This is a genomic window from Methylobacterium sp. A52T (assembly GCF_053346095.1).
Genome location: NZ_JBKFBI010000041.1, coordinates 1 through 40479, shown reverse-complemented (window position 1 = coordinate 40479; position 40479 = coordinate 1). Strand labels below are relative to the sequence as shown.

The 40479-nt window shown below is 72.1% G+C and carries 49 protein-coding genes and 1 pseudogene; 25 read left to right on the top strand and 25 right to left on the bottom strand.

Features of this window, described 5'->3' with window-relative positions:
• Positions 1-78: 78 nt before the first annotated feature.
• Together ACLBYE_RS12635 and ACLBYE_RS12630 are read right to left on the bottom strand one after the other, a co-directional pair.
• Positions 79-741: a 3-oxoacid CoA-transferase subunit B gene (locus ACLBYE_RS12635; RefSeq protein ID WP_042671934.1), complete on the bottom strand. Its 663-nt coding sequence runs from the start codon at positions 739-741 to the stop codon at positions 79-81.
• Between the two features lie 24 nt (positions 742-765).
• Positions 766-1506, bottom strand: coding sequence for a CoA transferase subunit A (locus tag ACLBYE_RS12630; protein WP_447694470.1), 741 nt, complete (start codon positions 1504-1506; stop codon positions 766-768).
• Positions 1507-1813: 307 nt separating this feature from the next.
• Here ACLBYE_RS12630 and ACLBYE_RS12625 point away from each other — a divergent pair, with 307 nt between their 5' ends.
• Both ACLBYE_RS12625 and ACLBYE_RS12620 read left to right on the top strand, forming a co-directional pair.
• Positions 1814-3646 carry an AsmA family protein gene (locus ACLBYE_RS12625; RefSeq protein WP_447694469.1) on the top strand — a complete coding sequence of 611 codons (1833 nt, stop codon included), beginning with the start codon at positions 1814-1816 and terminating at the stop codon, positions 3644-3646.
• A 67-nt stretch (positions 3647-3713) separates the two neighbouring features.
• Complete coding sequence (locus ACLBYE_RS12620; protein WP_447694468.1) at positions 3714-4493, top strand: DUF1499 domain-containing protein; 780 nt, start codon at positions 3714-3716, stop codon at positions 4491-4493.
• 13 nt (positions 4494-4506) lie between these two features.
• Here the strand turns inward: ACLBYE_RS12620 and ACLBYE_RS12615 are convergent, their stop codons facing one another.
• Positions 4507-5385, bottom strand: a complete 879-nt coding sequence (locus tag ACLBYE_RS12615) for an MBL fold metallo-hydrolase (RefSeq protein WP_447694472.1) — start codon at positions 5383-5385, stop codon at positions 4507-4509.
• A 285-nt stretch (positions 5386-5670) separates the two neighbouring features.
• Positions 5671-5847 (bottom strand): hypothetical protein, encoded by a 177-nt coding sequence (locus tag ACLBYE_RS12610; protein WP_447694467.1) that lies wholly within the window; start codon positions 5845-5847, stop codon positions 5671-5673.
• 205 nt (positions 5848-6052) lie between these two features.
• On the opposite strand from ACLBYE_RS12610, the gene ACLBYE_RS12605 reads away from it, so the two are divergent.
• Positions 6053-6229, top strand: a complete 177-nt coding sequence (locus tag ACLBYE_RS12605) for a DUF1328 domain-containing protein (protein ID WP_007568853.1) — start codon at positions 6053-6055, stop codon at positions 6227-6229.
• A gap of 150 nt (positions 6230-6379) precedes the next feature.
• On the opposite strand, the gene ACLBYE_RS12600 is transcribed toward ACLBYE_RS12605, so the two are convergent.
• Positions 6380-6718 carry a NepR family anti-sigma factor gene (locus tag ACLBYE_RS12600; protein WP_447694466.1) on the bottom strand — a complete coding sequence of 113 codons (339 nt, stop codon included), beginning with the start codon at positions 6716-6718 and terminating at the stop codon, positions 6380-6382.
• 174 nt (positions 6719-6892) lie between these two features.
• Between ACLBYE_RS12600 and ACLBYE_RS12595 the strand changes: the two genes are divergently transcribed.
• Positions 6893-7696, top strand: a complete 804-nt coding sequence (locus tag ACLBYE_RS12595; protein WP_012321915.1) for a response regulator — start codon at positions 6893-6895, stop codon at positions 7694-7696.
• Positions 7697-8259: 563 nt separating this feature from the next.
• Positions 8260-8523: a hypothetical protein gene (locus ACLBYE_RS12590; protein WP_447694465.1), complete on the top strand. Its 264-nt coding sequence runs from the start codon at positions 8260-8262 to the stop codon at positions 8521-8523.
• Between the two features lie 164 nt (positions 8524-8687).
• On the opposite strand, the gene ACLBYE_RS12585 is transcribed toward ACLBYE_RS12590, so the two are convergent.
• Positions 8688-8876 (bottom strand): con-10 family general stress protein, encoded by a 189-nt coding sequence (locus tag ACLBYE_RS12585; protein ID WP_010683678.1) that lies wholly within the window; start codon positions 8874-8876, stop codon positions 8688-8690.
• A gap of 239 nt (positions 8877-9115) precedes the next feature.
• On the opposite strand from ACLBYE_RS12585, the gene ACLBYE_RS12580 reads away from it, so the two are divergent.
• Complete coding sequence (locus ACLBYE_RS12580; protein ID WP_447694464.1) at positions 9116-9322, top strand: hypothetical protein; 207 nt, start codon at positions 9116-9118, stop codon at positions 9320-9322.
• Between the two features lie 17 nt (positions 9323-9339).
• Here the strand turns inward: ACLBYE_RS12580 and ACLBYE_RS12575 are convergent, their stop codons facing one another.
• On the bottom strand, positions 9340-10155 hold the full coding sequence (locus ACLBYE_RS12575; protein ID WP_447694463.1) for an electron transporter: 816 nt from the start codon (positions 10153-10155) through the stop codon (positions 9340-9342).
• Between the two features lie 79 nt (positions 10156-10234).
• Here ACLBYE_RS12575 and ACLBYE_RS12570 point away from each other — a divergent pair, with 79 nt between their 5' ends.
• The gene (locus ACLBYE_RS12570) at positions 10235-10678 is read left to right on the top strand and encodes a cyclic nucleotide-binding domain-containing protein (protein WP_020090878.1); all 444 of its coding nucleotides are present in this window, start codon (positions 10235-10237) and stop codon (positions 10676-10678) included.
• Here the strand turns inward: ACLBYE_RS12570 and ACLBYE_RS12565 are convergent, their stop codons facing one another.
• Positions 10679-11119: a VOC family protein gene (locus tag ACLBYE_RS12565; RefSeq protein WP_020090877.1), complete on the bottom strand. Its 441-nt coding sequence runs from the start codon at positions 11117-11119 to the stop codon at positions 10679-10681.
• Between the two features lie 171 nt (positions 11120-11290).
• Between ACLBYE_RS12565 and ACLBYE_RS12560 the strand changes: the two genes are divergently transcribed.
• Positions 11291-11971, top strand: coding sequence for a L,D-transpeptidase (locus tag ACLBYE_RS12560; RefSeq protein ID WP_447694462.1), 681 nt, complete (start codon positions 11291-11293; stop codon positions 11969-11971).
• A gap of 69 nt (positions 11972-12040) precedes the next feature.
• On the opposite strand, the gene ACLBYE_RS12555 is transcribed toward ACLBYE_RS12560, so the two are convergent.
• Positions 12041-12334 (bottom strand): hypothetical protein, encoded by a 294-nt coding sequence (locus ACLBYE_RS12555; protein ID WP_447694461.1) that lies wholly within the window; start codon positions 12332-12334, stop codon positions 12041-12043.
• Positions 12335-12545: 211 nt separating this feature from the next.
• Here ACLBYE_RS12555 and ACLBYE_RS12550 point away from each other — a divergent pair, with 211 nt between their 5' ends.
• Positions 12546-13049: a thermonuclease family protein gene (locus ACLBYE_RS12550; protein WP_026604576.1), complete on the top strand. Its 504-nt coding sequence runs from the start codon at positions 12546-12548 to the stop codon at positions 13047-13049.
• A 13-nt stretch (positions 13050-13062) separates the two neighbouring features.
• Here the strand turns inward: ACLBYE_RS12550 and ACLBYE_RS12545 are convergent, their stop codons facing one another.
• Positions 13063-14181 carry an AI-2E family transporter gene (locus ACLBYE_RS12545; protein WP_447694460.1) on the bottom strand — a complete coding sequence of 373 codons (1119 nt, stop codon included), beginning with the start codon at positions 14179-14181 and terminating at the stop codon, positions 13063-13065.
• Between the two features lie 278 nt (positions 14182-14459).
• On the opposite strand from ACLBYE_RS12545, the gene ACLBYE_RS12540 reads away from it, so the two are divergent.
• The 6 genes from ACLBYE_RS12540 to ACLBYE_RS12515 all read left to right on the top strand — a co-directional run bounded on the left by ACLBYE_RS12540 (position 14460) and on the right by ACLBYE_RS12515 (position 17740).
• Positions 14460-14768, top strand: coding sequence for an acyl carrier protein (locus tag ACLBYE_RS12540; RefSeq protein WP_010683687.1), 309 nt, complete (start codon positions 14460-14462; stop codon positions 14766-14768).
• A 22-nt stretch (positions 14769-14790) separates the two neighbouring features.
• The gene (locus tag ACLBYE_RS12535) at positions 14791-15270 is read left to right on the top strand and encodes a 3-hydroxyacyl-ACP dehydratase FabZ family protein (RefSeq protein ID WP_091979267.1); all 480 of its coding nucleotides are present in this window, start codon (positions 14791-14793) and stop codon (positions 15268-15270) included.
• 18 nt (positions 15271-15288) lie between these two features.
• Positions 15289-16428: a beta-ketoacyl-ACP synthase gene (locus ACLBYE_RS12530; protein WP_447694459.1), complete on the top strand. Its 1140-nt coding sequence runs from the start codon at positions 15289-15291 to the stop codon at positions 16426-16428.
• 371 nt (positions 16429-16799) lie between these two features.
• Positions 16800-17009 (top strand): cold-shock protein, encoded by a 210-nt coding sequence (locus ACLBYE_RS12525; RefSeq protein ID WP_020090869.1) that lies wholly within the window; start codon positions 16800-16802, stop codon positions 17007-17009.
• Positions 17010-17133: 124 nt separating this feature from the next.
• Positions 17134-17502: a DUF6481 family protein gene (locus ACLBYE_RS12520; RefSeq protein WP_103984652.1), complete on the top strand. Its 369-nt coding sequence runs from the start codon at positions 17134-17136 to the stop codon at positions 17500-17502.
• Between the two features lie 37 nt (positions 17503-17539).
• A complete protein-coding gene (locus ACLBYE_RS12515; protein WP_447694458.1) occupies positions 17540-17740 on the top strand; it encodes a hypothetical protein in 201 nt (66 codons plus the stop codon).
• Positions 17741-17750: 10 nt separating this feature from the next.
• Here ACLBYE_RS12515 and ACLBYE_RS12510 read toward each other — a convergent pair whose 3' ends face one another.
• Positions 17751-18233 (bottom strand): GNAT family N-acetyltransferase, encoded by a 483-nt coding sequence (locus ACLBYE_RS12510; RefSeq protein WP_026604573.1) that lies wholly within the window; start codon positions 18231-18233, stop codon positions 17751-17753.
• A 2-nt stretch (positions 18234-18235) separates the two neighbouring features.
• Positions 18236-19003 (bottom strand): NAD kinase, encoded by a 768-nt coding sequence (locus ACLBYE_RS12505; protein WP_020090865.1) that lies wholly within the window; start codon positions 19001-19003, stop codon positions 18236-18238.
• Between the two features lie 143 nt (positions 19004-19146).
• On the opposite strand from ACLBYE_RS12505, the gene cutA reads away from it, so the two are divergent.
• On the top strand, positions 19147-19500 hold the full coding sequence (cutA, locus tag ACLBYE_RS12500) for a divalent-cation tolerance protein CutA (protein WP_447694457.1): 354 nt from the start codon (positions 19147-19149) through the stop codon (positions 19498-19500).
• Here cutA and ACLBYE_RS12495 read toward each other — a convergent pair.
• Entirely contained in the window at positions 19488-20105 is a 618-nt protein-coding gene (locus ACLBYE_RS12495; protein WP_447694456.1) for a DapH/DapD/GlmU-related protein, read from the bottom strand. The two genes, cutA and ACLBYE_RS12495, sit on opposite strands and share 13 nt — an antisense overlap.
• Before the next feature lie 391 nt (positions 20106-20496).
• Between ACLBYE_RS12495 and ACLBYE_RS12490 the strand changes: the two genes are divergently transcribed.
• On the top strand, positions 20497-21075 hold the full coding sequence (locus tag ACLBYE_RS12490) for a hypothetical protein (protein WP_447694455.1): 579 nt from the start codon (positions 20497-20499) through the stop codon (positions 21073-21075).
• 46 nt (positions 21076-21121) lie between these two features.
• On the opposite strand, the gene ACLBYE_RS12485 is transcribed toward ACLBYE_RS12490, so the two are convergent.
• The 4 genes from ACLBYE_RS12485 to ACLBYE_RS12470 all read right to left on the bottom strand — a co-directional run bounded on the left by ACLBYE_RS12485 (position 21122) and on the right by ACLBYE_RS12470 (position 25655).
• The gene (locus ACLBYE_RS12485; RefSeq protein ID WP_447694454.1) at positions 21122-22258 is read right to left on the bottom strand and encodes a glycosyltransferase; all 1137 of its coding nucleotides are present in this window, start codon (positions 22256-22258) and stop codon (positions 21122-21124) included.
• A 67-nt stretch (positions 22259-22325) separates the two neighbouring features.
• Positions 22326-23084, bottom strand: a complete 759-nt coding sequence (locus ACLBYE_RS12480) for a lysophospholipid acyltransferase family protein (RefSeq protein ID WP_447694453.1) — start codon at positions 23082-23084, stop codon at positions 22326-22328.
• Positions 23085-23179: 95 nt separating this feature from the next.
• Positions 23180-24709, bottom strand: a complete 1530-nt coding sequence (locus ACLBYE_RS12475; protein ID WP_447694452.1) for a phytoene desaturase family protein — start codon at positions 24707-24709, stop codon at positions 23180-23182.
• Positions 24710-24806: 97 nt separating this feature from the next.
• The gene (locus ACLBYE_RS12470; protein WP_447694451.1) at positions 24807-25655 is read right to left on the bottom strand and encodes a type 1 glutamine amidotransferase; all 849 of its coding nucleotides are present in this window, start codon (positions 25653-25655) and stop codon (positions 24807-24809) included.
• Between the two features lie 197 nt (positions 25656-25852).
• On the opposite strand from ACLBYE_RS12470, the gene ACLBYE_RS12465 reads away from it, so the two are divergent.
• Together ACLBYE_RS12465 and ACLBYE_RS12460 are read left to right on the top strand one after the other, a co-directional pair.
• Positions 25853-26167: a hypothetical protein gene (locus ACLBYE_RS12465; protein WP_020090858.1), complete on the top strand. Its 315-nt coding sequence runs from the start codon at positions 25853-25855 to the stop codon at positions 26165-26167.
• Positions 26168-26222: 55 nt separating this feature from the next.
• Positions 26223-26723, top strand: coding sequence for a cache domain-containing protein (locus tag ACLBYE_RS12460; RefSeq protein ID WP_447694450.1), 501 nt, complete (start codon positions 26223-26225; stop codon positions 26721-26723).
• Positions 26724-26749: 26 nt separating this feature from the next.
• Here ACLBYE_RS12460 and ACLBYE_RS12455 read toward each other — a convergent pair whose 3' ends face one another.
• From ACLBYE_RS12455 to croR, 7 genes are all read right to left on the bottom strand, one after another.
• Positions 26750-27958 (bottom strand): ABC transporter permease, encoded by a 1209-nt coding sequence (locus ACLBYE_RS12455; RefSeq protein ID WP_447694449.1) that lies wholly within the window; start codon positions 27956-27958, stop codon positions 26750-26752.
• Positions 27955-28932 (bottom strand): ABC transporter ATP-binding protein, encoded by a 978-nt coding sequence (locus ACLBYE_RS12450; RefSeq protein ID WP_447694448.1) that lies wholly within the window; start codon positions 28930-28932, stop codon positions 27955-27957. Before ACLBYE_RS12450 ends, ACLBYE_RS12455 begins: the two co-directional genes overlap by 4 nt.
• 4 nt (positions 28933-28936) lie before the next feature.
• Entirely contained in the window at positions 28937-29356 is a 420-nt protein-coding gene (locus ACLBYE_RS12445) for a DUF2141 domain-containing protein (protein WP_447694447.1), read from the bottom strand.
• 44 nt (positions 29357-29400) lie between these two features.
• Positions 29401-30990 carry a phytoene desaturase family protein gene (gene crtI, locus ACLBYE_RS12440; protein ID WP_447694446.1) on the bottom strand — a complete coding sequence of 530 codons (1590 nt, stop codon included), beginning with the start codon at positions 30988-30990 and terminating at the stop codon, positions 29401-29403.
• Positions 30991-31210: 220 nt separating this feature from the next.
• Positions 31211-32212 carry a helix-turn-helix domain-containing protein gene (locus tag ACLBYE_RS12435; protein WP_447694445.1) on the bottom strand — a complete coding sequence of 334 codons (1002 nt, stop codon included), beginning with the start codon at positions 32210-32212 and terminating at the stop codon, positions 31211-31213.
• A gap of 186 nt (positions 32213-32398) precedes the next feature.
• Positions 32399-33226, bottom strand: coding sequence for a TrmH family RNA methyltransferase (locus tag ACLBYE_RS12430; protein ID WP_447694444.1), 828 nt, complete (start codon positions 33224-33226; stop codon positions 32399-32401).
• Between the two features lies 1 nt (position 33227).
• Positions 33228-33701, bottom strand: a complete 474-nt coding sequence (gene croR, locus ACLBYE_RS12425) for a 3-hydroxybutyryl-CoA dehydratase (RefSeq protein ID WP_020090850.1) — start codon at positions 33699-33701, stop codon at positions 33228-33230.
• A 189-nt stretch (positions 33702-33890) separates the two neighbouring features.
• Between croR and ACLBYE_RS12420 the strand changes: the two genes are divergently transcribed.
• From ACLBYE_RS12420 to ACLBYE_RS12410, 3 genes are all read left to right on the top strand, one after another.
• Positions 33891-34496, top strand: coding sequence for a cation transporter (locus tag ACLBYE_RS12420; RefSeq protein WP_447694443.1), 606 nt, complete (start codon positions 33891-33893; stop codon positions 34494-34496).
• A 44-nt stretch (positions 34497-34540) separates the two neighbouring features.
• A complete protein-coding gene (locus ACLBYE_RS12415; protein WP_447694442.1) occupies positions 34541-35392 on the top strand; it encodes a metallophosphoesterase in 852 nt (283 codons plus the stop codon).
• 140 nt (positions 35393-35532) lie between these two features.
• Positions 35533-36426, top strand: a complete 894-nt coding sequence (locus ACLBYE_RS12410; RefSeq protein ID WP_447694471.1) for a transporter — start codon at positions 35533-35535, stop codon at positions 36424-36426.
• 156 nt (positions 36427-36582) lie between these two features.
• Here the strand turns inward: ACLBYE_RS12410 and ACLBYE_RS12405 are convergent, their stop codons facing one another.
• The gene (locus ACLBYE_RS12405) at positions 36583-38028 is read right to left on the bottom strand and encodes a homospermidine synthase (RefSeq protein WP_447694441.1); all 1446 of its coding nucleotides are present in this window, start codon (positions 38026-38028) and stop codon (positions 36583-36585) included.
• A 377-nt stretch (positions 38029-38405) separates the two neighbouring features.
• Between ACLBYE_RS12405 and ACLBYE_RS12400 the strand changes: the two genes are divergently transcribed.
• The 3 genes and pseudogenes from ACLBYE_RS12400 to ACLBYE_RS12390 all read left to right on the top strand — a co-directional run.
• A complete protein-coding gene (locus ACLBYE_RS12400; protein ID WP_447694440.1) occupies positions 38406-38582 on the top strand; it encodes a hypothetical protein in 177 nt (58 codons plus the stop codon).
• Positions 38583-38684: 102 nt separating this feature from the next.
• Complete coding sequence (locus tag ACLBYE_RS12395; RefSeq protein ID WP_447694439.1) at positions 38685-39374, top strand: invasion associated locus B family protein; 690 nt, start codon at positions 38685-38687, stop codon at positions 39372-39374.
• Between the two features lie 188 nt (positions 39375-39562).
• Positions 39563-40479: pseudogene (locus ACLBYE_RS12390) on the top strand (hypothetical protein); the annotation flags it as partial.

Here is a 40479-nt window from a genome sequence, read left to right as displayed (position 1 = left end):
GGCCCCGCGGCACGGGCGGGTCCCCGCCCCCCCCCCGCCCGGGGCCCCGGGCGGGGCGGCCCCCCGGCCCGTCCGGACTCAGTTCTTCAGGGCGACCGTGAAGTCGGCCTCGGTCTTCCCGCGGATCTCGTCCTCGGTGACGCCGTCGGCGAGCTCGATGAGCCTCATGCCGCCGTCGCCCTTCTTGTCGATCTCGAACACGCCGAGATCGGTGATCACCAGGTCGACCACCTGCGTGCCGGTGAGCGGCAGGTCGCAGGCCTTGAGCAGCTTCGGGCTCTCGGTGCCGTCCTTGTTCTTGGCGACGTGCTCCATCACCACGACCACGCGCTTCACGCCGGCCACGAGGTCCATGGCGCCGCCCATCCCCTTCACCATCTTGCCGGGGATCATCCAGTTGGCGAGATCGCCGTTGCCGGCCACCTGCATGGCGCCGAGGATCGACAGGTTGATGTGCCCGCCGCGGATCATCCCGAAGGAATCCGCCGAGGAGAAGTAGCTCGTCGTCGGCAGAGCGGTGATCGTCTGCTTGCCGGCGTTGATCAGGTCCGGGTCCTCCTCACCCTCGTAGGGGAAGGGGCCCATGCCCAGCATGCCGTTCTCCGACTGGAGCTGCACCGACATGCCCTCGGGGATGTAGTTCGACACCAGCGTCGGGATGCCGATGCCGAGATTCACGTAGAAGCCGTCCTCCAGCTCCTTGGCGGCGCGCGCCGCCATCTGCTCGCGGGTCCAGGCCATCGTTCTCGCTCCCTTCCCGTCCGATCAGTGCGTGCCGCCGCCGGCCGCCGCGGCCGGGGTGCTGTCGCCGCGCTTGCGCGTGGTGCGCTGCTCGATGCGCTTGTCGCGCTGCCCGACGTCGAGGATGCGCTTCACGAAGATGCCGGGCGTGTGGATCGTGTCCGGATCGATCTCGCCCGGCTTCACGAGGTGCTCGACCTGCGCCACCGTCATCTTGGCGGCGGTCGCCATCATCGGGTTGAAGTTGCGCGCGGTCATCCGGTAGCGGAGGTTGCCCTCGGTGTCGCCCGTGTGGGCGTGCACCAGGGCGAGGTCGGCGAACAGGCCGCGCTCCATCACGTAGGACTCGCCGTCGAACTCGCGGACTTCCTTGCCCTCGGCGACCTTGGTGCCGACGCCGGTCTTGGTGAAGAAGGCTGGGATGCCGGCGCCGCCGGCGCGGATCCGCTCGGCCAGCGTGCCCTGCGGGTTGAACTCGATCTCCAGCTCACCGCCGAGGTACTGCCGGGCGAACTCCTTGTTCTCGCCCACGTAGGACGAGATCATCTTGGCGACCTGGCGGGTGTCCAGGAGCTTGCCGAGACCGACCCCGTCGATGCCGGCATTGTTCGACACGACGGTGAGGCCCTTGACGCCGGAGAGGCGCACCGCCTCGATCAGCTCGTCGGGGATGCCGCAGAGGCCGAAGCCGCCGCACATCACCATCATGTCGTCGCGCAGGAGGCCGGCCAGGGCCGCGGCGGCATCCGTGTAGACCTTCTTCATCGAACCGTCCTTTTCCCGCCGGACCCGACCGGCCGAAACCTCGGGACGCGCGTGTCCTCGCGCCTGCTCTCCCCGATTCCGCGCGCGAAATCCAGTGGTGCACCGCACCGGCCGGCGCGGTCCCGGTCGATCCGTAACCGGCACTGCGCTGGGGAGGGCAGGGCGGCCCTGCGCGGGCGCGGCAGACAAAACCGGCCGGGGACGCTAAGTTGCCCATTCGACGTGCAGACCCTGCCGGGCCGTGGCAGCCCGAGGGGCCGGCGCGGCGCCCGGCTTCCGGCCACAGCCGCCGCCCTCTCGGAGCATGATGTCGCTGCGCCGCCCGATCTTCGTCCTCGCTCTCGGGAGCCTGATCGCGGCCGGCCTCGGCCTGCGCGACTGGCCCCTGGAGGATGGCCGGGCCGCGGCCTTCGCCCGCCGCGCCTTCGACGCCTACGGCCTCGGGCTGACGCTGCAGGGGCCCGCGCGCCTCGCGGTGCTGCCCTGGCCGCGCCTGACCCTCGACCGCGTCCGGCTCGCTGCCGGCTCCGACGGCCCGGTCCTGGCGGATGAGGGCCGCCTGACCATCGATCTCGACCCGCTGAGCCTCCTCGGCGGCCGCGCCGCGGTGAGCGGCCTCCGCCTGGAGGGCGCGCGGCTGTCGGACGACCCCGCCGGCTGGGAAGCCCCCCTCGCGCGCCTCGCCGAGCAGGCGCGGTCCGGCGAGACGGCCCGGCCGCGCCGGATCGTCGTGCGCGACGCGCGCCTCGCCGGCGGCGACACGGCCCGGGACATCGACCTCGACATCGCGTGGCCGCTCTGGGGCAAGGCCGCCGAGGGCCGCGCCAGCCTCATCTGGCGCGGCGTGCCGACCCGGATCGCCCTCAGCCACCTGCGTCCGGCCGAGATGGCCCAGCGCCGCGGGAGCCCGTTCACCGCGGAGATCACGTGGCCGGACGGCCGCCTCGCGGCGGACGGAACGGTGGCGCCGCCGGCGGAGGGGGGCTCGCTGCCCGTCATGTCCGGGCAGGTCCGGTTCGAGACGCGATCCCTGCCGGGGAGCTTGGCCTGGATCGGCCGCGATGTGCCGCTGGCGCCGCTCGCCGGCGCCTTCTCGGTCGACGGCCGGTTCGAGACGGGCGAGCGGTCCGTCTCGTGGCCGAGCCTGCGCATCGGCCTGGGTCAGAACGTGCTCGAGGGGGCCGGCGCCGTCGCGTTCGGGCCCGGCAAGGCGCCGCGCCTCTCGGTGCAGGCGACCCTGGCGGCCGAGACGCTCGATCTCACGCCTCTCGTCGCGGATCTGTCGCGGCTCCTCGACAGGGCGCCCGCGTCGATCGCCCTGGCGCCCTTCACGCGAGGCGACCTCGACCTGCGCCTGTCGGCGGCCGAGGGACGCGCCGGCGCGGTCCGGGTGCAGGATCTGGCGGCGAGCGTCCTGGTGCGGGAGGCCGCCCTGGAGGTGGCGGTCAACCGGGCCCGGATCCAGGACGGCACGTTCAAGGGGCGCGTCAACCTCACGAGCGGGTCCGATCCGGCCGCGACCGAAGTGCGCACGCAGGGAAGCCTCGACCGCGTCGACCTCGGCGCGCTGCTCGGCGAGATCGGCGCGGCCCGCTGGGTGGTGGGGCCCGTGCAGGGGCATTTCGCCCTCGAATCCAGGGCCCGGGACACGGTCGGATTGCTGGCGCACCTGAACGGCCGGGCCACGCTCGCCATGGACGGTGGTGCCATCGCGGGCCTCGACCTCGCCGACGTGATCCACCGCAACGGCGCGGTGGCGTCCGGCGCCCTGGCGCGCCGCAACGGCCGGACGGCCTTCGAGCGGGCCGTGGTGACGCTGCGCTTCGCCGACGGCGTGGGCGAGATCGCCGAGTCGGGACTTCTGGGCCCGAGCGTCGGGGCGACCCTGCACGGTCAGGTCTCGCTGCCGGAGCGTCGGCTCGACGCCAAGGGCGACCTCGTCCTGCGTCCGCCCGGCGATTCCTCCCGCGGGATCCTGTTCGCGGTGACGGGGCCCTGGAGCGCCCTGACGGCTCAGACGACCGCGCACAGCGAGATTCCCGACCCGGTCGGCCGGTACGGGGGCGCGATGCTCCCCGACCCGCTCAAACTGCCCGCCACGCTCGGCCTGCCCGGCAACGCCCGCGCGTACGCGCCGTGACCGCGGCGCCATGGCGCCGGCTCCGGCCAAGCTCTAAGATCGGGCCTCGAACGCCTTCATGATCCCCATGCGCCGCCTGCTCATCGAGGAACCCGTGACCCGCGCGGGGCCGCTGGCCCGGCGGCTCGCCGTGTTCTCCGTCATCGCTACCGGGATCGCCCTGGTCCTCGTCCGGGATCCGCGCTCCGACACGGACGCCGCCCTCGTGGCCCTCGTGGCCGGGCTCGGCGTCGCGCTGCTGGCGGCCGCGGCCGCGATCTTCGCCTTCGTGCGGGTCTGGCGCGAGGGCGCCCGCGGTCTCGCGGCCGCCCTCGCCGGACTGATCCTGGCGCTGGCGGTTCTCGGCTACCCCGCCTTCCTGGGCCTGCGCGGCCTGCGTCTGCCCGCCCTGTCGGACATCACCACCGACATCGACAATCCGCCGGCCTTCTCGCGCTCGCGGGCGGCCTTCGCGGCCCGCGGCGGGCGCTACCCGGCGGACCCGAGCCCGGCTGCGCGCGAGAGCCAGCGCGGCGCCTACCCGCAGATCGCGCCGCTGACCCTCGATATCGGCGCCGACGAGGCCTTCGAACTCGCCCGGCAGGCCGCCCTGAAGCGGCACTGGCAGATCGTCGAGGCGATCCGGCCGGGCGGCCGGACCGGCAATGGCCGGATCGAGGCCGTGGCGCGGGGGCTGATCCTCAACCTGCCGGACGATGTCACCGTGCGCATCCGCCCTCGCGCGGACGGGGCGCGGATCGACGTGCGCTCGGCCTCGCGGCTCGGCAGCCGCGATTTCGGCAGCAATGCCGACCGGATCCGGGCCTATCTCGACGACGTCGCCAACCTCGCCCTCGCGGTGAAGTGAGCCGCCGCGCCTCTCAGGCCGGCGCGTAGGTGCCGTCGAGCCGGGGGGCGCCGTCGCAGGACGCAAGCCCGCGTCCGACCAGATCCTCCAGGTGGGCGAAGACCGACAGCGCTGCCGCGCCGCGGAGCCGGGGATCGAGCCCCTGGTAGATCGCAGCGACGATGTCGGCGATCCGCCCGTCGCCGGCGGCCAGCCGCGCGCGGATCGCCGCCTCGCGCTGGCGGCGATGCCCGGCGAGCCCGCGGAGGAACCGGGCGGGCTCGCGCACCGGCCCACCATGGCCCGGCCAGTAGACCGTCTCGTCGCGCCCGCGCAGCTTGTCGAGGGAGTCCATGTAGGCCCGCATCGCGCCGTCGGGCGGCGCCACGATCGTGGTCGACCACGCCATGACGTGGTCGCCCGAGAACAGCGCCCGCGCCTCCGGCAGCGCGAAGGCGAGATGGTTCATCGTGTGCCCGGGGGTCTCGACGGCCACGAGGGTCCAGCCCGGGCCGGACACGGCGTCGCCCTCCACCATGATCCGTTCCGGCGCGTGGGCGCGGTCGGCGCTCGCGTCGAGCATCGGGGTCTCCGCCTCCGACAGGGCCCGCGCGGCCCTGTGCGGCGCGCATCCGACGATCGGCGCGCCGGTGCGCGCGGCGAGCAGCCGTGCCCCGGGCGAGTGATCCCGATGGGTGTGGGTGACCACGATGGCCTCGACCCGCTCGGTGCCGAGATCCCGAAGCAGCGCGTCGACATGGGCCGGATCGTCCGGGCCGGGATCGATCACCGCGACGCGCTCCTGGCCCACCACGTAGGTGCAGGTGCCGCTCGCCGTGAACGGGCCTCCGTTCGGCGCGACCCGCCGGCGGATCAGCGGCGCGACCCGGTCCAGCTGGCCGGCCGGAGGCATCGACGGATCGAAGGTCAGGGTGGTCTCGTCGGTGTCCGCCATCACGATCCCGTGCGATCGATGCGGCGGTTCCTTGGACGGTTCGCGGCCGCGTGGCAATCGCCCTCGGGGCCTAGGGGACGGGAGGCCGCGGCGCGAGGCATTCTGGGATGGCGGCAGGACCTGCCCGCCGTCCTGCCGGTGATCCTGATGCAGGGGCGATCCCGTCCGGCGCCTGTGGAGGGACGCGGAAGGGGTCGCGTCCGCTCCGGGGTCGCGCGCGTCCCGCGATCAGTCTTGCCGCGATCAGTCTTGCCGGCGCAGTTGCCGCGCGCGCACGCGGACCGGTACGGGCGCCGGTGCCGGCATGAGACCGAGTGCGGCCGCGCGCAGGGCGTCGCCGGCCCTGTCGACGATCTCGGTCACGCGCGCCGCCATCGCGGCGGCCTTCGATCGAACGGCACTCTTGGCAGATTGCAGCATCGCAAATCCCGGATCGAGCCTTAAGACCTATCTTCGAACGCTAGCGCCCCTGTCTCGTTCCGTCACCCCATGTCGCGGCCGGCGCTCGCGCCCGCGGGGACCCACAGGACTTCGCAATGGGGGCGGAACCGGAGCGAAACCTTGGCGTTTTCGTGTTCAGAACGACGCGGCCCGCCCGCGTTGGTACTTTCTAAGGATACGAACCATGCTCGGTTGGGCCGTAACTTTTCTCGTCGTCGCTCTCGTGGCCGCTCTGCTTGGGTTCGGCGGCATCGCCGGCACCGCCATGGAGGCGGCCAAGCTGGTGTTCTTCGTGGCGATCGTCCTGTTCGCCATCTCGGCCGTCGTCGGTCTGATGCGGGGCCGTTCGCCGACACTTTGACGGAGGGCCGGAGCGGCCGGCCCCGTCCAGCGGGCCGTCGCACGGACCCACGGAAGAGCCGTCGCCGCAGGGCGGCGGCTTTTTCCATCGCGGCGCTGCCATCGCGCGCTGTTGCAGGGGTGGATTGTCCCGATCACGGGACGAGCGGTTTCAGGCCTTGCGGTCAGCGCTGTCGAGCTTGGCGATCAGTTCGGCGAAGCGATCGGGTACGGGCTGCTGCGTGACCGTGTCGTACATCGCGCGCAGCTGCGCGGCGATGCGGTTCCGGGTCTGATCGCTGAGGCCGCCCCTGCTCCTGGCGCGGTCGGACGGGTCGGAAGCGGCCGTGCCGCCGGAGCTGTTCTCGGACTCCGACGAGTGATCCGAAGCGGTCTCGACGTGCGGATCGCGCGCGCGAAGACCTGCCTCCTTTCCCTGGTCCACCATCAACACGCCCCTTGTTGCCGAAGTCGGCCCGGCCGCATTGTGCTGCGGCTCGACATACGCCATGGCTGCGCCGGCAACGCCTGCGCGCCGGCATCGGTTCCGCTGGGGGGTGGAACGGAGTGCGGGCCTCCGCGTTGGGCGGTAGGCTGCGCAGGACAGAAAGCCGGCCCCGGCAGGCCCTCGGTGACGGATCGAGGCGCTCGCGGCCGGGCAACACGGCGAGGCACAGGGGATCGAATGTCGACATCGCAACTCGTGGTACAGCACCTGCCGTACCTGCGCCGCTACGCGCGCGCGCTCACGGGTAGCCAAGTGGCGGGTGACGCGTACGTCGCCGCCACCCTGGAGACCCTCGTCAACGAGCCGGACACGCTCGGTCGCAGCACCAACATCAAGGCCGACCTGTTCCGCGTCTTCACGCGGATCTGGAACTCGCTCTCGGTCAACGGCCGCAGCGAGCAGGTCCAGCACGACCTGCCGGCGGAGGTCCGCCTCGGCCAGATCACCCCGCTGCCGCGCCAGGCCTTCCTGCTCTCCTGCCTCGAGGGATTCTCCGAGGAGGACGCGGCGATCATTCTAGGCGTCGACGTGTCCGAGGTTCGCGACCTCGTGGACGAGGCCGGTCGGGAACTCGCCGCCGACATGGCGACCGAGATCCTCATCATTGAGGACGAGCCCCTGATCGCGATGGATCTGGAGGCGCTGGTCGAGGGTCTCGGCCACAACGTCATCGGCGTCGCCCGCACCCGCACCGAGGCGATCAAGATCGCCGGCGAGGGCAAGCGCCCCGGCCTGATCCTGGCCGACATCCAGCTCGCCGACGGCTCCTCCGGCCTCGACGCCGTGAACGACCTCCTGAAATCCTTCGAGGTGCCGGTGATCTTCATCACCGCCTATCCGGAGCGCTTCCTCACCGGTGAGCGGCCCGAGCCGGCGTTCCTGATCGCCAAGCCGTTCCAGCCCGCCAACGTCTCGGCAGTGATCAGCCAAGCGCTGTTCTTCCAGCAGACCGCCCGTCGGCGGGAAGCCAAGACGGCCTGAGATCCGGCCTGAGGTCAGGCTTGGCGGTTCGCGCCCGGAGGTGACCCGGGGCGCCCGCGACCGAGAGTGGTAACAACGAAAAAGCCCCGGCGTGAGCCGGGGCTTTTTCGTTGTCGGTCCACCCGCCCTCGTCGGCCGCCGCGCACAAAAAAACGGGCCGGAGAGAGCTCCAGCCCGTCGCGAAGGTTCCGGCCGATGCACAAGGGGAATGCGGGGAGGACCAGGTGGCCGGGTGCACAGAGAACGGGTGCCGGCGCGGGAGGTTCCAGAACGGGCGCTTTTTCGTGAGGCGTGATTTTTTCGCAACGGGCCGGGGCTGTGGATAGCGGGCGTGCGCCGCCGCACCAACGGCCGGGCTGCGTTCGAATACTCAGGCTTCGTAGACGCGAGACAGTCTAGGAACCTGCGATTGCAGGGCGCGTTGTACGAACATCCTGTCAAGCTCTCGCAATGAGGTCGGGGCGATGCTGCGGTCTGGTTTCATCCTGGGCGTGAGTGCTCCTGCGGCTCTTCTCACCGTTCTGGTCCAGCCGGTGGTTCGCGACACGGCGGATCGGTGGACGATGCCGGTCCCGACCGCGCAGACCATTTCGGCGCCGCTGCCGGGGATGCGCCCCGTGTCGCTGTCGATCAGCCCGACGCGGGTGGCGGGGGTGCAGCGCCTCGAGAGCCGGAACGCCCCGGTGGCCGGCGAGGCGCAGGATCTGGAGATCAAGCCGATCCTGCGGCAGCCGCCGCGGCGCATGCGCGAGGGGTGCGAGGCGGCGCTGAGCTCCCTGGTCGGTCCCGAGGCGCGCCGCATGACCCCCGGCCGCTGCATTTCCTGATCGGCGCCGACAAGGACCGGAAATCAGAAGGCCCCGCCGTCTCGGCGGGGCCTTCTGCTGTGTGGACCGGCCCAGGATCGCGATCCGCGGCCGAGGCCTCAAACGAAAACGGCGCCCGTCCCGAGGGACGCGGCGCCGCTACGCGGTACGGAGCGGCAGCGGCCTCACTCGGCCCGGCCGGTTCCCGTGGACTGACCGCCCTTGCGGCCGGCGGACGAGGCGAGCTCACGGTCCTGCGAGAAGGAGCGCTTCTCGGCCGGCACGCTGCGGCCGCCCTTGCTGGCGATCTCGCGCTGCCGCTCCAGGTCCATCGAGGCAAAGCCTCGCTTCGAGGTCGAATTTCCGGACGCCATCAGTTCCTCCTCAGGCTTCGCTTCACCCCGCAACAACCTTCAGCAATAACCAAGGTTCCTGTCCCGAGACCTGCTCAAGCTTCCGACAGCTAAGCTTGGCAGCAACCCCGACTTGTGTGCCGCGTTGGTCGACATTCGACCTTGGTTGAAGTCCGCGTCGGGTCCGACAGGCCCGGAGGCCCGGCGACTCGTCCGGGCGGACGGCGCGGCCTCACGGCACGAGAGAAGGGTTTTCGCGCATGACGAACCGCAACATGGTCAAGGATGCCGCTCCGGGGGCACCGGCCACGCAGCCCAACACGCCACCGCTGCCGCCGATGCCCGCGCCGGAAGATTCCGCCACCCCGACAACCCGCGAGGAGCCGACGGATTCGCCGCACCTGAACGCCAGTCTCAAGCGCGACGCCCCCCCTCCGGGCGGACAGGGGCTCTCGACGAAGCGCTGAGCCGGGCGAGGGCGTTCTCAGGTCCGGCGCCGGTGCGCGAGGCGTGTCAGGCCCGCGACGAGAAGGGCGATCGCCAGGATCGTGACGATCCCGGCCACCGTCAGGATCCGCTGGATGAGGGGCGTGTAGACGCCGCGCGCGGCATCGTAGCCGTAGCAGAGCAGGGTGAGCCGGTCGGCGATGCTGCCGACCCGGCCCTCGCCGGCTTCCGTCAGGGCGAGGCGCAGGTCGCGCCCGGTCAGCGCCAGGGGCGACAGCACACGCGCCACCCGGCCGTCGGCGGTGAGGAGAAGCGCCGCCGCGGGATGCGCGAAGCTGTCGGTCCCGGCATCGTAGACAGCTTCATAGCCCAGCGCGCCGGTGAGGCGCGCGAGCGCGGAATCCGACACGATGAGCGCCCGGGGCCGGACGGATCCCGCCCGATCCCCGAGCGTCTCGGCCAGCATGCGCCGCGCGGCCGCGGCGTCGTCGCGGGGATCGATCCCGACCAGCACGAGGGCGTAGTCGTCGATCGGCAGGCCGGTGGCCGCCAGCGCGTCCACCGACAGGGACAGCATGGGGTCGCAGACATTCCCGCAGGTGTAATCCACCGGCAGAAGAAGGGCCGCGCGGCCGCCCAGGGCCTGCCCGAGGGTGGTCGGCCGGTCGGTGCGCGCGTCGGTGGCGGCGAGGTCGAGCGGGGTCCGGGCGCCCGGGGGCGGCGCGACCGCGACGCGGGCGAGGTCGGCCTGGACGAGGCGGGCCGCTGCCGGCTCCGGCGACAGGACGAGGCACAGTGCCAGGAGGGCGCCGAGACCACACCGACAGGTTGCGTCGGGTGCGGGGCTGGACAAGTGCCTGACGAACCGCATGGATAAGCGGGCCCGTCCGGCCCCGCCGTCCTGGGCGTGAGACCCGTCGCGGAGCCCCCGAATGACCCTCGACACCGAGGTTTCCTCCCTGAAGCAGGTGCCGCTGTTCCGCGAGGTGGAACCGGCGCGCCTGAAGCTCCTGGCCTTCACCAGCGAGCGGGTGCATTTCGAACCGGGGCAACGCTTCTTCGCCCGCGGCGACGTCGCGGATGCGGCCTACGTGATCCTCTCGGGTACGGCGGACGTCAGCATCGACGGTCCCGCCGGCCCGGTGCGGCTGGCGCTGCTCGGCCAGGACGCCCTCGTCGGTGAGATGGGCATCCTGGCCGAGCAGCCCCGCTCCGCCACCGTGACTGCGCAATCCGCGGTGACCGCCCTGCGTATCGACCGCGGAGTGTTCCTGGAGCTGCTGGCCCAGTTTCCACAGATCAGCATCGCCCTGATGCGCGTGCTGGCGCTGCGGCTGGAGCAGACCAACCAGGCGCTGGCCGAGAGCCGGGGCTGATCATCCCGCGTAGGTGATGAATTCCAAAAGCGAGCCGTCGGGATCCCGGAAGTAGACGCTGATCCCCGCGCCCGCGGCGCCGTGCCGCTCCACCGGACCGAGTTCCACCGGGACCCCGGCGGCCTCGAGATGCGCGATGGCGGTCTCGATCGCGCCCGACCAGCGGAAGCACAGGTCGCTGTTGCCCGGCTGGACGGGTTTCGCCGCGACCGGTACCGGCTCGACGCCCGGCCCGTGGCAATTGAGCTGGACGCCGCCGAACCGGTAGGCGAAGCCGGGACCGCGCTCGAGGATCTCGGCACCCACCACGTCGCGGTAGAAGGCGTTCGAGCGTGCCCAGTCGCTGACGTGGATCACGCAGTGATCGAGGTGTATCGCCGGGCTGAGCGGGACATCGGGAGCGACCGTCGCCTCGGTGGGAAGAGTTTCGGTCTCGGCCATCGTTCACCTCCGCTCAGGGCGCAGTAGAGCACCGCTGCGATTCAGAATTAGGGCGCAACCGTGGCCGTGGGAGCGGCCCGCGCACGGCCGGCTGCGGCGCAAAAGCTACATCGTCACGGGCGCAGAGACGGTAGGCATGGCGCGACGACCGTATCCCGCACGACAGGACCTATGATCGCCACGCTTCCCTCGGCCTGGAGCCGCCTGCGCCGGATCGTTCTCTCGCGAATCCTCCTCGCCGTCGTGGCGATCGCGCCCCTCGCGGCCTGCCAGACCCGTCCGATCCAGGTCGCCCAGGACGACGAGGCGGCGTGGTACGTCGGCAGCAAGCCCGACAAGCCCTTCGACATTCCGCTGGTCGACACCCAGCGCCTCGATCCGAAGTACCGCCGCCAGCAGGTGAGCTACAACGGCCCCGAGCAGCCCGGGACGATCGTGGTCGACATCGACAAGCGTCAGCTCGTGCTGGTCCAGGCCGACGGCACGGCGATGCAGTACGGTGTCGGCGTCGGCAAGGCCGGCTTCTCCTGGAAGGGCGAGGCACGGGTCGGACGCAAGGGCGTCTGGCCGGACTGGAGCCCGACCGTCACGATGGTCTCGCTGCATCCCGACCTGCCGCGCACCCGCAAGGGCGGCCTCGACAACCCCCTCGGCGCGCGCGCCCTCTACCTTTACCAGGGCAACCGCGACATCCTGTTCCGCATCCACGGCACCAACGAGCCCTGGAGCATCGGCGAGCAGATGTCGTCGGGCTGCGTCCGGATGCTGAACGAGGATATCGCCGACCTGTACGAGCGCGTGCCGGTGGGCACCCGCGTCCTCATCAAGCGAAACGGCAAGTACCGGACCTGACCGGGCAAGTACCGGACCTGACCGGGCAAGTACCGGACCTGATCGGGCGAGGCGCGGATTCCTGGCCGGTCAGCCGGCCGGCGTCCCCGCGGCGGCCGCGTCGCGGACCTCGCCGGAGACCCGCTTGGCGAGGCGGTCCAGAGCCGCGCGATCCAGATCACCCCGATCCGGGCCGCCGGGGGCCGCGGTCGGCTCCCCCGGTCGGCCGTCCGGCCCCATGCCGTCGCTGGCCAGCACCGCGGCGGTGGTCAGGCCCCGACTGGTCCGGTCCGTCGGCCTCTCCGGGCCGATCGCGAGGCCGGCCCAGACGAGGAGAGCCGCGCACAGGGCCAGGCTGGCCAGCAGGGTCTTGAGGAAGGTCATGTTACATAACGAGCGGCTCCGGGCCGTCGTTCCGTTGCCAAGCTTCGCTCCGACGGGCGGAACGCTTTGGCAACCACCGCGGTCGAAACTCGGCATCGCGCCCGCGAGGCCGATTCGGTCGCCCGGCAAATTCGCCACATTGGCCGGGCACCGTCGCGGCCTCGACGCCCCCGTCACCAGCTGACTCGCCACGCGCGTGGACATTCCCGCTATGATCAGACCGATGCTCGCCCTGCTCCTCCTCTGCGGCCCCGCGGCCGCGGCCGGGACGGTCAGCGGCCCCGCGACCGTGATCGACGGTGACACGATCGAGGTGCAGGGCACGCGTATCAACCTCTACGGTATCGACGCTCCCGAGACCGCGCAGCGCTGCGAGACCGCCAATGGCCAGGAGTATCGCTGCGGCAGCAAGGCCGCGCAGGCCCTGCGCGCGCGGATCGGCGGCGGCGCGGTCACGTGCGAGCGGCGGGAGGGCGGCGTGCCCGGCCGCGTCACCGGGATCTGCCACGTCCACGGCGAGGACCTGTCCGCCTGGATGGTCGGGCAGGGCCTGGCGCTGGCCAACCGTCAAGTGACGGCTCCCTATATCCGCCAGGAAGGCCACGCCTGGGCGACCCGCCGCGGCATCTGGGCCGGCACCTTCGAGAAGCCGGCCGACTGGCGCCAGGACCGGCGCCGGGTCGAGGCCGCGGCCGGCACGAGCGCGGCCGACTAGCGGAGCGGGCGGCTCAGGCCGTCGCGTCCTGTCCCTCGGTGAATTCCCGCCACAGCAGGACCAGGGCGGCCATCACCGCCGGTCCGAGGAACAGGCCGAGGAGCCCGAAGGTCTCGACACCGCCGAGGATGCCGAGGAGCACCCACAGGAAGGGCAGCTTGGTCGTGCCGCCGATCAGCGCCGGGCGGATGAAGTGGTCGGCCACGAAGGTCACGACGAGGCCCGCCGCCGCCACCACGAGAGCCGCCGTCACCGACCCGGCCGCCACGAGGAGGAGCGCCGCGATCGCGATGGCCACGGCGGCGCCGAACGGGATCATCGCCGCCACCGCCGTGAAGGCGCCGAGCAGGACCGGGTGGGGCACGCCCGCGAAGTGGTAGACGATCCCGAGCACGAAGCCCTCGCCGAGGCCGACCAGCACCAGCCCGTCGACCGTGCCGTGCACGGAGGCCACCATCTGGCGGGCGACGCGCTCGCCGCGCGGCCCGAACAGCCGGTGGCAGGCGGTGAGCGACTGGTCCCGCACCGTCCGCCAGTCGCGGAACAGGAAGAACAGCGCCACGAGGCTGAAGCCGAACAGGACGATGCGGTGCAGCACCTCGCGGCCGACATTGCGGGAGGCCCCGAGCACCGAGTGGTTCTCGAACCGGCGCAGCAGGTCGGAGCCCGCCTGCGCGTGGCCGAGATTGTCGTTCCACCACGCGGTCGCCTGCGCGGCGCCGTAGGGCAGGTGCTGCAGGAATTCCGGCGCCGGCACGCCGTTCGCCTCCGCGTTCCGAACGAACTCGGCCACGTCGTGGGCCTCGCGGGCGGCCTGGATGCCGAGGATCGCGAGCGGCGCCAGGAAGACCAGCGCCACGGCCGCGGTCATCATCGTGGGCAGGAGGATGTTGTGCTTGCCCGGCGGGAAACGGTGCTCGAGCCGCTGGTAGACCGGCCAGAGGGCGATCGCCAGGACCACCGCCCAGGCGAGCGCCGGCAGGAACTCGTGCAGGATCCAGAGGCCGAGCGCCGTCAGGGTCAGGACCAGCAGGACCCGGGCCGCTCCCTGGGAGCGCGCGCGCTCCTGCGGCGGCAGGGGCGGCGTCTCGACGCGCGCCGGCGGGGCGGCGGGCTTGGTGATCGGTGGCATCCGTCTGGTCTCCTGAGGACGCGCCTCGTCTCGCCGTCAAGCTAGGGCCGGCGCGTCCGGAGCGTACGCGCGTCCCCGCACCCGGCGGCGCACGCCTGTGGACAGGCGCTGAAACGCCGGGGAAGCGCCGCGGTTGCCGCTTCTGACACCCTCGTGTAGAGGTCGCCGCCATTCGACCGGGCCGCGTTCCAGGCCCCGTCCACGCGTAGGGCGGCCGCCCGGGCGGCGAGGGGGCTCCCGCACGACCGATCCGGAACTCGAACAGCCCGCGAGAAGACATGTCCGACGAGCCCGCCCACGGCAGCGCCACCTTCGAGCGCGTGGCCGACATCATTGCCGAGACCGCCGACATCCCGCGGGACAAGATCACGCCCGAGAGTCACGCCATCGACGACCTCGGCATCGACAGCCTCGCCTTCCTCGACATCGCCTTCGCGGTCGACAAGGCCTTCGGGATCAAGCTGCCGCTCGAGCGGTGGACCCAGGAGGTCAACGAGGGCAAGGTCCCGGCCGAGGAGTACTTCGTCCTCAAGAACCTGTGCGCGCGCATCGACGGCCTCGTGGCCGAGAAGGCCGCCAAGGTCTGAACCGAGGCCGATCCGACCCGTCATGCGCCTCGAATACTTCGAGATGATCGACTCCGTGCGGCTCCTCGACAGGGCCGCCGGCCGCATCGAGGCGCTCGCCCGCGTGCCGATGGCGAGCCCGGTCTTCGAGGGCCACTTCCCCGGCCACCCGCTCGTGCCGGGTGTGCTCCTGACCGAGACGATGGCCCAGGCCTCCGGGTACCTCGTGCTCGCCCATCTCGACTTCGCCCGGATGCCGTTCCTCACCGGAGTCGACAAGGCGCGCTTCCGGTCCTTCGTCGGGCCCGGCGCGGACCTCCTCGTCACGGCGACCCTCGAGCACGACGGCTCGGGCTACGCGGTGACCAGGGCGGCGATCAGCCACGACGGCAAGGCGCTGTGCGACGCGGAGCTCCGCTTCCGCACCATGCCGTTCCCGGACGGACTCGACGCGCCGATGCGCGAGCGGGCGCGGACGATCGGCCTGTTCCCCGATCCGGCTCCGGCCGAACGCGAGCCCTGAGCCAGCCATGAGCCAGCCATGAGCCGCCCCGTCGTCGTCACCGGCCTCGGCCTCGTCTCCTGCGCGGGCGAGGGCGTCGACGCCCACTTGGCCGCCCTCGCTGGGGAGGCGGCCCCGCGCACCGACAGCGAGACCTTCGCGCCCTATCCGGTCCATCCGGCCCCGGCGATCGTCTGGGACGGCCAGATTCCCAAGCGCAGCGACCAGCGCCAGATGGAGGCGTGGCAGCGGCTCGGCGTCTACGCCGCCGGCCTCGCCCTCGACGAGGCCGGTGTGAAGGACGACGCCGCGTTCAAGCAGGCGCTCCACCTCGTCGTGGCCGCGGGCGGCGGCGAGCGCGACTACGCGGCGGACGGAGCGATCCTGACCGGCCTGCGCGACGCCGCCGATCCGGGCGCCTACCTGAACGAGCGGCTCCAGAACGATCTCCGCCCGACGCTGTTCCTCGCCCAGCTCTCGAACCTGCTCGCCGGCAACATCGCCATCGTGCACGGGGTGACGGGCGCCTCGCGCACGTTCATGGGCGAGGAATCCGCCGGGGTCGACGCCCTGCGGATCGCCCAGGCGCGGGTGGAGTCGGGCCAGATCGACGCGATCCTGGTCGGCGGCTCCTACAGCGCCGAGCGGCCGGACGTTCTGGTGATCCACGAGATGGGCGGCTACCTCGCCCGCGACGCTTACCGCCCGGTCTTCGCGCGGGGCGAGGCCGGTGGCGGGGCGGGCGGGTTCATCCTCGGGAGTTGCGCGGCCTTCCTGATGCTCGAATCCGCCGCCCACGCCGCGGCGCGCGGCGCCCGCGCCCTGGCCCGGCTCGAGCCGGTGGCGAGCGATCGGACCCGGCGCGCGCCGGGCAGTGTCGCCGGCAGCCTCGAGACGCTCTGGCATCAGGCCGGTCTCTCGGCGCCCGACACCGTCCTGTCGGGCGCTACCGGGGTGGCCCCGATCACCGCGGAGGAGCGCGGCGCGCTGGCGCGGCTCGCACCGGGCGCGCGCCTGCGCGCCCTCGGGGACGTGATCGGGCACGGGCTTGAGGTGGCGGCGCCGTTCGGGGCGGCGCTCGCCGCCGCCCTCGTCGCCGACGGCGGTGCGCGCGAGGTCGCCGTGACGGCCGTCGGCCACCGACGCGGCGAGGGGATCCTGCGCCTCGTCCCGGCCTGAGCGAGCCCGCGTCACGGGGCGCATGTCGGCCGCGTCCGATCGTCCGGTCGGCAGCACAGCTTTCGCGCGGACGCGCCGTATTGAAATCCCCTATCCCGTTGTTCAGGCGACCGTTCCGGCGCCGCTCAACCGGAATTTCCGGTAAGAGTTTCCCGCATCGCTGCGGCGCTGGCCGAGGGAAATATTTCTCTGCGCTTGCCAAAGAACCGCCGGCGGTCTACTTCTACCGCATCGGCACGTGTCCGGATATCTTGGACCGTTACGCCTTCGCAGGGCGGTTCTGACTTTCCTATCGCTATCGGTCGATGCCGGCGCCCCCTCGTTCGGGCGGGCGCCATCTCTCACTATGCCTGCGAAGATCAAGGACTTCCATGAGCACCGGAACCGTCAAGTGGTTCAACGAGACCAAGGGCTACGGCTTCATCCAGCCGGATGACGGCGGCAAGGACGTGTTCGTCCACATCTCGGCCGTCGAGCGCGCCGGCCTGCGCGGCCTGAACGAGGGCCAGAAGGTCACGTACGAGCTGGAGACCGACCGTCGCAGCGGCAAGCAGTCCGCCGGTCAGCTCCAGACGGCCTGATCGCCGTCCTCAGCGTTTCTCCGGAAGCCGCTCCCCCGGGAGCGGCTTCTTCGTATCTGCCATCGTGTTTCTAACCCCCCCTCTGCGGGTGCCGGCCTTCGCCGCACCCGATCCAGGAGTGTCTGTGAGCTTTTTGAACAAGCAGGGTGTCGCCGATCGCCTCGAGACCGCCGCCAAGGCGCGCTCCGAGATGCTGGCCCGGTTCCGGGCCCGCCCGTCCGCCGACGACCCGGCCGTCCTCGCCCGCCAATCCGCCCGCCGCGCGGTGGTCGATGCCCGTGCAGTCCGCGCGGCCGAACGCGCCGCCCAGCGTCAGGCCGAGATCGAGCGCGCCGCCGCCCTCGCCGAAGCGGAACGCCTCGCCGAGATCGAGCGCAAGCACGCCGAGCAGCTGGCCGCCCAGGAGCGCGCCAAGGCCCTGCAGGCCGAGCAGAAGGCCCAGCGCGACGCGCGCTATCTCGCCCGCAAGGCGAAGGCCCAGAAGAAGCGCTGAGGCGCGTTCCGCAGCGATGCCCGTCCAGGAGCTCGGCATGTCCCACAAGTTCAAGGTCGGCGAGCGCGTCTGCCGGCCCCGCCCGGGCATCCCGGGCGACACGGGCGAGGCCGAGGTGTTCGAGATCCTGCGGCTCATGCCGGCGGATCAGACCGGCGAGCCGAGCTATCGGATCCGGACGAAGACCGGCGAGCGGGCGATCCGCGAGGGTGACCTCGTCGCGGCCCCGCAGGCCTGATCCGGGCGCCTCAGAGCGTCCTGAACATCACCAGCGCGTCGACCGGCCCAAGCGTCGGGTGCCGGAAGGCACCCGGCAGCCGGCCGACCACGTCGAAGCCGAAGCTCTCCCAGAGCCGGACGGCCCGGGCGTTGGTGCTCACCACGAAGTTGAACTGCATCGCAGCGAAGCCCCGCGCCCGCGCCCGATCGAGGGCGTGCGCGCACATGGCCCGCGCGACCCCGCGGCCGAGGGCGGCCGCTCCGGTCATGAAGCCGCAATTGGCCACATGGGCGCCCCCGCCCGCCTGGTTCGCGCGCAGGTAATACGTGCCGAGCACCGTCCCCGCCTCCTCGGCCACGAAGGTCTCGCGGTCGGGGCCGGTCCAGTACGCGAGGGCCTCGGCCTCGCCGAGGTCGCGGTCCAGCGCGTAGGTCTCGCCGGCCCGGATGGTCGGCACGATGATGCCGGTGATGGCCGCGTGGTCGGCCGCCTGCGCGGCCCGGATGTGCAGACTCACCCGAATTGCTCCCGCAGGATGCGCTCGTCGAGGCTGTGGCCGGGATCGTGCAGCAGCACCAGCTCGGTGGCGCGGTCGAGGGACGTCTCCACCGTGCAGACCCGGCGGAACTCCGTGTGGTCGGCCACCGCCGCGACCGGGCGGTGGGGCGCGTCGAGGACGTCGATCCGGATCCGGGCGTAGTCCGGCAGAAGTGCGCCGCGCCAGCGCCGGGGGCGGAAGGCCGAGATCGGTGTCAGCGCCAGAAGCTTGGCGTCGAGCGGCAGGATCGGTCCCCCGACCGACAGGTTGTAGGCCGTGGAGCCCGCCGCGGTGGCGACGAGCACGCCGTCGGCGATCAGCAGGTCGAGCCGGACATTGCCGTCGACGGCGATCTTCAGCTTGGCGGTCTGGTGGGTCTGGCGCAGCAGGTAGACCTCGTTGATCGCCCGCGCCCGGTGGGATCGGCCCTCCGTGTCGAGCACGTCCATCACGAGCGGGTGGATGACGCTGCGCTGGGCGTTCTCCAGATGCTCCAGGAGATCGTCGTCGCGGAACTCGTTCATCAGGAAGCCGACCGTACCGCGGTTCATCCCGTAGATCGGCTTCGGGTGGTCCATGAAGCGGTGCAGCACCTGGAGCATCAGGCCGTCACCGCCCAGGGCCACGACGACGTCGGCCTCCTCGGGCGGGACGTGGTCGTAGCGCCGCATCAGGGCGGCCGCGGCCTCGCGGGCGTAGCCGGTCGGGCTCGCCACGAAGGCGATCTTCTGGAAGCGCGGCATGGATCAGGCGCAGCCGCGCAGGCGCGTCGGGATCGCCTCAGGGTTCACGTCACGGCTCCAGTCTGACGAGCGAACCGCCCGGTTGACGTCCTTGCCCGGCATGCGCCTCACTCCGCGAGCACACGCGCAATTGGAGGCATAGCATGGAGCGTCCGCTCCTCGTCTACACCACCTTTCCCGACCTCGCCTCGGCGCTGAACATCGGCGAGGCGCTGGTCCGCGAGCGCCTGATCGCCTGCATCAACGTGCTGCCGGGCATGCAGTCCGTCTACAGCTGGAAGGGCGCGGTGGAGCGCGGTGCCGAGGTCGCCGCCATCCTCAAGAGCCGCGAGGGTCTGGCCGACGCGCTGGCGGTCGCGCTGAAGGCGCGCCACCCCTACGACACGCCGATCATCCTGCATCTGCCGGTCGCCGGGGCGGACGCCGACACGGCCGCCTGGATCCTGGTTGAGACGCAGCCCTGCGGGCCTTCCGGCGCCGGGCCTCAGGCGGATTGATCCACCAGACCGAGCCGCGGCACGATCGTCCCGGGCAAAAGCGTGGCGCCCGGGGCGATCACCGCGTTGGCGCCGACCCGGACCCCGTCGCCGACGAGGGCGCCGAACTTTCGCGCGCCGGTCTCGATGCGTCGCCCGGCCAGCGTCAGGACGATGCGGGTCTCCGGCGCCTCGTTGCGGTGATTGGCGATGACGGCGCCGGCCTCCAGGTTCACGCCCGCGCCGAGCAGGCTGTCGCCGACGAAGTTGAAATGCGCGGCCGTCGCTCCGGCGAACAGGAAGGCGGATTTGAGTTCCGAGCCGGGGCCGACGGTGCAGCCCGTCTCCAGCCAGCAGCCGCCTCGAAGATAGGCCCCCGCTGCCACGCGGCACTCCGGGCCGATGATCGCCGGCGCCTTCACGGTCGCCCCCGCCTCGACGACGGCGCGCCGATGCACGGCGACGCCGTCGGCGACCCGGTATTCCGGGCCGAGACGCGCGAGGTGTGCGCCGATCAGGTCGGCCGCCTCTGCCGTGAGAACCCAGGGGGCGCGGTCGAGCGCCGCGAGCCATGAGGATGGGTAGCCGGCGATGTAGGTTCCGACTTCGGCGCCAGTCGGCGTCATCCGCGCTCCGATCAAATCCCGTTGCCCGCGGGCACGGATGACCTGCCACCCGCCCCTGCCGCGTCGATCGATACTGTCAGGCCCCCGGACGGGGAGCCAGACGCCTGTGGACAAGAGCGGCGCATCGTCGGCGCGGGCGCCCCGATGGTCTTTCAGAGAATAGTCTCGTGTGCTCGGCTTAAAAAATGAATGTTCGCATAGATAAATATCGTGACTCTGAAGTCTGCATTCCGAATTTCCGTGTTGGACGAGGCAATTGTTCTGCGATCACGGCACGTGTGATTGAGATTTTCGGATGTTGAAGCCTAGAAGCTCATCCGTGCGTTCGTTGCACACGAAGCGACGCGGAGGGTAGATCATGGCATGGTTCAGGTGTGCAGGGTGGGTCGAGTTGGCCCTGGTCGCGTCGGTCGCGGGCGCGTTGGGGGCTCAGGCAGCCGGAGCGCCGAAGAGCGAGCCGCTGATGACCGTCGCGCCGGCGCCGTCCGGTCCGGCCGGCCTCGCATCGGCCGATCCGCCCGCCTTGCGGTACGGTGTCCTCTATGCCGACGACAAGGGTCACAGCCATGTCCAGTATTGCGACCTGAAGAATTTCATCTTCAAGAGCTACGCGCCTCCGGCTGCGCCGCAATATGTCGGGTTCCCGCCGGGTGAGGTGACGTCGATCAAGTACGCGGTCCTGCCGGTCGGCTATGTCGGCACGTGGCACACGGCGCCGGGTCCTCAATGGGTGATCACCCTGTCGGGTCGCTGGTCCGTGGAGGCCACGGACGGGTCGGTGCTGGAGCAGGGTCCCGGCGAGGTGGAGTTCAACGCCGACATGGGGTCGACGCCGCAGGGGCCTGAGGGCCATGTCGGACATCTGACCCGGCAGGTCGGCGACGTGCCGAACGTGCAGCTCATCGTCTCGTTGAAGCCGCAGGCCGGAAAGGCCCGCTTCACCGATCCGTGCCAGCCGTCCCAACCGTGAGGTCCGGGCGCGGGTCGGCATCTTCTGTTCCGCCGGCCCGCGCGGGTCAGCCGCCGCTCACCGGATAGCTGCGGCCTTTCCAGGTCGCCGCGCCGGCCCGTTCGCGGCGCAGGAGCACGTTCCACTGGATCGCCAGGGCCACCGTGACCGCCGCGGGGTGGAGCGGGATCGTCGCCCACGGGGCCCGGACCGCGACGGTGACGGCCGTCCGGGTCGCCAGCGACAGGCCGAGGGCCAGCACGGCCGGGGTCATGGCAGAGGCCGGCAGCAGCCCGAGCAGCCCGGCCAGGACGAGGAGCGGCGGCAGGATCTGGCCGCAGCCGAGGAGCAAGGTCCAGACCGGAAGGGCGCGGGGCGTGGCCATGCCCTCGTGGGCGTTCTTGGAGAAGCCGGCCCAGGCTTGCGCGAAGCCGTCGTACATCCGGCAGGTGGCCAGCGCGGCGGCGGCCACGAGATCCGTCCGGTAGCCCGCGGCCCGGAACAGCCTGGGCAGGCGGACCCCGTCGTGCAGGGAGGTGCGGATCGCGCCGTGACCGCCGGTGGCCGCGTAGGCTCCCCGATCCATCAGGATCAGCTGACCGCAGGCCGCGCCGAGCGACGGGTCGGACAGGCGGCGCATCAGCGGCACGGGCAGGAAGCCGAGGAGCAGGAAGTCGATCATCGGCACCGTCAGCATCTCGCCGACCGTGTCGGTCCGCTGCCGGGGCACGCCGCTGACGAGGGCCGCGCCGGTGCGGCGAGCCTGCGCCGCGAGGGCGGCGGCTGCCCCGGCCTCGAGGCGCACATCGGCGTCGATGAACAGCAGGTGGTCGCCGCGGGCGAGCCCGGCCATGTGGCTGCAGGCGTGGTTCTTGCCCGTCCATCCGTCGGGCAGGGCCGGCACCGGGACGAGACGCAGGCGCGGGTCGCCGACGGCGCGCACGATCTCGGCGGTCGCGTCGGTGGAATGGTCGTCGCCGACGATCACCTCCACCGGGACCGCGACGCTGGCGAGCGCCGCCCGCACGGTGGCGTCGATGTTGCCGGCCTCGTTGCGCGCCGGGATCAGGATCGAGACGAGGCCGGCCCCGGTCTCCGCCACGGGCCGGCGCAGGACCGCGAGATTCACCGCCGCCAGGATGGCGGGCAGGAGGGCGGCGGCGAGGCAGAGGAACGCCAGGGCCGTGAGGATCGAGTCGGTCATCGTCTGCGCCGGCAGGGGAGGGCGCCACGATAGGGGATCGGGCGGGATCTGGCGCGCGCGGGCGGTCTCATCCGGCGCGATCCTGGCCGCCCGCGGCGCGGTGCGCCGGATCGAACCGCCGCCCGGAGAGCCGGGCCGACAGGCGCCGCCACAGGTCGTAGAGGCCGCCGACGCCCTTCCGGCCGGAAACCAGAGTGCGGAAGCGTCCGGGCTCCCGGCTGATCACGTCGGCGCTCAGGCGGTCGAGGGTCTGGGTCAGTTCGGATTCCAGGCGCGCGAGCCGCCGGTCGCGCGGGAGCGCCGCGAGTTCGGATCCGGCGATCGCCGGCCCGAAGGCCGCGAAGGCCCCCGCGCCGCGCTCGTCCCAGAACGTGTAGTCGACGGCGAGCGGGACGAAGAGCGCGTCGGGGGCGATCTCGGCGAGCCGCGCCACGCCGGGACGCAGGGCCAGCGGCCGCGCGCGGGCATCGGCGAAGCGGCCCTGCGCGGTGATCCAGAGCATGCCGTCGGGCGCTCCCAGGATCGACCGCGCCGCGGCTAGGAACTGCGCCGCGCCGCGCGGGCTGTCGAGGTCGACGCCGAAGGCGCCGATCCGCTCGAAGATGCGGTAGCGTGCCAGCATCGCGGCGTCGAACGGGGCGCGGCTCGCCCGCCCCGGATAGAGGCGACCGGCCAGCACGATGATCAGCGCGGCGTCCCACCACGCCGGATGGTTGCAGTAGACCACGATCGCGCCGGGATGGCTCGCCGAGGGCGGCGTGCTCCAGAGGGGCAGCCGCAGGGCGTCGAGGTGGCGGTGCAGGTAGCGCTCGAACCACGCGACCATGAAGGCGCGGATCCGGGGCGAGACCGGGGGCAGGGGGGCGCCGCGCGTGCCTCTCCCGCCCCCCGCGGCGGGGGGCGGAGATGGCGGCGTCGCGGTCACGCCGAGGCGCGCAGGGCGCCGCGCGCGTCCTGGTCATGCGCGTCGGCGGCGATCCAGCCCGACATCATCACCATGGGCATGCCGGGTCCCGGATGGGCGGCGCCGCCCGCGAGGTACAGGCCGCGCACCTGCCGCGACCGGTTGCCGGGCTTGAACGCCCCCATCACGCGCCCGTGGGAGGCGAGCCCGTAGATCGCGCCGTTCAGGACCTTGTAGCGCTCGTGGATGTCCTGCGGCGTGAGGTGGCGCTCGACGACGATGCGCTCCTCGAGGTCCGGCATGCCGGCGGTGCGCTTGAGCTTGTCGAGGATCGTGCGGCGGTAGTTCTGGAACAGCGGCCCATCCGGGCGCCAGTCGTGGTGCGGCCGCAGATACGGCGTGTGCACGAGGACGTAGAGCGCCTCGCCCCCCTCTGGCGCCACGCTCGGATCGGTGGAGGAGGGAGCTGCCAGATAGGCGGTGGGGTCCGGGGCCGGCTCGCCCTTGTTGTAGATGTAGTCGAACTCTTCCTCCGGGTCGCGGGAGAAGACGAAGTCGTGGTGGTTCAGGTGCTCATAGCGCTTGTTCAGGCCGAGATAGAGCACCACGCCCGAGCAGGCCGGCTCGGGGTTCTTCTTGGCGTAGGCCTTGGCGGCCTCGCCGCCCACGAGCTCGCGGTAGGTGCGGACCGAGTCCATGTTGGAGATCACCGCGTCGTAGGGTGTGACCCCCGCGGCCGTTCGCACGCCCCGGACCGCGCCGTCGGCGGTCTCGATCCCGGTCACCTCGATGTCGGTCTTGCACGTGGCGCCGAGTTCCTGGGCGAGCTTCGCCAAGCCCTCGGCGACGGCGCGGGTGCCGCCCATCGGGTACCAGACGCCGTCGGCCGTCTGCATGTGTGCGATGGCGCAGAGCACCGCCGGCGCGCCGTAGGGCGAGGAGCCGACATACTGCACGAAATGGTCGAGCATCTGCGCGAGCCGCGCGTCCTTGACCTTGCCGCGGATCGTCGAGGCCACCGAGGCGTGCATGCGCAGCGACAGCACGTCGCGCAGCGTGCCCGGGTTCATGTTGGCGCGGATGTTGATCGTGTCGAACAGGTCCTCGACCGGCTTCCAGAAGAAGAACTTCTCGGACACGCCGTGGAGATGCTCGGAGATGGAGATGAACTTCTTGTAGCCCTCGCCGGTGCCGGGGGCGAAGCGCTCCATGTCGCCGGCCATCCGCTCGACGTCCTGCATCAGGTCGATATGCGTGCCGTCGTCGAAGAAGCAGCGCCACTGCGGGTCGAGGCGGCGCAGGTCCATGTAGTCGTGGACCGAGCGGCCGGACTCCGCGAAGATCCGCTCCAGCACCCGGGGCACGGTCAGGATCGTCGGCCCCATGTCGAAGCGGAAGCCGCCCTCGTGGAGCACCGCCGCCTTGCCGCCGAGCCAGCCGTTCTTGTCGTAGACCGTCACGCGGTGGCCCCGGGCGGCGGCGACGCACGCGGCGGCGAGTCCGCCGAGCCCGCTGCCGATGACGGCGACCGTGGAATCCTGGCTCATCCTGCTGGCTGGCTCCCCGGGCCGAGGAAGGCGTGGCCCGCAGAGCGAAGCTAGACCTGGGGCCGGGCGGGTCAACGCGCCACCCGGTCGCGGTCGCCTAGTGGCGGAGCTCGCCTGTGGACAGGCGCGCCAGGAAGTTCCCGATCTCCCGCCTGCGGAGCCCGGCCTCCAGCACCTCGGGCCCGACGCCGTGACGCCAGGCGAGGCGGCGCGCGGTCTCCCGGTCGTTGCCCTGGAGCGTCGCGACTTCGTCGGCGTAGGCCGCCACGGCCCGCGAACTCTCGGCGAGTCCCGCCGCGACGATGGCGGTGTCGCAGAGGCGCAGCATCGCGGCCAGCTCGTCGAGGTCGAGCTCGGGATGATACTGCGTCCCCCAGAACCAGCCGCGATCCCGGCGGATCTCGAGGGCCTGGATGCCGAGAACGCGGTTGCCGGCGAGCACGCGGGCGCCCGGAGGCGGCTCCAGGACGGCGTCGGAGTGGATCGCCGGGGCGTCCCAGGTCGCCGGCCGTCCGGCGAGCAGGGGGTGAGTCCGGCCCTCCTCGGTCGGGGTGATCGCGCGGGCGAAGCCGTATTCGGGTCCGCGGGGGTTCTCGGCGGCGCGCCCGCCCGCCACCGTGGCGGCGACCTGCACGCCCCAGCACGAGCCGAAGACCGCGCGCCCGGCCTCGAAGGCCGCGCGCATCAGGTCGAGCTGCCGGTTCACGGCCGGCGTGCCCTCCGAGACCTTGAGGGTCGAGCCGGTGAAGATCAGGCCATCGAACTCCGCGAGACCCGCCGGCAGGGCCGCGTCGGCGTCGGCGGCGTTGACGTGGCGGCAGACGGAGCCCGGCGCCAGGGCCCGCACCACCGCCGCGTAGGATTCGGCCGAGGTTCTCCCCGTGGCCGCGACGTGGCGGTCGCGGGCGGCGCGGTCGTTGCCGTCGGCGATAAGCAGGCGGAGCATGCGGGATACCGGGGAGCGCGGCCGTAGCGGAGGCGCCTCTATGTCGGTGCGCACCGCGTCGCAGGAACGGCGCGGATCGTCGCGGGAGGCGGGCGCTGAAATCGGGCCCGACTCCTCCAAACGGGTGATGCGCCCCGCGAGGCCGGGTTTACCCCTGCCGTCTCGGACTCCGAGGAACGATTAGCGCGGAGGACAGGATGCCAGATCTCGCCGAGGTGGAGCTCTACTGCGCGGAAGCCCGGGATATCCTCGCTCACGCGGAGAACATCGTTGCCGACCTGGACCGGAGAGGTGCCTGCGAGGGGCACTGCCTGATGGCGAACCAGGGCCTCGCGGCGCTGCGGAACCTCGACCGCATCATCGAGCGGCACCGCAGGCGGCTGGCGTTCCTGGCCCTGCCCAACGCGGTCGGCCCGTCCCCACCTCCGTCCCCTCCGCGGAAGCGGAACTGGCTGCTCTTCCTCCGGCGGCGCGGCGGGTACGCGGGCCATGGTATCGAGGCGCATTCCTAAGGCTTCCCCGGAGGATCGGGCGAGCCACGCGAGGCGCGCAGATCCCCGCCTGCCGGTGACGCGGCGATGCGACGGCCTGTCGAGAACCCTGCTGGTCGGGGTCGTGCTGCTCGTCCTGGGGTTGGCCATCCCGGCCACCGCCCGGCGATCACCCCCGCCGTTGCACCAGGCGGCCGAGATCGAGGCCCTGGTCAACAGGGCGGCCGACATGCTGGAGGCCGAGGGCGCGCGGGCGTTCGACGCGTTCCGGCGCAAGGGGAGCACCTGGCGATACGGGGACGTCTACCTGTTCGTCGTCGACCTGCGGGGGATCGTCCTCTTCAATGCCGCCCATCCGAACCGCGAGGGCCACGACCTGCTCCACGAGCGCGACGCCGACGGGAAGCAGTTCCACCACGATCTCATCGACGCCGTCACGCGGTTCGGGTCCGGCTGGGTCGACTACATGTTCCCGAAGCCCGGCCAGTCGGCGCCGAGCGTGAAATGGAGCTACGTCTGCGCGACGCGCGTGGCCGGCGTGGAGGCGCTGGTCGGTGCCGGCGTCTACGTGAAGTAGCGGCGTCCGGCTCGGGACGGCGGGCCCTAGGCCGTCCGCCGCGCCGCCAGCGCGAGGGCGAACGCGAGACCGGCCAGGGTCAGCGCCGCCAGGACGCCCAGGGCCGGGGCCGCGGCGGAGAAGCCCTCGCCCAGGGCGCTCTGGTAGGCCTCGATCGCCCAGGCGTTCGGGGTGAGCCATCCGGCCTGCTGCAGCCAGGGCGGCATCAGGAACCGCGGGACCATCGAGCCTCCGACGGCCGAGAGCAGCAGCACCCCGAAGGTCGAGGCGAGATGCGCCTGCTGGCGCGAGGCCGCGAGCGCGCAGGCCGCGAGCGCCAGACCGGCCGCCATCGCGGAGACCAGCAGGCAGGCGGCCAGGAAGGCCGGCCAGTGCGGACCGATCTCGACGCCGTAGAGAAGCGCGGCGGCCAGGAAGATCAGCCCGGCCTGGACGAGCCCTTGCAGCGTCAGGAAGACGAACTTTCCGAGCACCACGACGGGCAATCCGCCCGGCCCGGCCATCAGCCGCTCGGTGAGGCCCGTCTCGCGCTCCTCGACCAGGGACATGGCGCCCTGCATGGCGGCGAAGAGCAGGAACACCGCGGTGATCGCGCCGGCATAGTAGCTCACCCGGGCATTGGCGGTGCCGGACGCGGTGCTGCGGCGCTCCACCAGGGAGGCGAAGCTGAACGGTTCCTTCTTGGCGCGCTGCTCGGCGAAGGCCTCGTCGAGGAACCGGCGTTCGTCGGGACCGATCTTGCCCGTGCGCTCGACGTCGGCGACGACTCGCGACAGGACCACGTCGGGCAGCGCCTCGTTGAGGACCCGCTGGAGCTGGCCGAGGGCGATCGGTGTCGCCAGCGCCTTGGCGGGGTTCTCGACCAGCACCACCGGCTGGTCCGCGGAACCGGGCGCGGCCTCAGCAGGGGCGGCGATCAGGTCTCCGCGCAGGACCAGCGCCACGTCGACCTCGCCGGCCCGCACCGCCTGCGCCACGGCGTCGATGTCGGTCGCGGGCAGCCGCGTCACGCGGAGCGAGGGATCGGCCGCGAGCGCGTCGGCGAGGCGCTGTGTCGCCGCGGTGTGGACGAGGTCGGCCAGGCCGAGATGGATGCGGATCCGGTCGCCGATCGCACCGGAGAAGATCGCCGCGAAGATCGAGAAGATCACGGTCGGCAGCACGAAGGCCATCACCAGCGCGGCCCGGTCGCGCAGGAGGGTCAGGAGCATGACGCGGAAGGCGGCGCCGATCATCCGACGGTCCCGGCCCGGAGCGGGGCGGCCTCGGGATCCGTCAGGTCCCGCGGGCGGAGGGCGTCCAGATAGAGCGTCTCCAGCCGCGGCGCCCGCACCCGGATCTCGGCCACCGGAACGTTCTGGGCGCGCAGGGCGCCGAGCAAGGCCGCGCCGTCGAGGCCGGACCGTTCGACCGACCGCCAGACGAGGCCGCCCGCCTCGGCGGGCACGAAGCCGGTCCGGCGCAGCACGCCCTCGGCCGGTCCCGATGCCGGACCGGCGAGGCTCAGCTCCCGCTCGGGCGCGCCCGTGCGCAACTGCGCGAGCAGGTCGGCGAGACGGCCGGCACGCACGACCCTGCCCTGGGCCAGGAACGCAACCCGGGAGGCGAGGCGCTCCGCCTCTGCGAAATCGTGGGTGGCTATCAGGATCGCGGTGCCGGCGGCCTTCAGGCGGTCGAGCACCGCGTGGATCGCGGCCCGCGCGGCGAGGTCGACGCCGCTGGTCGGCTCGTCGAGGAGCACCAGCCGGGGCCGGTTCATCAGGCTCGCGGCGATGTTCACCCGGCGCCGGTACCCGCCCGACAGGACGCCGACCGGGCGCCGAGCCACGTCGCCGATGTCGGCCATGGCCAGGGCGGCCTCCACGGCCGCCTTCCGGTCGCGGCGAGAAACCCCCGCCAGCTGCCCGAACACGCCGAGATTCTCCGATACGGTCAGCCGCGGGTAGAGAGCAATCTCCTGCGGCACCCATCCGATGGCGCGGCGGGCCTGTCCCGCGCGGTACGGGTCCGCTCCGGCCACGCGCACCGATCCCGCACTCGGGGCGAGGCGCCCCGCCACGAGGCGCATCAGCGAGGATTTGCCGGCCCCGTTCGGTCCGAGCAGCGCCAGAGTGTCGCCGGTGCCGAGGTCGAGATCGACCTGATCCAGCACCCGTCGGCCGCGGAGGTCGAGGCCGACGCCCGCGAGCCGGACGAGGGGGGCGTCCATCGGTTCACCGACCCGGCAGGGCACGGCCGAGGCGCACCCGCACTGCGGCGCCGGGTTCCCGGAGGGTGAAGGCCGCCTCGGCGAAATCGGGCCGCGCCCGGCGCCCGACGGCCCCCGAGAAGCCGTAGGGCTCCAGCGGCAGTCCGAGGCCGGTGCGGTCGAGGCGCCCGTTGCCGTTGGCGTCCTGGTAGGCCGCCACCGCGTAGGTGCCCGGCGGGACATTCCGGAAGGTGAACCGCGCCCGTTCGGCGGTGGCCGGCGCGTCGTCGCCGCGCAGGCACGACGTCTCCGAGAGGCCGCCCTGGCAGAGGGCGACGCGCACCTGGCCGCCCCCGGGCTCGATGCCGTCGACCTCGACCTGAACGGCGGCGGCCCAGGCGGGCAGAGTCGCGGCGCAGAACCAGGCCGCCACGGCAACCGTCACGCGTCCTCTCGGCCTCCGGAGAAGGCTCCGGTCGGTCGCCGCGCTCACGAGGCCTCGCTGGAGGTGGCCAGCGGGGCGGTGTCGGGGATGCCGGCCGCGGCGGCGGCGCGGGCACCGGCGAGCTCCTCGATCAGCAGCCGGGCCGAGATGCGGGCGCCCTCGTAGATCACCGGCAGGCCGGAGCCGGGATGGGTGCCGCCGCCGACGATGTAGAGCCCCGGTCCGAAACGATTGTGCGGCCGGAAATACAGCATCTGCATCAGGTCGTGGGCGAGGTTGAAGGTGGCGCCCTCGTGGACGGCGAAATCCTCCTCCCACTGGGTCGGGTCGATGATCCGCTCGTAGCGGATGCGGGACTCGAGATCGTCGATCCCGAGGAGCTTCAGCCGCTCCAGGATCAGGGCGCGGTAGGTCTCCCGCATCGCCGCCCAGTCGATCCCCGCCTTCAGGTTGGGTACCGGCACCAGCACGTAGAGAGCCGTGTGTCCGGGCGGTGCCATCCCGCCATCCGTGTAGCCCGCGTGCTGCACGTACAGCGACGGCTGCATCGGCAGCGTGCCCTCCGTGATCTCGCGGATGTTCTTCTCGTAGCCGTCGGCCAGGAGGATGGTGTGGTGCCCGAGGCTGTCGGGCATTTTCCCCTCGAGGCCGAGATACAGCATGAAGGTCGAGCAGGAGAGCCGGGCCTTCCGGATCTTGGCGTCGCGCCAGCGCGGCCGGTGCCGCTCCGGGACGAGGGCGCGCACGACCTTCGCGAAGTCACCGTTGATCAGCACCGCGTCGGCGTTGAAGGTCTCGCCGTCCGCCACCAAGCCGGTGGCGCGCTTGCCGTCGAACAGCACCTCCTCGACGTTGCTGTTGAGCCGGAGATCCACGCCCATGCGGCCGGCCAAGCCCGCCATCGCCTCGGAGACGGCGCCGCAGCCGCCCACCGGGTGATAGACCCCGTGCTCGTATTCGAGGAACGACAGGATGGTGAACAGGCTCGGGCACCGGAACGGCGACATCCCGAGGTACTTGGTCTGGAACGAGAAGGCGAGGCGCACCCGCGGGTCGGCGAAGTGGCGCTTGAGGTCTCGGTCCACGCTCCGGCCCGGATGCAGGTAGGGCAGGGCGGCCAGCATGGCCGGGCTCGCCATGCTGCGCAGGGTGTGGAAAGCCTGTTCGAGGACCGGCTTGAAGTAGTTCAGCTTGGTCCGGTTCTCGGAGAAGAAGGCCTTGACGTTCTTGGCGTCGTCCGGCGCGAGGCGGGCGATCTCGCGCTCCAGGCGCTCGACGTCGCCGGTCGCGCGGATCGTTCCCGAGATCCCTTCCGTGCCCTCGAACACGAGGTGGTACTGCGGGTCGAGGCGCTCAAGTTTGACGTGGTCTTCCAGCCGCTCGCCGCAGCTCGCGAAAATATCCGCAAGAATCTGTGGATAGAGGAAGAACGTCGGGCCGATATCGAACCGGTAGCCGCCGGGCGCCTCGACGGTCTTCGTCCGACCCCCGACCTGCGGGTCCTTCTCGAAGATGGTGACGTGGATCCCGGCCCGCGCGAGCAGCAGGGCGGCGGCCAGTCCGCCCGGCCCGGCCCCGACCACGGCCACCCGGCGTCCGGTCAGCGCCCGCAACCCATCCCCAGACTGAAGCAACGTCCCCGACTCCTCACAGAATCCCGATACCCCGCGCTGCCAAGCTAGCTTGGCATCATCGCGCGGCAATTGCAGCCGTTTGTCGCGCGCACAACGCTGTATACGATCGTACCGTGGATACGCATCCGCAAGACTTCTCGAGGTGGGGCACCTCGCAGGCCGCCCGCGGTCTCGCTCGTGCCGGATCGCGTCTCGCGCCGTCCTCGGTGGAGCGGGCGCGTCAGCGCTGGCCCAGACGCTCGTACCAGGCGTGGGCCTGGGCGGGCGTCCGCTCGAAGGTCCGGGTGCCGTGGGGCCTCCGCGTCCGGCGCCATTCCCGCGGCGTCGCCCCGAACCGGGCGCGGAAGGCGCGGCTCAGGTGGGCGGGATCCTTGAAGCCGTGCTCGCTCGCCAGGCGCACGAGCGCCCGCGTCTCGAGCGGATCCTCCAGGGCGATCCGGATCGCCTCCAACCGCTTCTCCCAGACGCGGTGCATGACGCCGCCGACGTTCTGGAAGGCGCGGTACAGCACGGTCCGCGAGACGCCCGCCCCGTCGGCGAGCCGGTCCGGCGAGAGGTCGGGCGAGGCCAGGTGGAGATCCATCAGGCGCTCGACCAGGGCGACGAAGCCGGCATCCAATTCCGGGCCCTGCAGCACGTCCGAGGCCGCGGACGGATCGAACAGGCGGCGGACGAAACCGGTTAACTCACCCGCGATCGCCGGCTCGTCGTCGGCGGTGGCCGTCGGCAGCCGGCGGTACAGGGCGTGCAGCCGGGCGACGAGCAGACGGTTCCGCTCCCTGTCGAGGAAGATCGGGATCCGCTCGACCGCGCAGTCGGCCAGCAGGCGACGCGGGATGGTCAGCCCGATCGCGCTGGAGCTTACCCCGCGGGCATCGAGTTCCCGGCCCATATTGGCGGCCATGATCCGGTTGCGCTGCTGCACCACCGGGCTGCCCGCGACGTCCCCGGACAGGCCACCCGACACGTAGAGCATGAACGTGAAGTGATCCGGCGTCGCCGCGGCGTGGCGGCGATCGCGGACCATGTGCTGGGCCGAGAAGACCATCCGGCTGGCGAGGACGTCCCCCAGGACCGTGCAGGACAGGTTCCCGCGCGGCACCGGAGCCCCCTTGATCTGCTCGATCCGGACGATGGGTGCCATCAGATCGCGCCAGGCCGCGAAGGCCTGCGCGGGGTCGAGGTGATCGGTGTTGAAGTGAAGCGTCGGGAGACTCGACATGCGATCCGGCGCGGCGTCGTGACGGTCTTGAGATCTCAGCTTGCGCACACCAGCGCGCGGCGTCGAGATGTCCATGTGTTGCAGGCGGACGATTGTTCGTCGGCCCTGTTCCGTAGTGTCCGGGCGGAGAATACTGAGTTCAGCAAACGGCCGGCCCGGGCGAAGGGAGCTGTCGTCGCGGCGCGTTCACGGCTTGGCGAGGCGCCCCTGGCCGCGCGCGATGGTGTAGAGGGCGATGCCCGCCGCGGTGGCGACGTTGAGCGAGTCGAAGCCGGCGGCCATCGGGATCCGGATCGGACGCGCCCGGGCCAGCGTCGCCGCATCGAGGCCGGGCCCCTCGGTGCCGAGGATCAGGAGCGCGCGCGCCGGGACGTCGAGCGTGTCCAGAGTCTCGGTCGCCCCCGGGCTGAAGGCCAGCGGCTGGAGATCGAGGGTTTCGGCGAGCCGCAGCCAGTCCTGCCCTTCCGGGAGACGCGCGAAGGGCTGGATCAGGGCGGCCCCTGCGGAGACGCGGATGCTCTTGCGGTAGAGCGGGTCGCAGCTCGCCCCGTCGAGGAGCACGGCGTCGGCCCCGAAGGCCGCCGCGTTGCGGAAGGCGGCGCCGACATTGTCGTGATTGGTCAGGCCCGCGAGGCCGACCACGAGGGCGGGCGCGGGCGGCGGCGGTACGAGGTCGATCGCGGCGGGCTCCGGCCCGCGCAGGCCGACCGCCAGGACCCCGCGGTGGATCGGGAAGCCGGTGACGGCGCTCATCACCGCCTTCGAGGCGCCGAAGACGGGCGGCGGCTCCGCGGCGGCGGCGACGTCGGCGGCGAGTCCGGGCCAGCGCTCGGGCGCGAGGAGGATCGATTCGGCGCGGAACCGGCTGCGGCGGCCGAGGAGCAGCCGCAGGGTCACCTCGCCCTCGACGATGAAGCGCCCGGCGCGGCCCACGAGGTCGCGCTCGCGCATCCGGGTGTAGGGCTCGAGGCGGGGATCGTCCGGGTCGGTGAGGAGCTCCGGGACCGGAGTCACCTCAGCCCTGGGACCGGTCGGAGCGGTTCGCCAGCGGGTCGGCCTCGGCCTTGGTCGGCACCTTCACCAGGGCCTCGCCGTCGAGGACCGTCTCACCGCCCACCGAGCACTTGCAGGCGAGGCGCGCGCGTCGCCGCTCGGGCATGAGTTCGGCCACCGTCACGGTGACGTCGACGACGTCGCCGATCCGCACCGGGGCGCGGAAGTTCAGGGTCTGGGAGATGTAGACGGCGCCGGGCCCCGGCAGGCGGGTGCCGAGCACCGCCGAGATCAGCCCGGCCGTGTAGAGTCCGTGGGCGATGCGGGTGCCGAACGGCGTGCGCGCGGCGAAGTGCTCGGACAGGTGGATCGGGTTGCGGTCGCCGGTGATCTCGGCGAAGCCCACCACGTCCGAGGAGGCGATGGTCTTCGAGAGGGTCTCCGACAGGCCGACCTCGAGATCCTCGAAATAGAGCACGCGCAGTTCGGGCAGCATGACGCGGCAGACCTCCGGTTCCGGCCGGTCATTCGTCTCGTGCAGCCGGCTCCGGCAACGGCGTCGCACGATCCCGGCGGCGAATCCACCCGGACAAAGGCGTAACGGCCTCGAACTTTCTTGAGCCGCGGACAGGCTTTTCTCAACAGCGGCTCGACAGCGCCGCGCGCGTCGGCGAAGAGGCGTCCCGTGATCGCCGATGATGCGCCCCGGCCCGCGCCGCCCGCCCTCCGCCCGGTCGTCGCCCGCGTGGCGGCGCTCAACCTCGGCTATTTCGGCGTCGAGATCGCGGTGGCGCTCGCCATCGGCTCGGTGGCGCTGATCGCCGACAGCCTCGATTTTCTCGAGGACGCGGCGATCAACCTGCTGATCTTCGCGGGCCTCGGCTGGAGCGCCCGCAACCGCGCCCGGCTCGGCACCGCCATGGCGGGGATCCTGCTCCTGCCGGCCCTGGCGGGGGCCTGGGCGGCCTACGGCAAGATCGCCGACTTCACCGCCCCCGCGGCACTGCCCCTGACGCTGGCGGGGCTCGGGGCGCTCGCCGTGAACCTCACCTGCGCGCTCATGCTCGCCCGGCACCGCTTCGGCTCAGGCAGCCTCACCCGGGCGGCCTACCTCTCGGCGCGCAACGACGCCGTCGCCAACCTGGCGATCATCGCCGCCGGCCTGGTGACGGCCCTCCACCCGTCTCCCTGGCCCGACCTCGTCGTGGCGGCGGGGATCGCGATCCTCAACGCCGACTCGGCCGCCGACATCCTGAAGGCGGCCGCGGCCGAGCGCAGAGCCGCGCGGTAGTGGCCCCCGGGCGGCCCCCAAGCGGCGACACGGCAGCGACCATCATGCGCATCTTCCCCATCTCGGACCTGCACCTGGAGCGGCGCCGCCTCGACCGGATCGCGCCGCCCGCGGAGCCGTTCGACCTGCTCGCCTGCCCGGGCGACCTCCACGAGGGACATCCCGAGCGGGGGCTCGCGGCGCTGCTGCACCTCGCGCAGGGACGGCCGATCGTGCTGGTGCCGGGCAACCACGAGCGCTACGCGCCGACCGGCGACCGGCGGACCGCGCCGGAGCTGCTCGCCGCCCTCGAGGCCGAGGTCGGCCGCCTCAACGGGCTCGGCGCGCGGATCCACCTGCTCCAGCACGCGCGGAGCCGCGTCATCGACGGCGTCCGCTTCGTCGGCACCACCCTGTGGAGCGACTGGACCCTCGCGGGGCGCTGGCTCGCACCGGACGCGCCGAACCGGCCCGACGATCCGGTGGCCTACGCGGCGTCGCGTATGACCGATCCGGTGACGGGCTCGCGGGAGTATCTCGGCTCGATCCGCAAGGCCGACGGCAGCCCCTGGCAGCCGGCGGACGCGATGGCGGACCACCGGATCGAGCGGGCGGCCCTGCACGCGGCGCTCCGGACCCCGCACGACGGACCGACCGTGGTGGTGACCCATCACCCGGCGAGCCCGCTCGCGGCCGACCGGTTCCGGGACGCGCCCGGCGTCCCCTGGTGGGTGCCGGCCTTCTACGCCAGCACGGCCCTCGACGACCTCGCGGAGGCCGAGCGGCCTGAGCTGTGGATTTCCGGGCATTTCCACGCCCGCCACGACCTGCGGGTCGGCCGTTGCCGCTGGATCTCGAACCCGGTGGAGGGCACGACCTACCGCGGCGACTTCGTCGTCGAAGTCGAGGGGCGGTGATTTAGTCCCCTCGCCGAGAGAACGGTCTGTCGACGTGGTGCGATCGCGCACGGCTTGGCCGTAACGGCTGGATGCTGTCCGAGTGAACGCCCGTCAAACCCTGATGGCCCCGAATGACGGGGCTCAAGTTCGGGGTTCTCATGGCCGGATTTAGCCTGACGTCACGGTGGGTCGCGGCGGCGGCTCTTGCCGTCTCGGCCCCGATCGCAGCCGCGTCGACGGCCACGACCGCGCGGGCGGCGTCCGCGGCGCAGCCGGGACAGACGGTCGGCCTGCCGGTAGGCGACCAGCTGCCGGTCGGCCTGTATTTCGTGAACCTGTCGAGCTTCGGCGTGCGCGGCACGCTCCCGCGCGACTCGTCGACCAACGTCAACCTGCCGACCTTCGCGTGGGCGACGCCCTGGGATGTCGCGGGTGCGCGCCTGCAGTTCTTCTTCACCCAGCCGATCGCGGCGGCGAGCAGCCAGGGCGCGCCCTATCAGAGCGGCGTCGGGCAGCAGCTGCTGGCGGCCCAGCTCGCCTGGGACCTCGGCGGCGATGTCGGCTTCAGCTACCTGTTCGGCGGCTACCTGCCGATCCAGACGCGGTTCCTGACGCAGTCAGCCTCGCTGACCCACCGCTTCGCGCTGAGCTACACCGGCCAGGGCTGGAACCTGACGGCGAACCTGCTCTACGGCGTCTTCCTCGACACGCGCTCGCCCAGCGGCACCCTTTACCCGGACTACATGAACCTCGACCTGACCATGACGAAGAAATTCGGCTCCTGGCAGATCGGCGCGGTGGCCTTCGGGTCGACGGACCTTCCCACCGGCGTGGCGAGCTACCGTCCGCAGGGCCAGATCGCGGTGGGCGGTCTCGTCGGCTACAATTTCGGGCCCGTGAACCTGCAGGCCTACCTCACGCACGACGTGGTCGAGCGCAATTACGGCGGCCGCGAGGTTCGCGGCTGGCTGCGCGCGATCGTGCCGCTGTACCAGGACAAGAACGAGGTCGAGCCGGGCCGCACCCTCGTGACGCGGCGGCAGGCCGAGTAGCCGAGCCGGCCGAAACTGTCCGGGCCGGTGTCATCCCGGGCATAGGCCGCGGGGCCTCCGCGATCGTTGCATCTCGGAGGCCCCTTCGTGTGCGCAGGACGCCGCCGCCGATCCGGCGCGGATCCGCGCCCCGGCTGACGGGGCGCGGCGGAAGCCTCAGCCGTGCACCAGCACGTTGCGGAACTGCCAGGGATCGCTGGTGTCGATGTCCTCCGGGAACAGGCCCGGGCGGTCGGTGAGCGGCGTCCAGTTCGTGTACACGCCCACGACCGGGCCGAGATACGGGGTCTGGACCTCCAGGCAGCGGCGGAAGTCCATCTCGTCGGCCTCGACGATGCCGGCCTCCGGGTTCTCCAGGGCCCAGACCATGCCGGCGAGCACCGCCGAGGTCACCTGCAGGCCGGTGGCGTTCTGGTAGGGGGCGACCCGGCGGGTCTCCTCGATAGAGAGCTGCGAGCCGTACCAGTAGGCGTTCTTCGCGTGGCCGTAGACGAGCACGCCGAGCTCGTCGATGCCGTCGACGATCTCGGTCTCGTCGAGGATGTGGTGCTGCTCCTGCACCTGGGCGGCCTTGCCGAACATCTCGTGGAGCGACAGCACGGCGTCGTCGGCCGGATGGTAGGCGTAGTGGCAGGTCGGCCGGAAGACCGGCTTATCGCCCTCGCGCACCGTGTAGTAGTCGGAGATCGAGATCGCCTCGTTGTGCGTGACGAGGAAGCCGAACTGCGAGCCGGCGGTCGGCACCCAGGTGCGCACCCGCGTGTCGGCGCCCGGCTGCAGCAGGTAGATCGCGCAGCGCGACCCCTTCTCCTGCTCGCGGGCGTTGGCGGGCTTCCAGGTCTCGTGCGTGCCCCAGCCCAGCTCGGCCGGCTGGTTGCCCTCGGAGACGAAGCCCTCGACCGACCACGTGTTGACGAAGACGCCCCGCGGCTTCGGATTCTTGGCGCGCTGCGTGTCCCGCTCGGCGATGTGGACGCCCTTCACGCCCAGATCCTTCATCAGGGCGGCCCACTCGGCCTTGGTCTTCGGCTCGGGCCGCTGCAGGCCGGTGTCCTGAGCGATGTTCAGGAGCGCCTGCTTGACGAACCAAGAGACCATGCCGGGATTGGCGCCGCAGCACGACACGGCCGTGGTGCCGCCGGGCTTCTGCGCGCGGGCGTCGAGGATGTTCTCGCGGAGCGCGTAGTTGGTGCGGTCGCCCTGGCTCTTGGACTTGTCGAAGTAGAAGCCCGGCCAGGGCTCGGCCACGGTGTCGATGTAGAGGGCGCCGAGCTCGCGGCAGAGCTCCATGATGGCGCGGGAGGAGGTGTCGACCGACAGGTTGACGCAGAAGCCCTGGCCGCCGCCCTCGGTGAGGAGCGGGGTGAGCACGTCGCGGTAGTTCTCCGGCGTCAGGGCCACCTTCTCGAAGCGCAGCCCGTGCTTCTCGGCGAGGGGCTGATGCGTGTCGACCGGGTCGATCACGGTGAAGCGGGCGCGGTCGTACTCGAAGTGGCGCTCGATGAGCGGCAGGGTGCCGCGGCCGATCGAGCCGAAGCCGATCATCACGATGGGGCCGGTGATCCGGCCATGGGTCGGGTGATGGGTCGGCTGGTCGGTCATGCGGGATATCCTCGTCTGGCGGACGCCGGGCGCGTCCGCTCATCTGGCTCGCGGGCGGGTTATGGCGCGCGTGTGACAGTGCGGCGACAGGCCCGCGCCGCCGGAGCGGTGCCGGTGCGGTTCAGGGCCCGAGTCGCCGGAAACGCGCTCAATGGCGGCTTGCCCGTCGGTGGTCAACCGCGCCCGTGTGACCCTTCGTTAACGCGCCCTCACCGAAATGTCGGGCGAAGTATGAATCCAGCGCATGCGTCCCCTATCATCTGCTCAGTGGCAGTCTCGTGGCGGGGGCCTCATATTGCGATGCAGCAAGGCCGCGCAGAGGGCCGCAGGAACTGGGGAGCGACGAAACGCCCGGGACCTCGCACCTGGAGTCCGTCATGCTCGCGCTCATCACCGCCCGGATCCCCGGACCCGCCGTCGAGACTGCCGATCGCGATCCCGGCTTCCTGACCCTCGTCTTCGCGGTCGCCCGCACGCTGCGCGGCGGAGCGGAGAATGCCTTCGCCCGCCGCTGCGCGCTCGCCCGCTCGATCGGTGGCCCGAACCCTCTCTGAGACGCGCGCAACCCACCGGCGCTGCGTCCGGCGATTGCGTCGCCCCGGCTTGGGCATTAGGCGGCACTGCCGCCCAGTGGCTCTCCGGGGGATCGTGATTCCATGCCGACATTTCGTGCGCTTCTGCGTCTCAGCCTGATCGCGACGTCGCTTGCGGCGGTCCCGAACCTGGCGGCGCACGCGCAGGATGCCGAACCCGACGCCGCTCCCGCCGCCGAGGCGCCCGCGAAGCCGAAGCCCAAGCCGCGGCCGAAGCCGGCTCCCCACAAGGCGGCCAAGCCCGCCGAGGCGGCGAAGCCCGAGGAGGCCGCGACGCCGGCGGCCGCTGCGGCGCACGCCGTGTGGCCCGCCGGCGCCAGCACCGTCAGCGAGAGCTACGGCGACTGGACGATGACCTGCACGCGCCCGAGCGACAAGGTCACCTGCATCGTGGCCCAGGCCCAGGGCGATTCGCGGACCGGCCGGCGCAAGTTCGGCTTCGAGCTGCAGACGCCCGCGAACGGCCGGGCCGAGGGGATCGTGCTGATGCCCTTCGGGCTCGCCATCGAGCCGGGCGTGACCTTCAAGCTCGACGAGCAGACCCTCGGCAAGGGCGCCCCCTACACGACCTGCAGCGCCGAGGGCTGCATCGTGGCGATCAGCTTCCCCACGCTCGCCCTCGACGGCATGCGCACCGCCAAGGCGCTCACCGTGACCGGCGAGAAGGCGGGCGGCACCGAGCCGGCCACCGTCACGGTGCCGCTGACGGGCTTCTCGCAGGCCTTCGACCGCGCCGTCGCCCTCGGCGGCTGAGCCGCGCGGCGGCCCGCGGCCTTTTCCGGTTACGGTTAAGCCAGCGTTAGCCGCGGTCGAGCAGGATCCCGCCGAGAAGTGGCGCCGCGCGCCGCGGTCCCTCGGGTGCCGCGCGCCGGGTTCGGATCGGCGAGGCGATGGGATCGGTGGGCGGGCGACCCCGGAACGGTCGAGGACACGGCGCGCGGGTGCTGACCGCGGCGCTGGCGCTGCTCGCCCTTCTGGTGGGGATCGCGCCCGCGCTGGCCGCGCGGCTCGTGAGCACCAAGGGCAGCGAGGTCGGCACCGGGGCCGGCGGCTACGGCCGGATCGTGCTCACCTTCGACAAGCCGGTCGCGGTCAAGGCGAAGCTCGCCGGTGGCGTCCTGCTCCTGAGCTACGGCGAGCGTGTGGCGCCCGGGCCCGAGCACCTCGCCGACGAGATGCCGGCCTTCATCGCCAGCGTCCGCCGCGATCCCGACGGCACGGGGCTCCGCCTCGCCCTGCAGCGTCCCTATCGGGCCAACGTCCAGTCGGCCGGCGAGCGCGTGTTCGTGGACCTGCTTCCGGAGGGGTGGTCGGGTCTCATGCCGCCCCTGCCGGCCGAGGTGGTTGCCGACCTCGCCCGCCGCGCCCGGGCGGCCGAGGAGGCGCTCAGGGCGCGCACGCCGGAGCCGGTGCGCCGGGCGCTGTCGCTCGAGCTGGCGCTGCTTCCGACCCTGACGCGGCTGTCGCTGCGCCTCCCCGCGGAGGCCGTCTCCACGGTGACCGCCGAGGGACCCGTGACGCGCGTGCGGGTGATCGGCGCCTGGACGATCGATCCGAGCGGCACCCGCGGCCGTCCGCGCACCGGAATCGCCAAGCTGGCGACGGAGACCGACGCGAACTCGGCGAGTCTCCTGATCACGCCCGAGGACGGGTTCAGGATCGGCACCGAGCGCGAGGACGGCGCCATGTACGTGGACGTGGTCCGTCCCAAGCCTCTGGAGCCGGCCGCGACCGCCATCGACGTGCCGGGTCCCCCCGCGAAGCAGGCCTCGCCGCCGGTCGCGCCGCGCCCGGCCCCGGCCGCTGCGCCAGTCGCTGCGCCGGCGGTCGCGCCGCGCCCCCCCGAGCCGCCGCCGAC

Excerpts from the sequence above, each read along its gene's own strand:
- ACLBYE_RS12590 (WP_447694465.1), top strand. The coding sequence starts at position 8,260 with ATGCCGGTCCCGACCGCGCAGACCATTTCGGCGCCGCTGCCGGGGATG.
- ACLBYE_RS12525 (WP_020090869.1), top strand. The coding sequence starts at position 16,800 with ATGAGCACCGGAACCGTCAAGTGGTTCAACGAGACCAAGGGCTACGGC.
- ACLBYE_RS12405 (WP_447694441.1), bottom strand. The coding sequence starts at position 38,028 with ATGACCGACCAGCCGACCCATCACCCGACCCATGGCCGGATCACCGGC.
- ACLBYE_RS12410 (WP_447694471.1), top strand. The coding sequence starts at position 35,533 with ATGGCCGGATTTAGCCTGACGTCACGGTGGGTCGCGGCGGCGGCTCTT.
- ACLBYE_RS12630 (WP_447694470.1), bottom strand. The coding sequence starts at position 1,506 with ATGAAGAAGGTCTACACGGATGCCGCCGCGGCCCTGGCCGGCCTCCTG.
- ACLBYE_RS12610 (WP_447694467.1), bottom strand. The coding sequence starts at position 5,847 with ATGCTGCAATCTGCCAAGAGTGCCGTTCGATCGAAGGCCGCCGCGATG.
- ACLBYE_RS12495 (WP_447694456.1), bottom strand. The coding sequence starts at position 20,105 with ATGACGCCGACTGGCGCCGAAGTCGGAACCTACATCGCCGGCTACCCA.
- ACLBYE_RS12535 (WP_091979267.1), top strand. The coding sequence starts at position 14,791 with ATGCGCCTCGAATACTTCGAGATGATCGACTCCGTGCGGCTCCTCGAC.
- ACLBYE_RS12455 (WP_447694449.1), bottom strand. The coding sequence starts at position 27,958 with ATGATCGGCGCCGCCTTCCGCGTCATGCTCCTGACCCTCCTGCGCGAC.
- ACLBYE_RS12395 (WP_447694439.1), top strand. The coding sequence starts at position 38,685 with ATGCCGACATTTCGTGCGCTTCTGCGTCTCAGCCTGATCGCGACGTCG.
- ACLBYE_RS12615 (WP_447694472.1), bottom strand. The coding sequence starts at position 5,385 with ATGCCTCCGGCCGGCCAGCTGGACCGGGTCGCGCCGCTGATCCGCCGG.
- ACLBYE_RS12530 (WP_447694459.1), top strand. The coding sequence starts at position 15,289 with ATGAGCCGCCCCGTCGTCGTCACCGGCCTCGGCCTCGTCTCCTGCGCG.
- ACLBYE_RS12595 (WP_012321915.1), top strand. The coding sequence starts at position 6,893 with ATGTCGACATCGCAACTCGTGGTACAGCACCTGCCGTACCTGCGCCGC.
- ACLBYE_RS12540 (WP_010683687.1), top strand. The coding sequence starts at position 14,460 with ATGTCCGACGAGCCCGCCCACGGCAGCGCCACCTTCGAGCGCGTGGCC.
- ACLBYE_RS12415 (WP_447694442.1), top strand. The coding sequence starts at position 34,541 with ATGCGCATCTTCCCCATCTCGGACCTGCACCTGGAGCGGCGCCGCCTC.
- ACLBYE_RS12555 (WP_447694461.1), bottom strand. The coding sequence starts at position 12,334 with ATGACCTTCCTCAAGACCCTGCTGGCCAGCCTGGCCCTGTGCGCGGCT.
- croR (WP_020090850.1), bottom strand. The coding sequence starts at position 33,701 with ATGCTGCCCGAACTGCGCGTGCTCTATTTCGAGGATCTCGAGGTCGGC.
- ACLBYE_RS12505 (WP_020090865.1), bottom strand. The coding sequence starts at position 19,003 with ATGCCGCGCTTCCAGAAGATCGCCTTCGTGGCGAGCCCGACCGGCTAC.
- ACLBYE_RS12515 (WP_447694458.1), top strand. The coding sequence starts at position 17,540 with ATGTCCCACAAGTTCAAGGTCGGCGAGCGCGTCTGCCGGCCCCGCCCG.
- ACLBYE_RS12560 (WP_447694462.1), top strand. The coding sequence starts at position 11,291 with ATGATCGCCACGCTTCCCTCGGCCTGGAGCCGCCTGCGCCGGATCGTT.
- ACLBYE_RS12480 (WP_447694453.1), bottom strand. The coding sequence starts at position 23,084 with ATGGTCGCGTGGTTCGAGCGCTACCTGCACCGCCACCTCGACGCCCTG.
- ACLBYE_RS12465 (WP_020090858.1), top strand. The coding sequence starts at position 25,853 with ATGCCAGATCTCGCCGAGGTGGAGCTCTACTGCGCGGAAGCCCGGGAT.
- ACLBYE_RS12435 (WP_447694445.1), bottom strand. The coding sequence starts at position 32,212 with ATGTCGAGTCTCCCGACGCTTCACTTCAACACCGATCACCTCGACCCC.
- ACLBYE_RS12635 (WP_042671934.1), bottom strand. The coding sequence starts at position 741 with ATGGCCTGGACCCGCGAGCAGATGGCGGCGCGCGCCGCCAAGGAGCTG.
- ACLBYE_RS12620 (WP_447694468.1), top strand. The coding sequence starts at position 3,714 with ATGCGCCGCCTGCTCATCGAGGAACCCGTGACCCGCGCGGGGCCGCTG.
- ACLBYE_RS12585 (WP_010683678.1), bottom strand. The coding sequence starts at position 8,876 with ATGGCGTCCGGAAATTCGACCTCGAAGCGAGGCTTTGCCTCGATGGAC.
- ACLBYE_RS12600 (WP_447694466.1), bottom strand. The coding sequence starts at position 6,718 with ATGGCGTATGTCGAGCCGCAGCACAATGCGGCCGGGCCGACTTCGGCA.
- ACLBYE_RS12450 (WP_447694448.1), bottom strand. The coding sequence starts at position 28,932 with ATGGACGCCCCCCTCGTCCGGCTCGCGGGCGTCGGCCTCGACCTCCGC.
- ACLBYE_RS12605 (WP_007568853.1), top strand. The coding sequence starts at position 6,053 with ATGCTCGGTTGGGCCGTAACTTTTCTCGTCGTCGCTCTCGTGGCCGCT.
- ACLBYE_RS12565 (WP_020090877.1), bottom strand. The coding sequence starts at position 11,119 with ATGGCCGAGACCGAAACTCTTCCCACCGAGGCGACGGTCGCTCCCGAT.
- ACLBYE_RS12570 (WP_020090878.1), top strand. The coding sequence starts at position 10,235 with ATGACCCTCGACACCGAGGTTTCCTCCCTGAAGCAGGTGCCGCTGTTC.
- ACLBYE_RS12550 (WP_026604576.1), top strand. The coding sequence starts at position 12,546 with ATGATCAGACCGATGCTCGCCCTGCTCCTCCTCTGCGGCCCCGCGGCC.
- ACLBYE_RS12485 (WP_447694454.1), bottom strand. The coding sequence starts at position 22,258 with ATGACCGACTCGATCCTCACGGCCCTGGCGTTCCTCTGCCTCGCCGCC.
- cutA (WP_447694457.1), top strand. The coding sequence starts at position 19,147 with ATGGAGCGTCCGCTCCTCGTCTACACCACCTTTCCCGACCTCGCCTCG.
- ACLBYE_RS12625 (WP_447694469.1), top strand. The coding sequence starts at position 1,814 with ATGTCGCTGCGCCGCCCGATCTTCGTCCTCGCTCTCGGGAGCCTGATC.
- ACLBYE_RS12470 (WP_447694451.1), bottom strand. The coding sequence starts at position 25,655 with ATGCTCCGCCTGCTTATCGCCGACGGCAACGACCGCGCCGCCCGCGAC.
- ACLBYE_RS12545 (WP_447694460.1), bottom strand. The coding sequence starts at position 14,181 with ATGCCACCGATCACCAAGCCCGCCGCCCCGCCGGCGCGCGTCGAGACG.
- ACLBYE_RS12475 (WP_447694452.1), bottom strand. The coding sequence starts at position 24,709 with ATGAGCCAGGATTCCACGGTCGCCGTCATCGGCAGCGGGCTCGGCGGA.
- ACLBYE_RS12400 (WP_447694440.1), top strand. The coding sequence starts at position 38,406 with ATGCTCGCGCTCATCACCGCCCGGATCCCCGGACCCGCCGTCGAGACT.
- ACLBYE_RS12580 (WP_447694464.1), top strand. The coding sequence starts at position 9,116 with ATGACGAACCGCAACATGGTCAAGGATGCCGCTCCGGGGGCACCGGCC.